The sequence below is a fragment of the Sulfurovum xiamenensis genome, from assembly GCF_030347995.1.
Taxonomy (GTDB): Bacteria; Campylobacterota; Campylobacteria; order Campylobacterales; family Sulfurovaceae; genus Sulfurovum; species Sulfurovum xiamenensis.
In genome coordinates, this window is the sequence record NZ_JAQIBC010000001.1 from 1 (window position 1) to 57,671 (window position 57,671).

At 38.0% G+C, this 57,671-nt stretch carries 52 protein-coding genes and 2 pseudogenes (1 of these 54 running past the window's edge); 6 read left to right on the forward strand and 48 right to left on the reverse strand.

The features are described 5' to 3' along the window. Window positions 1-1,003, forward strand: a 1,003-nt coding sequence (locus tag PF327_RS00005; RefSeq protein WP_289400752.1) for an SGNH/GDSL hydrolase family protein, incomplete at its 5' end; no start/stop codon positions are given. Window positions 1,004-1,158: 155 nt separating this feature from the next. On the opposite strand, the gene PF327_RS00010 is transcribed toward PF327_RS00005, so the two are convergent. The 8 genes from PF327_RS00010 to purL form a co-directional block, all read right to left on the reverse strand. Continuing rightward, on the reverse strand, window positions 1,159-2,190 hold the full coding sequence (locus PF327_RS00010) for an NAD-dependent epimerase/dehydratase family protein (protein WP_289400754.1): 1,032 nt from the start codon (window positions 2,188-2,190) through the stop codon (window positions 1,159-1,161). Next, a complete protein-coding gene (gene rfbC / locus PF327_RS00015; protein ID WP_289400755.1) occupies window positions 2,187-2,750 on the reverse strand; it encodes a dTDP-4-dehydrorhamnose 3,5-epimerase in 564 nt (187 codons plus the stop codon). Before rfbC ends, PF327_RS00010 begins: the two co-directional genes overlap by 4 nt. Then, window positions 2,747-3,964: an L-2-hydroxyglutarate oxidase gene (gene lhgO / locus PF327_RS00020; RefSeq protein ID WP_289400756.1), complete on the reverse strand. Its 1,218-nt coding sequence runs from the start codon at window positions 3,962-3,964 to the stop codon at window positions 2,747-2,749. The genes rfbC and lhgO overlap by 4 nt, the downstream gene beginning before the upstream one ends. 64 nt (window positions 3,965-4,028) lie before the next feature. After that, the gene (locus PF327_RS00025) at window positions 4,029-5,171 is read right to left on the reverse strand and encodes a hypothetical protein (RefSeq protein ID WP_289400757.1); all 1,143 of its coding nucleotides are present in this window, start codon (window positions 5,169-5,171) and stop codon (window positions 4,029-4,031) included. A 105-nt stretch (window positions 5,172-5,276) separates the two neighbouring features. Then, on the reverse strand, window positions 5,277-6,152 hold the full coding sequence (gene rfbA, locus PF327_RS00030) for a glucose-1-phosphate thymidylyltransferase RfbA (protein ID WP_289400758.1): 876 nt from the start codon (window positions 6,150-6,152) through the stop codon (window positions 5,277-5,279). Window positions 6,153-6,225: 73 nt separating this feature from the next. Continuing rightward, window positions 6,226-6,561: a DsrE family protein gene (locus PF327_RS00035; RefSeq protein WP_289400759.1), complete on the reverse strand. Its 336-nt coding sequence runs from the start codon at window positions 6,559-6,561 to the stop codon at window positions 6,226-6,228. A 108-nt stretch (window positions 6,562-6,669) separates the two neighbouring features. Continuing rightward, entirely contained in the window at window positions 6,670-8,202 is a 1,533-nt protein-coding gene (gene purH, locus PF327_RS00040; RefSeq protein WP_289400760.1) for a bifunctional phosphoribosylaminoimidazolecarboxamide formyltransferase/IMP cyclohydrolase, read from the reverse strand. A 222-nt stretch (window positions 8,203-8,424) separates the two neighbouring features. Beyond that, window positions 8,425-10,647, reverse strand: a complete 2,223-nt coding sequence (gene purL / locus PF327_RS00045; protein WP_289400761.1) for a phosphoribosylformylglycinamidine synthase subunit PurL — start codon at window positions 10,645-10,647, stop codon at window positions 8,425-8,427. A 194-nt stretch (window positions 10,648-10,841) separates the two neighbouring features. Between purL and PF327_RS00050 the strand changes: the two genes are divergently transcribed. Beyond that, complete coding sequence (locus PF327_RS00050) at window positions 10,842-11,522, forward strand: dUTP diphosphatase (protein WP_289400762.1); 681 nt, start codon at window positions 10,842-10,844, stop codon at window positions 11,520-11,522. A 12-nt stretch (window positions 11,523-11,534) separates the two neighbouring features. On the opposite strand, the gene PF327_RS00055 is transcribed toward PF327_RS00050, so the two are convergent. The 8 genes from PF327_RS00055 to PF327_RS00090 form a co-directional block, all read right to left on the reverse strand. Then, a complete protein-coding gene (locus PF327_RS00055; RefSeq protein WP_008243565.1) occupies window positions 11,535-12,158 on the reverse strand; it encodes a carboxypeptidase-like regulatory domain-containing protein in 624 nt (207 codons plus the stop codon). 53 nt (window positions 12,159-12,211) lie between these two features. Continuing rightward, entirely contained in the window at window positions 12,212-12,535 is a 324-nt protein-coding gene (locus PF327_RS00060; protein ID WP_289400764.1) for an SEL1-like repeat protein, read from the reverse strand. Between the two features lies 1 nt (window position 12,536). Next, window positions 12,537-13,877 (reverse strand): tRNA uridine-5-carboxymethylaminomethyl(34) synthesis GTPase MnmE, encoded by a 1,341-nt coding sequence (mnmE, locus tag PF327_RS00065; protein ID WP_289400766.1) that lies wholly within the window; start codon window positions 13,875-13,877, stop codon window positions 12,537-12,539. Further along, entirely contained in the window at window positions 13,870-14,721 is an 852-nt protein-coding gene (locus tag PF327_RS00070; protein WP_289400767.1) for a Jag N-terminal domain-containing protein, read from the reverse strand. The genes mnmE and PF327_RS00070 overlap by 8 nt, the downstream gene beginning before the upstream one ends. Window positions 14,722-14,724: 3 nt before the next feature. Then, window positions 14,725-16,326, reverse strand: coding sequence for a membrane protein insertase YidC (gene yidC, locus PF327_RS00075; RefSeq protein ID WP_289400768.1), 1,602 nt, complete (start codon window positions 16,324-16,326; stop codon window positions 14,725-14,727). A 52-nt stretch (window positions 16,327-16,378) separates the two neighbouring features. Next, window positions 16,379-16,714 (reverse strand): ribonuclease P protein component, encoded by a 336-nt coding sequence (gene rnpA, locus PF327_RS00080; RefSeq protein ID WP_308443046.1) that lies wholly within the window; start codon window positions 16,712-16,714, stop codon window positions 16,379-16,381. A gap of 18 nt (window positions 16,715-16,732) precedes the next feature. Then, on the reverse strand, window positions 16,733-16,867 hold the full coding sequence (gene rpmH, locus PF327_RS00085) for a 50S ribosomal protein L34 (RefSeq protein WP_008243576.1): 135 nt from the start codon (window positions 16,865-16,867) through the stop codon (window positions 16,733-16,735). A 91-nt stretch (window positions 16,868-16,958) separates the two neighbouring features. Further along, window positions 16,959-17,438 (reverse strand): hypothetical protein, encoded by a 480-nt coding sequence (locus PF327_RS00090; RefSeq protein ID WP_289400770.1) that lies wholly within the window; start codon window positions 17,436-17,438, stop codon window positions 16,959-16,961. 82 nt (window positions 17,439-17,520) lie between these two features. Between PF327_RS00090 and nspC the strand changes: the two genes are divergently transcribed. Continuing rightward, on the forward strand, window positions 17,521-18,657 hold the full coding sequence (gene nspC / locus PF327_RS00095) for a carboxynorspermidine decarboxylase (protein WP_289400771.1): 1,137 nt from the start codon (window positions 17,521-17,523) through the stop codon (window positions 18,655-18,657). A 10-nt stretch (window positions 18,658-18,667) separates the two neighbouring features. Here nspC and PF327_RS00100 read toward each other — a convergent pair whose 3' ends face one another. From PF327_RS00100 to PF327_RS00175, 16 genes and pseudogenes are all read right to left on the reverse strand, one after another. Beyond that, window positions 18,668-21,862, reverse strand: coding sequence for a translocation/assembly module TamB domain-containing protein (locus tag PF327_RS00100; protein ID WP_289400772.1), 3,195 nt, complete (start codon window positions 21,860-21,862; stop codon window positions 18,668-18,670). Further along, window positions 21,859-23,619 carry an autotransporter assembly complex protein TamA gene (locus PF327_RS00105; protein ID WP_289400774.1) on the reverse strand — a complete coding sequence of 587 codons (1,761 nt, stop codon included), beginning with the start codon at window positions 23,617-23,619 and terminating at the stop codon, window positions 21,859-21,861. Before PF327_RS00105 ends, PF327_RS00100 begins: the two co-directional genes overlap by 4 nt. Window positions 23,620-23,655: 36 nt before the next feature. Continuing rightward, window positions 23,656-24,543: an NAD(P)H-dependent glycerol-3-phosphate dehydrogenase gene (locus tag PF327_RS00110; RefSeq protein WP_289400775.1), complete on the reverse strand. Its 888-nt coding sequence runs from the start codon at window positions 24,541-24,543 to the stop codon at window positions 23,656-23,658. Continuing rightward, window positions 24,540-26,180 carry an NAD-binding protein gene (locus tag PF327_RS00115; protein ID WP_289400776.1) on the reverse strand — a complete coding sequence of 547 codons (1,641 nt, stop codon included), beginning with the start codon at window positions 26,178-26,180 and terminating at the stop codon, window positions 24,540-24,542. The genes PF327_RS00110 and PF327_RS00115 overlap by 4 nt, the downstream gene beginning before the upstream one ends. Before the next feature lie 58 nt (window positions 26,181-26,238). Further along, a complete protein-coding gene (gene gatB / locus PF327_RS00120) occupies window positions 26,239-27,669 on the reverse strand; it encodes an Asp-tRNA(Asn)/Glu-tRNA(Gln) amidotransferase subunit GatB (protein WP_289400778.1) in 1,431 nt (476 codons plus the stop codon). Between the two features lie 81 nt (window positions 27,670-27,750). Next, window positions 27,751-28,503, reverse strand: a complete 753-nt coding sequence (locus tag PF327_RS00125) for a DUF3108 domain-containing protein (RefSeq protein WP_289400779.1) — start codon at window positions 28,501-28,503, stop codon at window positions 27,751-27,753. 2 nt (window positions 28,504-28,505) lie between these two features. After that, window positions 28,506-29,042: a thiamine phosphate synthase gene (locus tag PF327_RS00130; RefSeq protein ID WP_289400780.1), complete on the reverse strand. Its 537-nt coding sequence runs from the start codon at window positions 29,040-29,042 to the stop codon at window positions 28,506-28,508. Continuing rightward, window positions 29,039-29,320, reverse strand: coding sequence for a hypothetical protein (locus PF327_RS00135; protein ID WP_008243597.1), 282 nt, complete (start codon window positions 29,318-29,320; stop codon window positions 29,039-29,041). Before PF327_RS00135 ends, PF327_RS00130 begins: the two co-directional genes overlap by 4 nt. A 23-nt stretch (window positions 29,321-29,343) precedes the next feature. Continuing rightward, on the reverse strand, window positions 29,344-30,021 hold the full coding sequence (locus tag PF327_RS00140) for a F0F1 ATP synthase subunit A (RefSeq protein WP_008243598.1): 678 nt from the start codon (window positions 30,019-30,021) through the stop codon (window positions 29,344-29,346). 68 nt (window positions 30,022-30,089) lie between these two features. Beyond that, complete coding sequence (locus PF327_RS00145; RefSeq protein WP_289400781.1) at window positions 30,090-30,842, reverse strand: TIGR02757 family protein; 753 nt, start codon at window positions 30,840-30,842, stop codon at window positions 30,090-30,092. A 52-nt stretch (window positions 30,843-30,894) separates the two neighbouring features. Next, window positions 30,895-31,617: an LPS export ABC transporter ATP-binding protein gene (lptB, locus tag PF327_RS00150; protein ID WP_008243603.1), complete on the reverse strand. Its 723-nt coding sequence runs from the start codon at window positions 31,615-31,617 to the stop codon at window positions 30,895-30,897. Then, the gene (gene tsaE / locus PF327_RS00155; protein ID WP_289400783.1) at window positions 31,617-32,039 is read right to left on the reverse strand and encodes a tRNA (adenosine(37)-N6)-threonylcarbamoyltransferase complex ATPase subunit type 1 TsaE; all 423 of its coding nucleotides are present in this window, start codon (window positions 32,037-32,039) and stop codon (window positions 31,617-31,619) included. Before tsaE ends, lptB begins: the two co-directional genes overlap by 1 nt. Next, a pseudogene (gene trpD, locus PF327_RS00160) lies at window positions 32,039-33,043 on the reverse strand (anthranilate phosphoribosyltransferase); the annotation flags it as partial. The pseudogene trpD and the gene tsaE, both read right to left, overlap by 1 nt. Window positions 33,044-33,263: 220 nt before the next feature. Next, a complete protein-coding gene (locus tag PF327_RS00165) occupies window positions 33,264-33,509 on the reverse strand; it encodes an RNA-binding S4 domain-containing protein (RefSeq protein WP_289400785.1) in 246 nt (81 codons plus the stop codon). 208 nt (window positions 33,510-33,717) lie between these two features. Next, the gene (locus tag PF327_RS00170) at window positions 33,718-34,911 is read right to left on the reverse strand and encodes a tetrahydrodipicolinate N-succinyltransferase N-terminal domain-containing protein (protein ID WP_289400786.1); all 1,194 of its coding nucleotides are present in this window, start codon (window positions 34,909-34,911) and stop codon (window positions 33,718-33,720) included. A 156-nt stretch (window positions 34,912-35,067) separates the two neighbouring features. Further along, a complete protein-coding gene (locus PF327_RS00175) occupies window positions 35,068-35,505 on the reverse strand; it encodes a hypothetical protein (RefSeq protein WP_289400788.1) in 438 nt (145 codons plus the stop codon). Between the two features lie 472 nt (window positions 35,506-35,977). Here PF327_RS00175 and PF327_RS00180 point away from each other — a divergent pair, with 472 nt between their 5' ends. Together PF327_RS00180 and PF327_RS00185 are read left to right on the forward strand one after the other, a co-directional pair. Then, window positions 35,978-37,882, forward strand: a complete 1,905-nt coding sequence (locus PF327_RS00180) for a TonB-dependent receptor plug domain-containing protein (protein WP_289400789.1) — start codon at window positions 35,978-35,980, stop codon at window positions 37,880-37,882. A gap of 1 nt (window position 37,883) precedes the next feature. Next, complete coding sequence (locus PF327_RS00185) at window positions 37,884-38,444, forward strand: hypothetical protein (protein WP_289400791.1); 561 nt, start codon at window positions 37,884-37,886, stop codon at window positions 38,442-38,444. A 21-nt stretch (window positions 38,445-38,465) separates the two neighbouring features. Here the strand turns inward: PF327_RS00185 and PF327_RS00190 are convergent, their stop codons facing one another. The 4 genes from PF327_RS00190 to PF327_RS00205 all read right to left on the reverse strand — a co-directional run bounded on the left by PF327_RS00190 (window position 38,466) and on the right by PF327_RS00205 (window position 43,229). Beyond that, complete coding sequence (locus tag PF327_RS00190; RefSeq protein ID WP_289400793.1) at window positions 38,466-39,476, reverse strand: glycosyltransferase family 4 protein; 1,011 nt, start codon at window positions 39,474-39,476, stop codon at window positions 38,466-38,468. Window positions 39,477-39,478: 2 nt separating this feature from the next. Next, on the reverse strand, window positions 39,479-40,219 hold the full coding sequence (locus tag PF327_RS00195; protein WP_289400794.1) for a tyrosine-protein phosphatase: 741 nt from the start codon (window positions 40,217-40,219) through the stop codon (window positions 39,479-39,481). Continuing rightward, window positions 40,216-42,519, reverse strand: a complete 2,304-nt coding sequence (locus PF327_RS00200; protein WP_289400795.1) for a GumC family protein — start codon at window positions 42,517-42,519, stop codon at window positions 40,216-40,218. Before PF327_RS00200 ends, PF327_RS00195 begins: the two co-directional genes overlap by 4 nt. A 104-nt stretch (window positions 42,520-42,623) precedes the next feature. After that, window positions 42,624-43,229, reverse strand: a complete 606-nt coding sequence (locus tag PF327_RS00205) for a porin family protein (RefSeq protein WP_289400796.1) — start codon at window positions 43,227-43,229, stop codon at window positions 42,624-42,626. Between the two features lie 229 nt (window positions 43,230-43,458). On the opposite strand from PF327_RS00205, the gene PF327_RS00210 reads away from it, so the two are divergent. Then, the gene (locus PF327_RS00210) at window positions 43,459-44,625 is read left to right on the forward strand and encodes a nucleotidyltransferase domain-containing protein (protein ID WP_289400798.1); all 1,167 of its coding nucleotides are present in this window, start codon (window positions 43,459-43,461) and stop codon (window positions 44,623-44,625) included. A gap of 54 nt (window positions 44,626-44,679) precedes the next feature. On the opposite strand, the gene PF327_RS00215 is transcribed toward PF327_RS00210, so the two are convergent. From PF327_RS00215 to PF327_RS00270, 12 genes and pseudogenes are all read right to left on the reverse strand, one after another. Beyond that, on the reverse strand, window positions 44,680-45,816 hold the full coding sequence (locus PF327_RS00215) for a glycosyltransferase family 4 protein (protein ID WP_289400800.1): 1,137 nt from the start codon (window positions 45,814-45,816) through the stop codon (window positions 44,680-44,682). A gap of 100 nt (window positions 45,817-45,916) precedes the next feature. Continuing rightward, window positions 45,917-47,824, reverse strand: coding sequence for an asparagine synthase (glutamine-hydrolyzing) (asnB, locus tag PF327_RS00220; protein ID WP_289400802.1), 1,908 nt, complete (start codon window positions 47,822-47,824; stop codon window positions 45,917-45,919). A 1-nt stretch (window position 47,825) separates the two neighbouring features. Further along, entirely contained in the window at window positions 47,826-48,641 is an 816-nt protein-coding gene (locus tag PF327_RS00225; protein WP_289400804.1) for a glycosyltransferase family 2 protein, read from the reverse strand. After that, window positions 48,641-49,738, reverse strand: coding sequence for an EpsG family protein (locus tag PF327_RS00230; RefSeq protein WP_289400806.1), 1,098 nt, complete (start codon window positions 49,736-49,738; stop codon window positions 48,641-48,643). Before PF327_RS00230 ends, PF327_RS00225 begins: the two co-directional genes overlap by 1 nt. A gap of 3 nt (window positions 49,739-49,741) precedes the next feature. After that, the gene (locus PF327_RS00235; RefSeq protein ID WP_289400807.1) at window positions 49,742-50,650 is read right to left on the reverse strand and encodes a glycosyltransferase family 2 protein; all 909 of its coding nucleotides are present in this window, start codon (window positions 50,648-50,650) and stop codon (window positions 49,742-49,744) included. Next, entirely contained in the window at window positions 50,647-51,780 is a 1,134-nt protein-coding gene (locus tag PF327_RS00240; protein WP_289400808.1) for a glycosyltransferase family 4 protein, read from the reverse strand. The genes PF327_RS00235 and PF327_RS00240 overlap by 4 nt, the downstream gene beginning before the upstream one ends. Beyond that, window positions 51,770-53,131 carry a glycosyltransferase family protein gene (locus tag PF327_RS00245; protein ID WP_289400809.1) on the reverse strand — a complete coding sequence of 454 codons (1,362 nt, stop codon included), beginning with the start codon at window positions 53,129-53,131 and terminating at the stop codon, window positions 51,770-51,772. Before PF327_RS00245 ends, PF327_RS00240 begins: the two co-directional genes overlap by 11 nt. Continuing rightward, the gene (locus tag PF327_RS00250; protein ID WP_289400811.1) at window positions 53,118-54,248 is read right to left on the reverse strand and encodes a glycosyltransferase family 4 protein; all 1,131 of its coding nucleotides are present in this window, start codon (window positions 54,246-54,248) and stop codon (window positions 53,118-53,120) included. The genes PF327_RS00245 and PF327_RS00250 overlap by 14 nt, the downstream gene beginning before the upstream one ends. Next, complete coding sequence (locus tag PF327_RS00255; protein WP_289400813.1) at window positions 54,245-55,309, reverse strand: acyltransferase family protein; 1,065 nt, start codon at window positions 55,307-55,309, stop codon at window positions 54,245-54,247. Before PF327_RS00255 ends, PF327_RS00250 begins: the two co-directional genes overlap by 4 nt. Then, window positions 55,306-56,736 (reverse strand): lipopolysaccharide biosynthesis protein, encoded by a 1,431-nt coding sequence (locus PF327_RS00260; protein WP_289400815.1) that lies wholly within the window; start codon window positions 56,734-56,736, stop codon window positions 55,306-55,308. The genes PF327_RS00255 and PF327_RS00260 overlap by 4 nt, the downstream gene beginning before the upstream one ends. Window positions 56,737-56,793: 57 nt before the next feature. After that, window positions 56,794-56,982, reverse strand: a pseudogene (locus PF327_RS00265) (sugar phosphate nucleotidyltransferase); the annotation flags it as partial. 7 nt (window positions 56,983-56,989) lie between these two features. After that, window positions 56,990-57,671: the 3' portion of an NAD-dependent epimerase/dehydratase family protein gene (locus tag PF327_RS00270; RefSeq protein ID WP_289400816.1), read on the reverse strand. 353 nt of this gene lie beyond the right edge of the window; only the last 682 of its 1,035 coding nucleotides appear in the window; its start codon lies off the right edge, out of view; it ends in the stop codon at window positions 56,990-56,992.

Consider the following 57,671-nt stretch of genomic DNA (forward strand, 5'->3'; position numbering starts at 1 on the left):
CAGTGCCGATGCTATGAAGTTTGTCCTGTTGGAGAATAGTATCGAATCTGTAAATATTACAACCCCATTAAGTGGCTACATACAAGGAGGAAATTCTATAATAACAAATGCAAATGCAACAATCACACAAAATGGTTGGGGTGTTAAATTTATTCTAGATGAAGGTAGCCTGGGAGAAATGTCTTTTTTTGATATGACCGAACCTTATGATGCTGTCTTTGAAAATCTTCCAACCGGTGAACATACTATCGATGTGTATATTGTTGATGAAAGTGGTGCCATTCAAACTGGTAATATGATGCATGATCATGTTCACCATATTGGAACAGGTGGTGAAATCATCGTAGCATTTGGTGACAGTATAACATACGCATATAATGATGATGTCAGTATAGATGATGTTTCAGATGATGGACGTAATCGTGGTGGAGGGTTTGAACCAATTCTGAACAACCTTTTAACCTTGGAAACAAATCAACCGCATAGCATCTTAAATGAAGGTATAAGCGGAAATACATCTGCAGATGGATTAGCACGCTTACCTCAGGTTATCGATGCACATCCGGAAGCCACGACATACTTAATCATGTTCGGAACCAATGATGCCAACCCATGTTGTAGTTTACCTATAGAGACATTTAGAACAAATATGCAACAGATTATAGATACGCTAAAAAATGCAGGAAAAATACCTATACTTGCCAAAGCACCACGTGTAATGAGTGACTATTTTACTGATCCCACCTATGTCGAACAAGGAATAGATCCTGAAGATGGGACAAGAAATATCATCATTAGATCATATAATGATGTTATAGATGAATTGGTAGCCATTAATAATATCACCGTAATGCCTCCAGATTTTTATACGTATTTCAGAGATACATTTGGGAATACTTATAGTGTGAGTGTACAAGATGGTTATGTAGATAATTTCCATCCTGATAACTTGGGATATAATGCAATGGCAGAATTGTGGAGAGATGCCTTAATAGTACAATAGTAAATTACTAACTGAAATAAACTTCTCAGTTTAAATTGCAATAAGCAAAAAGTTTTTGATCAGATTCCAGCTGTACTTTATTTATATAATTGCAAGTAGTAAACATAATACTACCGTTCTTTCATTCTCTTTCTCTCTCACTATTTTAGATGAGATCAAATATCTAATATACCACCATACATTTCTGCATTTTTAATGATTTTATGCCATTTAATGAGATCTTTATACCACTCCAAAGTAATCGTCTGTGTAGTCTTTTCTAATTCACCACTTTCAAGTTTTTCAACGATCTCTTTTGTACCTTTTTCAGCATTCCACGCAGCTTTCCATCCCAATGCATTTTCTACCTTATCAAAACTTACAGAATAACTTCTATGATCTGGGTCTCCATACCATTCTATATCAACTTTTTCACCCATAAGTTCGGAAACCGTATTGGCTATCTTTTCTGCAAGTGGTCCAAGTTGATAATTGTTCTCTGCACTACCAATATTGAAAAGTTGTTTATTTATTTTAGATGTGTCAGCTTCCAAAAGAAGGCACATAACATCTGTTGTATCTTGTACATGTACCATAGGTCTATATTGACTACCATCCCTCATGAGTGGTAGTTTCTTAGTTTTCCATGCACCGTAAACCATTCCATTGATTGCAAGATCCAATCTCATTCTAGGACTATATCCAAAAACTGTCGACTGTCTCATAACAGTCACACAGAAATCATCATCTGAGAGTGCGAATACACCTTTTTCAGCCTTTTCATTTGCTTTAGCATATACAGTCAAAGGATTCGTTGAAGCTGTTTCATCTACCTGCTGATCCTGAAAGCCATAAATACTGCAACTAGATGGAAGAATATAGCGTTTAACACCTGCATTTTTAGCAAGGGTAGCAGTTCTCACGCGACTGACATGATTTGTTTGCCAAGTTGCTTCTTCAAGTAATTCACCACTAGGGTCATTTGAAATAGCTACCAGATCGATCACAAAATCTACATTTGCAAAAACTTCTTCTCGAAGTCTACGGCTGTCCTCTTGAATCAATGTTAAATGACTATTTTCTTCCAATTTATCTTTTCCGAAGAAAAAACGATCGAGTGCTTTGACCTTATACCCTTTTGAAAGTAATTTAGGGACCAAAACCGAACCTATATATCCACCCGCTCCTGTTACTAATACTGTTTTCATATATTTTCTCCATAAATAAAATTGTTATCCACATCACTTAAAAAAGATGCTTCCTTATCTTTATCCGACAAAATGGGGTCACCCCAGCCCCAGTCAATATTCAGTTCTGGATCATCCCAACGAATTGCCCTATCATGTTCAGGTGAATAGAACTCATCAACCATATAAAGTTGATGTGTATTGGGAACCAATGCCAATGCACCATGGGCGAAACCCTTTGGAACCACAATTTTTCTATGATTATCAGCAGTAATTAATGCTTTGATATGATGGCCATAAGTAGGACTGCCTTTTCTGACATCAACTACAACATCTAAAATAGCACCTGTTATGATACTCACGATCTTCGTTTGTGCTTTAGGAGCAGTTTGAAAATGTAATCCTCTCAATGTTCCTGCATATACACTCAAAGAGTGATTATCCTGCACAAAATCAAAGAAAAGTCCGTTTTCTTCCATAGATTTTTTTGAATATCTTTCGGTAAAAAAACCACGATCATCGCCAAAAACTTTTGGTTCGAGAATGACAACACCTTCCAAAGCTGTTTCAATCACTTTCATACTTCATCCTTTTCGATATAATGATCCACTACCCATTTTGCAAATGGAAAGCTGCTTGTAAATGCAGGACTGACCGCATTGAGAACATGTACGGTTTTTGTATCACCTTCAACTACAAAATCCTGTAAAAGCTCCAGCGTTTTAATATTGAGAAGCTGTGCTCTGATCCCCGGCTTACTCCATTGATTAAAACCATCGACGTCAATTTGTTTGACCATTTTGGTAGCCAGACTTACAAAATATTTTTTGTTATATTTGTGAAGCTCTTCATATGCTAATGAGCGAAAATTGAATGAATTGTTCAGAAAGAGTTTTGTCTCATACCTCAAGATCGTTAAGAGTTCAGAAAAACTAAATCGGCTTAAGCCTTTATAATTTTCTCGCCAAAAAGCAGGAATCGCTGTAGGACCGATTTTGATGATATTATCAACCGTCACTGTGTAATGTACACCTAAAAATGGATTATTCAAATTAGGAACAGGATAAATATTTGTTTTGATCGGTTTATCCTCTTTGGTATATTTGAGATAGATACCTTTAAAAGGAATAATCACATAATCTTCAGAATAACCGTAATCCCGTGCAATTTTATCTGCATATAATCCTGCGCAATTTATGATCTTGTTAGCATGATATCTGTTACCTAAAGTACTTTCAACGGTATGATCATCAATCTTTTGATGATATCCCTCTTTAAAATAGAATTGAACACCTTTTGATTGCATATCATTAAAAACATGTGTTGTGATTTCTACCGGGTCTACAGTAGAAGTATCAGGAGAATAGAGCGCTTTTTTATAGGTTTTGGCATTAGGCTCTATCGTGGCAAGTTCCTCTTCATCTATGATTCTTACATTCACGCCATTTACTTTTCCTCTACGTTCAAGTTCATAAATGCCTTCAAGCTCTTTTTCATCGGATGCTACGACCACTTTATGACATTTATTGATCCTTAAATTATTATCGTCACAATATTTTGTCAGAATACGATTACCGTCTCTTGTAAATTTGGCCTTGAGTGAATTCGCCGTGTAATAAAAACCAGCATGAAGGACGCCACTATTTCTTCCACTGCTATGTTCAGCAACCTTACTCTCCTTTTCCAAAACAATGATTCTTCTTTCCGGATACCTAAGATGTAACTCTTTGGCAATAGCTAATCCAATAATCCCTGCTCCGATAATCAAATAATCGCTTTCAACTATATTGCTCATCATCACCCCTTCCTTTTTTGGAATGTTCATATCTTAATGATATACATTAGTGACCTATTATTCGTTAACCTTCAAATACCCTCTTTTCAATTGTTTTCCATGCTTCTAGCGCCAAACTATCAGGTATTTCAACATCATCAAATGTTAAAATCTGACCTTCTACTACCGGTTTACGTACCGTTACATCATACATAAGACCAATAGGTACATGTCCAGGGTGTTTTTTTATTTCTGCAGCTTCGCCTCTAACTTCAAAACTACCAATACCTTTCTTAATGGTCTCACCCGGCTTCAAATCTCTTTTTGCTATGGTGACAGTACTGATACTTGGATGTGTACCATTATTCAACAGGACACCACGACCTTCCAAGAGGCGATCTATCGTTTTTATGATTTCAAAGTAGCATAAGTGGTATGGACGGTCCAATGTATAAAACGGTCCATCACCCATTTTATAATTTCGAAGCCCCTCTGCTTGATTAACAGTATGTTCAGCTACTATGAATACACCCGGACGAAGTTTCGGGGACAAAAGATAATCGCTTATCGGATAACCTAACTCTTTTGCCTTTTGAGCTAACATAGTGCCGCCATGCCATGTGTCATCATCTTCTAATCCTATGAGTCCTTGCTGGGCGATACCTAAATTAAGACCATTGGCAACCAGAGTTTGCTCTATCTGTACTTTCGTACCATCAGTAAATGATGTCGTCATATCGATACTGTAATTCTGTTTATCTGCCCAGAACTCCATGTCTTCGAGTTTCGGATGAAGATTTAAATACCCTTTCATATTTCCATAAACAAGAGGTTTAAATCCCATAGAAATGGCTTCTTCATGCAACATAGCTAAAACACCTGGCTGGTCACCCTCCGCTTCACTTATGAGACCTTTATCTGCAAAAAATGAACCAACTGTAACCTGAAACTCGGCATTCATTGTCACGACAGGTATTCCCGCCTTCATTATTTTATCAATCGATTCACATGCATAAATAGGATCCCCAGTACACTCAACAATCAAGTCAGATTTCTCTATTAGTTCATCAAGACTATTTGTTAGTAAATCACTATAAGGTACATCAACCCTTTCATTGATTTTTGTACGCGTAAGAATTTTTATTAATTCATGCTTCGGGTTTTCATGTAATAAATTTATTAGTCCTCTGGCAATAAAACCTGTTCCTATAACACTTATTTTACTCATTTCTTCCCCTTTCTATAAAAATTTACTTGCCTACTAAGCTCCTAAGAAGTATATTTTCAATTATTGCATAATTACATTAATATAATACTATATAATAGAAATTAATCATATTCTCTTTTCTTTTGACATTTCAATCATATATTTGCCATATTCAGTTTTTTTGAGTGGTTGTGCCAACTCATAAAGCTCTTTACTACTTATCCATCCTTTATAATATGCGACCTCCTCAATACAAGCAACTTTATATCCTTGCCTTTGTTCAATATTTTGAATAAAAAGACTTGCTTGTGCCAAACTTTCATGTGTACCGGTATCAAGCCATGCATAACCTCTTCCCATCAATTCTACATTTAATTTTTTTCTTTTTAAATATTCTTGATTTATAGAAGTTACCTCTAATTCTCCTCGTTCTGAGGGTTCAATACTTTTCGCTATTTTAATGACATCATTGTCATAAAAATAGAGTCCTGTTACAGCATAATGACTTTTAGGAGTTTCAGGTTTTTCTTCAATGGACAATACATTTTGATCTTTATCAAACTCAACTACACCGAATCTTTCAGGATCTTTTACATAATAGCCAAAAATTAATGCACCATCAGTCAACTGTGCAGCTTTTTCTAACCTTGGTGTAAGACCAGGCCCATAATAAATATTATCTCCTAAAATCAAACAGACACTATCATCTCCAATAAATTCTTCTCCAATGATAAATGCATCAGCCACCCCTCTAGGAGACTCTTGAATCATATATTCAATTTTCATGCCCAAATGTGATCCATCACCCAAAAGTTCTTCAAAACGTATAATATCATGGGGTGTTGATATAATCAAAACTTCACGAATACCTGCTAGCATCAAAACGGAAAGTGGATAATAGATCATTGGTTTGTCATAAATAGGCAGTAATTGTTTTGATATAACTGAAGTTATTGGATAAAGTCTTGTTCCACTGCCACCTGCAAGAATAATACCTTTCATAAATACCCTTTCTTTATGATAGTTCATTAAGTTACACTATATCATATCATAATAGGTATTGCAAGTTTTTTTCTTAAAAGGTGATCACTTTCCACTCTTCTTTTAGTGCAGATGTCAGCAGTTCTCCGGTATGGGTCATATCTATCCCTAATGTAGCCAATTTCTCACTCACACCATATTCATCGCTGCATACTACACAGCATGAGAGTGCAACACCGGTTGCTTTAATCTGAGCTACCATCTCTTGCAGTTCTGCATTTTCTGCCAATAGCTTTGCCGAAGGACCCCATATCATAAGATGGGCTTTGTCCCAATATCCTCTTGGAAGAATGACACTTGAGTAAAGCAGTACCATCTTTTTAGCCACTTCTATCTCAGCAGTACTCCATACTATAAGTAGTTTGTCCATGGTTATTCCTAATAAATTAATGATGTATTATAGTATTTTTGGGAAGATTAAAAAAGGAAGAAAATGAATAAAAAAGGCAGTACATCAATCATATACTGCCAAAAGATCTTAGTGTAAAAAGTGTCTTACAGTAGTAAAGTAAAGAGAAATACCATGTTCATTGGCAGCTTCAATGACTTCATCATCTCTGATGCTTCCACCAGGCTCGATGATCGCTTTTACACCTGCAGCTGCTGCTGCATCGATACTATCACGGAACGGGAAGAAGGCTTCAGATGCCATCGCTGCACCAGATACATCCAAATCCATCTCTTTGGCTTTTTTAAGAGCACATTGAGCAGCATCTACCCGGCTTGTCATCCCCATACCTACAGCGACCATTGCTGAGTCTTTTACATACACTACACAGTTAGACTTCGTCAGACCAGCGACTTTCCATGCGATCTCCAAGTCTTTCATCTCTTGCGCTGTGGCAGTCAGTTCTGATTTTTGCTCTGCATTGTGCACTTCGCCATCACAGATACAGTCCGCATTCTGATAAACAAATCCGCCATCCACATGTTTGAAATCATGGCTGTCATTTGACATCACAAGTTTTGTTCCACCCTGGGCAAAAAGCTTAAGACGTTTTTTCTTTTCAAACACTTCTAAAGCTTCAGCGTCAAAATCTGCTGCCATCACCACTTCAAGGAAGATCTCATTCATTTTCTCTGCAAGCTCTTTAGTTACCACACCATTGACTGCAACAACTCCACCGAATGCAGAGACAGGATCACATTTGAGTGCTTCCGTGTAGGATTCTAAAAGTGTACCTTTAATGGCAAAACCACAAGGATTTCCATGTTTTACGATACATACAGCATTTTCATCACCAAAACTTGAAGCGATCTTTAGTGCACCGTTCACATCATTGATGTTGTTGAAACTTGCTTCACCTTTGATCTGTTTGAAGTTTTTTGTGAAGTGATTGTCAAACTCATAGAGTGCACCTTTTTGGTGTGGGTTCTCTCCATAACGTGTCTGGAACGATTTTTTACCTGTAATGAACTGATACTCACCAAAACCATCGTTAAAACGACCGTTCATATAGTTTGCGATCATCGAGTCATACGCTGCCGTATGTTCAAAAGCTTTGATCATCATATCTCTTCTGAACTCAACCGTGTTTGTATTGTTTTTCAGGTTATCCAGTACCGTGTCATAGTCTGCTACATCCGTCACAATGATCACACTGTCAAAGTTCTTCGCTGCACTTCTTACCATTGCTGGTCCACCGATGTCAATGTTCTCAATGATCTCCTCAAAATCATCGGTCTTTTCAATCGTTGCTTTAAACGGATAAAGATTCACACATACAAGATCAATCCCTTCAACACCGAGCTCTTTTGCCTGATCTAAGTGAGACTGTTTGTCCCTTCTATGTAAAATACCACCGTGGATATATGGGTTAAGCGTCTTCACTCTTCCCTCAAAACACTCAGGAAATTTTGTCACTTCATTGGCTTCAATCACCGCAATACCTGCATCTTGAAGTTTTTTATAAGTACCACCCGTTGAAATGATCTCATAACCTAATGCTACCAACTCTTTGGCAAAGTTCTCTACACCGCTTTTGTCACTTACTGATATTAGTGCTCTCATTCTTCTCTCTTTCTCAATAATTAATAATAAATGTTACGGCGAACGCCCTTAGAAGCGAAGCGTTTCGAGAGCCGTAACGCTTTTTTGCCTACTTTTTATAAAAAAAGTAGAAATAAAACTCTCATCCCCAAAATAAAACTGGAAATGCATACATCAATTCAAATAATAAACTCAAGTATACATTCCCACTCAGAAGAGTGGGAACAAGAGGAGATTATACTATTACAGGTCCTGCTCAATGGTACGAGCAAACGTATTAAAGTAAATATCTTTTACTTTCTCCAAAGAAAGTTCCACATCATTTACCTTCACGCTCTCTCCACCAACTGTACCAATGTTCGTCACTTTAATACCAAGGTCCATAGCCATACGCACTACAGCTTCTACATGCTCTTCAGAAACTTCTAAAAGTGCTCTACTTTGTGATTCATCAAAAATATTTTTACTGTCATCCAACGCGATCTCAGCGCTTACACCTTTGTTAGAGACTGCTGCCATTTTAGAAAGTGCGATGGCTAACCCACCCACATTCACATCTTTTGCAGCCTTTAAAAGTCCCTGTTTGTTCGCTTCGATGACAAGTTCCCAAAGTGCGAGTTCTGTTTTATAGTCAAATGTCGGTAAAGACCCAGCTGTTTCACCATGCAATGCTTTAATATAGAGTGATCCACCGAATTCACCTTTGGTTTCACCTACAAGAAGGATTTGACTTCCCTCTTCCTGGAATGCTGAAGGGAGTACTTTATTTTGATCATCGTTGAGTCCTACCATCGCGATCGCAGGTGTAGGAAATACAGATACACCGTTGGTTTCATTATAAAGAGATACGTTTCCACTAACCACTGGTGTATTGAGTTCCAAACATGCCTCTTTGATACCTTCACACCCCTGTGCGAACTGCCACATCACTTCCGGGTTTTCCGGGTTACCGTAGTTCAGACAATCCGTGATAGAAAGCGGTCTAGCTCCAGACATTGCCACATTACGACCAGATTCAACCACTGCAAGTGCCGCACCCTTTTTAGGATCGATATAACAGTAACGCGGGTTACAGTCAGAACTCATCGCCAATGCTTTTCCGTTCTCTTTGATACGGATCGATGAGGCATCTAAGCTTCCTGGTCCTTTCGTTGTGTTGGTCTGTACCATAGAATCATACTGGTTGTAGACCCAAGCTTTGTCTGATACTTCGATATTTGAAAGCAGTGTTTCATAGGCTTCTTGGTCATCCACTGCCGGATAACTCTCAACAGTTTTTGCATTCACTTCATCCAAATATGCAGGTCTTGCCACTGGTCTATCCAGTACCGGTGCTTCTTCACTCACCGGAGCGATAGGCATATCAGCACATTTTTCACCATGCCACATCAATTCCATACGTGCTGTATCGGTTACTTCACCGATCACTGCTACATCCAATTCCCATTTTTCAAAAATGTCGATAATAGCCTGTTCACTTCCCTTTTTCGCACAAATAAGCATACGCTCCTGAGACTCAGAAAGCATAAAGTCATACGGTGTCATACCCTCTTCTCTTGCCGGTACTTTATCCAAATGCATGATAAGACCTGCACCTGTTTTACCAGCCATTTCAAATGCTGAAGAGGTAAGTCCAGCTGCACCCATATCCTGGATACCTACTACATGATCCGTTTTGAAGAGTTCTAAACATGCTTCAAGAAGCAGTTTCTCTGTAAATGGATCACCTACCTGCACTGTAGGACGAAGTGATTTAGACTCCTCAGTAAAACTGTCAGAACTCATCACCGCACCACCAAGACCATCACGGCCTGTTTTTGAACCTACATACATTACAGAGTTACCTATACCTGAGGCAACACCCAAGAAAATCTCATCTGCTTTGACCAGTCCCAAGGAAAAGGCATTCACAAGAATGTTCCCGTTATAACTCTCATCAAAACTCACTTCCCCACCGATCGTAGGAACACCCATACAGTTACCATAAGATCCGATACCATCTACAACACCACGTACGAGGTGTCTTTGGTATTTTGCAGTGTCACTGTCACCATTCACTGTACCAAAACGCAGTGCGTTAAGGTTTGCCACTGGTCTTGCTCCCATGGTAAAGATATCTCTAAGTATCCCACCTACACCTGTCGCTGCACCCTGGAAAGGTTCAATGAATGACGGGTGATTATGACTCTCCATTTTAAAGACAGCTGCCATACCCTCACCTATATCGATAACACCTGCATTTTCACCTGGTCCCTGGATGACCCATGGTGCTTTTGTCGGGAAACCTCTAAGGTATTTTGTACTTGATTTGTATGAACAGTGCTCTGACCACATAGCAGAAAAAATACCGATCTCTACGATATTAGGGTGACGACCGTCTAAGATACGTAAAATATCCTGGTACTCTTCTTTGCTGAGTTTGTGATTCTTTAAAACTTCATCTAGATTCTCTATAGGTTGTGACATAGATAGTGTCCTTTTAGGGGGTGAAATAAGGGTTATATTTTACTCAAAAAGTACTAAATAAGTGATAAAAAGGTAGAATGTTTTACTATAAAAAGTGACCAGTCACTTGAGCTTTCTGATGAAGAAAACTTAGCACTAGCTCATAAAATGGACTTTGTTCATTTTATGATTCAAATTAAGAATAAAGGTTATAAATGGATAAGATTTTACAGATGCTGATGCTTCAACAACAACTCAATGATGCAACCAATGGTGAAGATTGGGAAAAAGGTATCACTAAAAATGGGAAACAGATTGACTGGAAACGTTGTACTTATTTGGAATGCGCGGAGCTTATAGAATCTTACCCGTGGAAACACTGGAAAAATATAGATGCCGAACCTGATTATGCGAACATTCAGATAGAAGCGGTTGATATTTGGCACTTCATTATGTCACAAGGGCTCGAAGACTATAAGATGAAAAACCTAGGAAGTATTGATACATTGTCAAGAGCAATTTCCAAGTTACCTAATTTTCAAACGTTTTCTGCAGAGATCACGCCTACTACAAAAGATCATTATGAACAGATAGAAGTCGTTGAGCACTTGATGAGAACTATTTTCTGTGATGAGCCTACAGAAAAATTCATGGAAGCATTTATCGATGTGGCCGTACAGTCTGGACTCAACCTAGATGCCTTGTATACACTTTATGTAGGAAAAAATATCTTAAACCAGTTCAGACAGGACCACGGCTATAAAGAAGGTACCTATATCAAAATATGGAATGGTGAGGAAGATAATGTTGTCATGCAACGTGTGCTTGAAGAAAACAAAGATGTAACGCCAGATGACCTTTACCAAGCATTAAAAGAAGCTTATCCGAAAGGATAAGCGAGAGAAGTATTACTCGACTGCCCTTGTCAAGTCTTGTTCCACGACTTGATTTCCACGTACACTTACTTTCGTAGCTATACGTATATTTTTCATACTCTCATACCCGCACTCTTCTCCACATTTCACAGTACCGATAAGATAATAACTTCCCGAAGGCACACCATAAAATGCAAATTTTCCATTTTGGTCTGATGCTGTGAACTTTAAATAGTTAAAGAGTCTAGGGTCTGCCTCTTGCATCTTGTACCCACCGAGGTAACTCTCTTCATACCACTGCTCAGAATAACTTGTGATCGGATTTAGGTAGAGGCGTGTACTTGCTCCCAACACACGTCTATCATAATAATCCTTGACATAAATGGTACCCTTGACTGTTCCTTTACCTGTTCTAGGCAAACGATAATATTCTGATTCAGGGAATTCAATACGTGCCATTTTATTCTCTTCACCATCTTCCGTGATCATCATTTCAGATTCTGTAAGATTCTCATCAGAGATATTGACATCATCTACACTACTTGAGTGAGCCCAAAAATTTCTATTTTTATTAAATTGGATATCTCTTTGTACACATCCTGTAAATAAAGACATTGCCATCAGTGACATTATGATCATAGTGCCTAGTTTAAACATTTTATACCTTCATTTATAATTTCGGTATTATACACAATTAACTTTACTATCATCTATGAACAATGTTTCTTCTCACGTATCTTTTCTAGAAGGTTTTTCGCATCATTGTCACCGGAGAAGGCGGCTTTTTGGTACCAAAATGCTGCTTTTTGACAACTTTTTTTGACAGCATACCCCTTACGGTATCGGTGTGCTAAAGAGTGTTGTGCATCCATTTCACCCGCTTTGGCAAATCGGTGCAGGTTCTTTACCTTTCTCTTCTCACCCCTATAATACTTGACCGTATTCAAGATGAACCAGATCGTAAAGATACATAAAACCAAGATCATATAAAGCTCTATATTCTCCAAGTTATTCAAATACTCAATACCCAGCATCTTATTTTCCTAAACAGAACTCACCGAACATTTTATCCAGTATCTCTTCACTGTCATAAGGTTTGGAGATCGAGGAGATAGACTTGACTGCTTCTTGCAAATGGTAAGAAAAAAATTCCAATTCGCCATTCATTAAAGGTACTTTCGCTTCTTCTATAGAGATTTTTGCTTTATTGACAGCTTCAATCTGTCTGGAAGAGATCAGCATAAGTTCTTCTCCCTCTCCAATACTATCAAAGAGGCATTCAAGTCTTTCTGTCAGTTTTACAAAAGCTTTTTTGGCACTGACCTCCAATACCTCATAGGCATCAAGTTTCGTGATATCAAAGACCCTATCAAGATCAGATTTGTTGAGGGCAACCACGATATGTTTATCTTCTACTGCTTCAAGAATAGAAAGTATTTTTGCATCTTCACCGTCAAAGGGTCTTGAACTGTCAAAAAGTGCAACAATGACATCCGCATCCTTCACGGATGAAAGTGAACGTTCTATCCCTATTTTTTCTATTGTATCATCCGATTCACGTATCCCTGCGGTATCTACCAATCGTATAATATGAGAACCGATACGTACCTGCTCCTCGATCGTGTCTCTGGTCGTTCCTGCGATATCACTGACAATGGCCCTGTCATACGAAAGCAAGGCATTCAACAGAGAACTTTTACCCACATTTGGTTTCCCTACGATCGCTACTTTGAAACCTTCTATCAATCCTCTTCGCCTGTGACTTGCTTCAACGATCTGTTCTATCTGCTCTGTGAGTGCATCCAGCTGTGTAGATATACTGTTCATGATGTCATCAGGAATATCCTCTTCCGCATAATCGATCATCACCTCTGAGTACGCCAAAGATCTTAAAAGTGCATCCCTGCTCTCATCCACAAAGGTTTTAAGTTCACCTTTCATCTGCTTCGCCAATATCTTCGCGGCATCGACACTTTTGGCTTCTATCAGTTTTGAAATAGCTTCTGCCTCGGTAAGGTCGATCTTGCCATTAAGAAATGCCCGTTTAGAGAATTCACCGGGTTCGGCAAGTCTTACACCATAAGAAGTGATGGTATCAAGTATCTCCTGCGCAACGATCATACCTCCATGACACTGAAACTCTACGATCTCTTCACCTGTAAAGCTATGAGGTGCAGCAAAATATATCATGATCGCATGGTCTATCAGTTCATTGTTAAAATTATAAAGAGAAGTAAGGTGTGCGTGTCGTGGAATGATGTTTTCTAAATGAGATATCTTATGTGCTATCTCCAATGCAGCATCTCCGCTCACTCTGATAATAGAGATGGAAGAGACACCGTGTGCAGTGGCAATAGCGGTTATCGTATTATACATGGCTCTTATTGCTGTTAAATTCGTTTATGACAACAAATTTTTTACCCTCTTTACCTGTCTTGACTGCCACATACTTATCGGGAAATCTTTCACGCAGCTGTTCCAGTGCAATCTGTACCAAAATACCATCGAGGAAACGTGTTTTACCTTTCCCCTGCTTTTCAACATGTTCAATGACCGGTTTAATATAATTACGAATCATCTCCTGTTGTGTCGTCAAGAACTCTGCGATCTCAAGTTTTATGAAGAGTTCATATTTTGTATGTAACCAGTTAAACAGCATATAAGAGAGAGCATTGTAACGATACCCCTCTTTACCTATAAGAAGTGCCGCATCCTCACCATCGATAAAGATCAATGCAGTATTGTCTCTGACATCCACTTCAACGACATCTATATCAAAACAAGAGTGAGAAAGCAGCTCTTTGATTTGATCTTCTATCATCAGAGCCAACTCATCATAGACAAGCGCTTCATCTTCAAATGTTTCAACGTCAGCTTCATAATGATCTACTTCAAAAAAGCTATCGACAATGGCATCTTTTTCAATTTCAGGTTCAGTAGGGGTAGTCTGTTCTTCTTTGAGGGTTGCTATAATCTCAGAGGCAACACTCTCTTCCGCAGTTTGCACTGTAGGTGCTTCTTTGTTTACTTCATTTTTTTCATACTTGGGAGCAGATGCTTTACATGTTGCTACGATGATCGCATTTTTTTTCAAAAGGCCGAAGATACCTTTGGAAGGATACTGTATCACTTCAGATTGAAGTTCAGAAACAGAGCAGCCCAACATTTGAGAAGCTTTTTCATAAGCTCCTTCCAGTGTTGATGCTTCTACCTTTTTCATCACCTAGTCCTTTGTTTTCTTGTGCGCAGCGACTGCCAACGCTTTTTGTTTTGCATACATATGGTTGATAAAGTATTGTTGCGCGATTGTAAACAAGTTGTTTACTAACCAGTACAATACAAGACCAGATGGGAAATAGATAAAGAATACTGTCATGATCACAGGGAACCACTTAAAGATCTTCTCCTGTAACGGATCGGTAAAGTTACTTGGCGTGATCTTTTGCTGGAACCACATAGATGCACCCATTAAAACAGGCAGAACAAAATAAGGGTCCATCACGGCAAGATTGTCTATCCAGAGTATCCATCCTGCACCTTGTAATTCATCTGCATTTAAAAGCACACGGTAAAGCGCAAAGAAAACAGGAATCTGTAAAAGAAGCGGTAGACATCCACCCATAGGGTTTGCACCATGTTTCTTATACATTTCCATCATCTGCACATTCATTTTTGCAGGGTCACCTTTATACTTCTCTTTGATCTCTTTCATTTTAGGTGCCAGGTCTTTTAGTTTATTCATAGACATCATACCTTTGTATGAAAGTGGGAATAACACAAACTTTACCAGTAATGTAAAGAGGATAATCGCCCAACCCCAGTTACCCACATAATCGTTGATCCAAAGTAATACTTTAAAGAACGGTTTAGCAAGGAATGAGAACCATCCAAATTCTATGGCATCTGTCAGTTCAGGATGGATCGCTCTTAGTATTTTGTCCTCTTTTGGTCCGATATATGCCTTTAAGGCTAATGACTCATCTCCCTGTACAAAGATAAGAGGATCACCATTTGCTTCTTTTAAGATAGAAACGTTCATCCCTTTTTCAAAATCGAAGAACATGGAAGCGACATATCTGTCAAAAGCAGAAGCTATTTTGGCATTTTGGAACTTTTCATACCCTTCAGCATCTCCATCTTCGATCGTATTGATGATATTATCCGCTCCTTTCACCAATGCTCCTCTTACAAGCATATACATAGATTCATCCGCAACTGGTCTGTGTCCCGGTGTGATGAAGTATAGTGTTGGTGCAGAAGTTTCCACTGTCACATGATACTCTCCTGTAGGTTTGAATGTGATCTTTTTTGTCACTGTCAGAGAAGAGAGTGTTTGTGTCAAAGTCACTGTTTGAGGGCCTTTGCTCACATCTACTGTTTTACTTCCACTGGTTACATAAGGTGTTTTAAATGCTTCTTCATTCAACTTTGTATCTGAAAACCTTACTTCCAATGGCTTCACTTCATTCGCACCTAAAATTTTCAGATTGTTACCATCTTCATCATGATACTTTGCTTCTAAAAGTTCAACTTGAGAGATACGTCCATATGCATCCAGGGTCATAATAAAGTGATCAGATTTTACAGTGATCAAGGCTGCTGATGCCGTTTGAACTGGTGCACTGGCTGCTGTTGCTGCTGCGGAAGTACTTGGTGTTGTTACATTTGTTTTATCTACCGTAGGCGTTTGATGCGCTGTACTGGTTACTTGTGATGTAGTTTGTGTAGGTTTTTCAGGTGGGAAAAAATAGCTGTATCCAATAAATACAAAGAAAGAAAGTGCCAGTGCCAGAAGAAGTCGTTTATTTAAATCTTGTTGTTCCAAAATTATGCCTTTAATAATATATCAGTGATAGTATAGTGTTAAATGTGTTAAATTATGTTGCAGTACACTTCTTTAGTGCATGTAGATACGCCTTACGTGTCACAGAATAGTTTTCTTCAATAAGCGCAGGTTTTGCAACTAATACGTAACTACCTTGAGATAAGAGGTCTATATTTTCGATGAAATGTGCTCTTAACAAACGTTTTGCTCTGTTTCGATGAACTGCATTTCCAATTTTCTTAGAGGCAACAAAACCTACTTTATACTCATCACTCTTTTTAAAGAAAAGTACAAAATAAGGTGTATGCCATGTTTTTGTCGCGTGTTTATACACGCTGTTAAACTCTTTACTGGTTTTGATCCTAGTAAAATGTTTGATTGAACTGATGGTTGTATACCAGAAGTATTATACTGCTAGTCTTTTTCTACCCTTAGCTCTTCTTGCAGAGATCACTTTTCTACCATTCTTCGTTTTCATTCTAGTTCTGAATCCGTGCGTTCTTTTTCTTGGTGTGCTATGAGGTTGGTATGTTCTTTTCATTCTGAATCATCCTTAATAAATTTTTACCCGCATTCCTGCAGTTGTTATAGTTGGACGGGATTCTACTGTAAAATCCCTTAAAACCTACTAATTATTGCAGACTTCTAAAAACAATTTCATTAGACTTGTTCGAGAGTTTACTTTTTGCAAATGTTTCGAGTAGTTTTAGTATCACTTGTTTCGGCGTGTAATGTGTCGCTCTTACTTCCAGTTCCGTACAGTAGATATCCGACCCCTGATCTAACTGGATATTTCTAATCAGTCTCTCTGCAAAGCGATATCCTCCATCCACCTTGGTATCTTGACAAAGCATTACGTAGAGCGGTTCTTCTTTATCAATTTCAAATAATATATCAGTTTCGCGTTTCTCTCTGTCCAATAATGTATTTAGATCTACATCTTTCGCTGTCAATAGCATCAGTACAAAAGCCTGTTGATTCTCATTCTCCATAAGATAATAAATAATATCGATCGTAGCTTCTAATTTATCTAACATCTTCACAGCTAGCTGGATATCCTTACCGTTAAATCTTAAGCCTTCACTACGATTGTCATTTTCCCTTGCACCCATACTAATAGATCTCCTTCTTCTCTAAACAAAATATTTGCTCCATTATAACAAAATATTTTGGATTCTATTGTTATAATTTCTCATGAACAATATATACGATAATTTACCTTCCCCCTGTTGGCTTTTAGAAGAAGAGAAACTGCTTAAAAATCTTAATGTCATCTCAGAGATCAAAAAAGAGAGTGGCGCCAAAGTATTGCTTGCACTCAAAGGGTATGCTTTGTGGAAAAGTTTTCCACTGATCAAACCCTATCTTGACGGATGCTGTGCCAGTGGTCTACATGAAGCAAAGCTTGCGGATGAAACATTTTCTAAAGAAGTCCATACCTACTCTCCTGCCTTTAAAGAAGAGGAGATCGATGAGATAGCCAGGATATCACATCATCTGGTATTTAACTCCCCTGCCCAGTTCCGCCGGTTCGCCTCACAAGCGAAGAAGATCAATCCGAAACTCTCATTGGGACTGCGTGTGAATCCGGAGTATTCAGAATCTCCCAAAGAGATATACAATCCTTGTGGACTCTACTCTAGACTCGGTACAACCGTACAAAATATGGATGATGCCATTTTAGACGATTGTGATGGCTTGCATTTTCATGCACTCTGTGAGCAAGGGAGTGATGCATTGGAAAATGTACTCAAAAATTTTGAAGAGAAGTTTGCTGATTATATACCGAAAATGAAATGGATCAACTTTGGCGGAGGGCATCATATTACGCGTGAAGGATATGATACACAGAAGCTCATCGGGCTTATTAGGGAGTTTACAAAGAGATATGATGTAGAAGTCTATCTTGAACCTGGTGAAGCGATAGGATGGCAGACCGGACCACTGATCACAACTGTACTTGACATCGTGCACAATGGTATGGATATAGCGATCCTGGACTCTTCTGCCGAAGCACACATGCCTGACACGATCATTATGCCTTACCGTGCTGATGTACGTCATTCTGGAGAGGCCGGGGAAAAGGCACACACCTATCGTCTGGCGGGCAATACCTGTCTCGCTGGAGATATTATGGGAGACTATAGTTTTGATGCCCCCCTTCAGATAGGGGATAAAATCATCTTTGAAGACCAAATGCACTATACCATGGTAAAAGCCACGACCTTTAATGGAGTGAAACTTCCTTCTATAGCCATTCAAAGAGTGGATGGTACTGTAGATGTGGTACGTAACTTCGGCTATGAAGATTTTAAACAGAGACTTTCATAGACCAAGAGGTTTAAAAATCTTTTTTATAGAGTATGTCATAGGATTGTGACTCTTCACTCACACCTATCACACTCTCCGTGCGTTTGCCATGTTCGTATTTGAGTTTTACACTCGAAACCTCATCATTGACATAGATGATCGTGATCTTGTCTGTCAACTTTTTACCTACCTCTACACTCTTCCCCTCTCCAAGTACAAGATGGTCCAACTGCACGCCAAGATTTGAAAGTGCTGACTTTGCCATAGCACCTCCCATCATCTTCATCATCTCTTCACCGCTGTTTGTACCCGCACCCGCTTCTGAATCAAATAGTATGATCGACAATATCTGTTCTTTGGTCAGTGAAGGTTTGGAGGTGAAATGGATATTCGGTGCATCCGCTGAACCCGTGATCCTGATAGTGATAAGATGATTCAGAGATTGATAGGTGACACTCGCTTCAAGAAGCGGTTTGTTCGGATTACCTGTAAAATAGATATAACTCTTATCCAAAATAAACTTCTTCCCCTCGAAAGTATAGCTTCCCCCTTTTAGTATCTCTACTGTACCTAAGAGCATGAGTTCTGACTCTTCTGCTTTATAGACACTCAGGTCTACTGCAGCTTTTATATCTACATTGCCTTTTTTATAGATAAGAGGTTTTTTTGTCTTTATCTGTACCGAGCTACTGAGTCCATCCATAAATGGATTGGGTTCTTTCTCTTTGATATCTTGCACGATGATAATATCACTGTCAGATGCGTAAGTCTTTTGACCCAGGTCATAGTGTATAGCACCACCCAAAAGCGTGATCTCACCATTGACAGATGTTTTATTCCCGTCCAGCACCGTTTTGATATCTATAGCACTCTCCAGGTCAACGATCTCATGTGCTATAGGAAAGGTATCAGCTTCTGCCGTTATCGTTCCTTTTCTAGCCTTAAGGTCATAGGTACCCAGAACCTTTAATCCGTCATTCAACCAAATAGGTTCCATGGTCACATTTTGATCGTTCAAAAATATCGTTGAGGATTTTGTAGAAAAAAGTTTTTGCCCTCCATAGGTAAACCTGTAATGGTTCAATACAATTTTTTCATCCTGCAAATGCACTGCCAGATCTATATCATTGACAATATGTTCTGTTTTCCGCTCTGCTTGATAGCTGATCTGCGGTGATCTCAGTGCAATGTCGATATTTTTTAACTCACTGAGTGCTACAGAAAGTTCTGCACTCCCTTTAACTACAGGAACCTCTCCAAGGGTATAGACATCTTTAATACTTTTTATCAAAGCATTCATAGAAGTGATCTGTGTATCTACTGTGAGTTTTTCTTCAGGCACGCCAGATAGATTGGCATATACACCACCTAATGTGACCTTCCCTTTTAATTGGCTACTGTTCATATCATATTGTGCATTTGCATTAAGCTTTCCGGCTGTAACTACAGCATCTACACTATTTCCTAGTACTGTTACGTCACTTTTGAGAGGATCCAGATGATCCCACTTTATAGAGGTATTGTAAGTGTACAAAAGTGACTCTTTAGGTATATGCATCACTGTTTGTACTTGTAATCTCTCTTTCAAACTCATGTTCACATCGATATTCACCACATTAGAGTCTATTTTCGCATAGGCCATCAGCGAAGCATTCTTCTCAAAGCTGATAGGTGCATCTATGACCATATTGGCTTTTGTTTGGTTCAGTTCTACAGGAAGTGCTATAAATTCATTAAGCAGCAATGGATGCTTGTTCTCTAAATGTAAATCAGCCTTTTTAAAATCAGGGGAGATAAATGTTCCTTGTAGATTATCTGACTCTATCTCTGTTTTCACACTGTGTCCGTCACCTTTGTATGTGACGCGTAAGTGATCAAGAGGTTTTACAAATTTTGGATCAACGCCAATGATCTTTGCAGCATATATCTCTCCACTGTAACTGATATGCTTATCCATCGTAAAAAGATTGGTCACCAAAACATCTTTTGCATACGGTGTTGTCAGCAGTAGATCACTCTTAGCCTTGAGAGTGCTTTTTTTGATATCATACTCCACATTGATATGTAGATCATCGATATCAAGATTAAAATCATTGACATCTGCCTTCAGGACCTGTTTCATCTTTATTTTCAGATCTGAATTTACCATTGATCGAGAGACATTAAGATCAACAACGATGTCTCCCACGGCTTCTCTTCTTATAGGCAGTTCATAGAGTTTAAAGAGTGCTTTTTTAGGTTTGAAATCCACCTTTCCAATGAGTTTATTATTTTTCACTCTTGTCTTATAATATATATCACTGAGGTTTGTACTGCTGTGCACATTCAGATCAGCTTTTTGAAGTAGAAGCTTTTCTACATCAAAAACGGCGTCCCTTCCACTTACATTAAACGCTTTCGCATCTACAGGACCATAGATAAAAGGAAGTGTATTAATCTTTAATCTGTCTAGATGTACCCATTTAGGCATCAAGGGATTCACCGTTTTATCTTTGCTTCTATTATCATTCCCTGTAACGACTGTATCACTTTCATTACTCTCATTACTGTCTGGAACAATAAGTGTTTGCAGTGCAAGTGCATCAAGCTCTTTGATGGTCAATTCTCTTACATTCAGATACCTATCTTTCAAACCTGCCTTCAAAGTGATCTTAGTCACATTAGAATCCACTTTCAGATCCAAGGCACGTACATCCACACTATCACTTGAATACTGCAAATCCCTTACATCCAACATCAGCTTTGAGATACCTATCCCCTGTTCATCAAAGGGTTCAAGACTCAGTGAAGCATGCTGTACATTTACATCTATCTCCAAAGGCGCATCCGTACTGCTGCTCTCATTGCTTGTATTATTTTCGCGGGAAGAGAAAGACGCCATCAGTGTTTTGACCGTACCCACATTGGCTTTTTCGACCTGCAGGGTATTGATGATAAGTGTTTTTTTGAAAAGTCCGGCAGGGTTCCATTTCAGCGTAATATGTTTAACAAGCGGATCTTCATTATATGCCAAATCTTCTATCATCACTCCCGTCAGTACATTTCCATGGATACGGCTGTAAGAGATGTTATAATCAGGTGCAAAGTGATCAGCCACTTTCCTGACAACATAGGCTGAATTGACGATAAAATAAAGAGCCAGTCCCAAGACAATAGCCAGTATGAGTAGGTATACAATGATTTTTCTTATCCATAACAAGGGCCTGTAAAGTAATATCTTTTTCAAAACGATTGTCCTATCTGAAATGAAATGCCATACTGTGAGAAATCATTGACATTGAAACCTATATCCAGTTTAAAAGGGCCTATAGGTGTCATATAACGAGCTCCTAAACCCACAGCAGAGATGATCTCTCCTTTAAAATTGTAACTTTCCTCTGTAAGCATGGTATTGTCCGTAAAGAGTGCCCCATAGATATCACCCCATACAGGGTAATTTGCTTCCAAAGAGAGATTGGCCATGGTTGAAGCACCATAGATACTATCTTCTGTAGGAGAAATGATCACCCCCAGTTCTCTAAATCCGTATGCACGGTTAGAGTAGGCACCTCCCCCAAAAAAATACTTTGATTCGGGCAGTCCATTCTCGGTTGAGACATCCACTATACCTACCTTTCCTACAGCTGCAAGCGTAAGATCCGCAAATGTATGGATGAACCTGCCTTCGAACAGTGTTTTCATATAGACACTGGCTTCCTCATCATAGGAGAGGCCAAATTCACCGTAAGCAGAAAGGTAATACCCATATTTTGGATTGAGTTTGGAATCTCTTGCATCATAGACAAGGTCAACATAGGGATATAGGAGTGGAAAGGTACCCTCTGTCACTGCCTGCGACAATTCAACACCCCTATCAAGATTTTCTAATGCAGAGATAACAATATTTTCCAAAGCAACACCTGCTCTTAATCTTAATCTTTTATGCTCATGTTCTAGATAGGCTCTTAAAAATGCTTTTTCCTCTTTAAATCCATCAAACTCCAAATTTGAATATCCTGTATTCCCACCTAGATCCGTGTAATACCCAAAAATATCTAAAAATGCCGGTTTAAAATAGCCCAACTTGATCAACTGTTCTCTTTGAGACCAAGATGTTTGAAGCTTTAATTCCTGCGCATTGCCCATAAAGTTATGTTTGGTGATTTCTCCAAGCACCCGCATTCCTACATACGTATCATAGCCTGCACCCGCTTCCAAATGGTAGGGTTTTTCCATCTCTGTAAAGGTGATATCTACCGGTACCACATTGTAAAACTTCCTATCTACATCGATAATCACACTGTCAAAAGCATTAAGTCCATAGAGCCTGTTAGATGTATCCTGTATCAGATCCGTACTATACTTTTGACCCTCTTTGGCTTTGACACGTGACCTGATGACATCCTCGTCGATTGTTTCCAACCCTGAAGTAGTCAACTTTCCAAAGGTACATATACCGCCTTTCCGTAAGACATAACGCAGATCAACAGTATGCAGATCAAGATCGACATAGGCTTTCGTGTCTAGATCATAACTGCAATACCCCTCTTTGAGTAATCCTGCAATCATTTTACTTTTTATTGCTATAAAGGTTTCAGCTCTAAAAATATCATCTTTTTTCATAGTGACCATGGTAGAGATGTTATAGTCACTGGAGATATTGATATCTCTCACCCTGACAGGTTCATTCTCACTAATGGTTACAAAGACGGTTGTGTTAGTCTCTTGAATGGTAAAATTGGCATCATAAAACCCTTCAGAGTCGTAAAAGCTTTTTAATGAGGGTTTTAAAGAAGGTATGAGTTTATCTTTGATACGAGGGGTGTTATCTTTCCAAAATTGGAAAAAACCTGGTGTGGTCACACCCAAGGCATCTTGCAGATCAGATTCTTCGAAATATTTTTGACCACTAAAGTGAATCTCATGGGTAGGTAATTCTATTTCATCAGCAAAAAGAAGTGTAGATATGCATATGATAAGACAAAATGTAAACGTGTGCCGCATATTTTACTCTCCTAAAATACTATAGTTAACTTCTCTTTAATCCAGTAAGTCTTTCACACTCTCCAAAGGATCTTTACCCTCTTCTATCATGGCATAGACTTCTGCAGCAATAGGAAGATAGATCTCTTTCTCTTTGGCTATTTTATGCAAGGCTTTGGCTGTAGGTACTCCCTCGGCCACTTCTCCAAGCTCACTGAGTATCTCATCCATATCCTTACCCTTTGCCAGTCCTAATCCTACTCTGTAATTCCTTGAGAGTGTCGAACTTGCTGTAAGAAAAAGGTCGCCTGCGCCGCCCAAGGAAAGAAACGTTTCAGTCTTTGCACCAAACGCTTCTCCAAAACGTGTCATTTCCACCAAGCCTCTGGAGATGAGTGCTGCCCGCGCATTATTTCCAAGCCCCAAACCATCACACACGCCACCGGCAATGGCAATAACATTTTTATAGGCTCCGGAGACTTCTGCACCAACAACATCGCTGCTTACATACCCTTTGATAAATTTTGGTAGTGCATCTGCATAGGTTTGTGCCAATTCATGATTTGTAGAACTAATGATCAATGCGGTTGGAAGCGATTTTTGCACTTCTGCTGCGAAGGACGGACCGGAGATGAAAGCCAGTCTATCCGCAGAGACAAAGTCACCGTACACATCATTCAAAAAAGCTCCAGTACTTGTCTCTATCCCTTTGGCTGCAACCAGGATCTTCTGTCCATGGTCCACAAAATTCTCTTCCATCCATCCGCGAACAAACTGTGCAGGGATAGCTATCACCAGATACTCACACTTTAACGCTTCACTCATAGGCACAAAATTCTCTATCGCTTTCGAATGCCGAGAAGAGATCACCACATCATTCTTTTGACTATAGGCATGATACAGAGCCTGTCCCCATTTCCCTGCGCCTATAATTGCCATTTTCATCTTTCTACCCTTTTTACATTATTTTCGATCATTTCAACAAACTGTGAAGCACTCTCATCATACATATCAAATATTTTACTCACACCCGCCAAAAGCAATTTTCTATTGTCTTCTTTCGTATCAGAAAGTGCCACGATTTCATCTTTAAATCCATTGGCACGCAGCGTAATGCTGTAGTAGACATTCAACGCTTCATCATTCATTGCACACACTGCGATCCCATCCTTGATATCAGGAGTTTCACTGTTTTTTTTATCGATGAGGATCACATTGGTAAAACCGTCATCTTTAGCTGCTTCATAACTCTCATTTCCAATCTCATAGATCGTCACTTCTATCCCCTCTTCTTTAAGCATTTTACAGATATGGTCACTCTTATGCGTATAACCGAAAAAGGAAATACTTTTCTTCTCCTCTTCACTGTGTTTCTTCAAATAATGAAAAGCTCTTGTATCTATCACATCATAAGGTTCGACCAAGCCATCTACTTTTGTCGCTTCATACTGTGGACGTAACTCAACTTGATTCATACGGGCATACACCACAGAATCTGATTGGATACTTTTTGCATTGAGGATAAAATAGATATTATTGATATCAGAACTGCTTAAAGTCAGCATCGCTGCGATATTCCCTCTTTTATACAATGTTTTGACCATCTTTGCACTGGAACCATCTGCATGTATCACTTGATAGCCATCCTGTTGTGCTTTATTGGCTTTCGTTTCATCGTCTTCTATAATCACAGGTTCATATATTTTCTGTATTTTTAATTTCTTTGCGATCGTTGTTCCCAAATGCCCATATCCATTAATGATAACCACGTTATGCATTTTATGCACATGATTGATACTGTCCTGGTTACGCAGTTCACTAAATCTTTCAGAAAAAGCAGAAACCATCACAGAAGTCACAAAAGAGATCATCGCGATACCAAATATAATACCGAACATCGATACGATCTTACCCAGTTCGGTCACAGGAGCAATATCACCATACCCCACTGTAGAGATGGTCACTAAGGCCCAATAGATAGCATCCAGATAAGAACCCAACGCTTGATTGATACCGAATTCAAGCAGATAAAATATAGAACCAAAGGTAAAAGTGACGCCCAAAAGCATATAGCCTAAAAAGACAAATTCAAAACGTTTTTTAAGTAATGCGTTAAACAGGCTCGATGCCCCATGCATATAATGATAGAGTTTTAAGAGCCGCAAGATTCTAAATTTGGGGAAAATAGCTATAAGATCGATCAATGCAGGCAGGGAGATCATATAGCGTAATTTCGATCTTAAAACCGCCCAGTATCTCTCAGAACTACTAGTGTCAGAAGCTGAAGCAACGAGATATTTATGGATATCATGGCTGATCCATAATCTTAGCAGATACTCCACAGCAAAGATGGCTGTCACAAAATAGAGATCGAATTCCACAAGCCATTCAGGGACCTTGCCTGTTTTGCTCAAGATGAGTATCGCAATAGAGAGCACAATAAGCATGATCATAAATGCATCAAAGTACTTTTTATAGGGGTAGTTTATATCTTCAAGCAGTGAACGAAAAAAAGATTTTATCTTTTGATAGCGTACAGAACTGTCTATCTTGTGCGAGAGTTTAACGATGAAATCATGCATATATTGCTACCTCCCAAAATGCACATCCCATGGTACGATGCCATGGATGAATTATATTTTATCCCAATCTTTGTTTCAGTAACTCATTGACCTTACCAGGATTTGCAGTCCCTTTGCTGGCTTTCATCGTTTGTCCGACAAAGAAACCAAAAAGCTTCTCTTTACCGCCTTTATACTCTTCTACCTTTTCCGGGTTCGCAGCCAGTATCTCATCGATAATGGCCAAGATAGCGCTATCATCACTGACCTGTGCAAGTCCTAGCTTATCGATCAATCCATCGATATCACGATCTTCATTTTCCATCATATGATCAAGGATCTCTTTAGCACCTTTACCGGAGATAGTATTGTCAGTAATTTTAGATACCAAGGTACCCAGTGTTTTGGCATCTACCGGCGAATCTTCTATAGAGACTCCTGCTTTATTCAGACGGCCAAGAAGTTCAGAGGTCAACCAGGTTACTGCTGTTTTAGCCACAGCACCGTGCTCTAACATCTCTTCAAAGTAGTATGCCATCTCTTTATCTGCTGTGATCACATGGGCATCATAAGGCTTGATCCCAAGTTCTTCCATATACCGTTTTGCTTTTGCATCCGGAAGTTCCGGCATGATCTTTGCTTCTGCTACCATCTCATCCGTCACGATAAGCGGACGCAGGTCTGGATCCGGGAAGTAGCGGTAATCCGCAGCTTCTTCTTTTCCTCTCATTGATTTTGTTACACCCTCTTCCACATTCCAAAGACGTGTCTCCTGATAGACTTCCTCTTCATACACACCATCTTCATAGGCTTCAGTCTGTCTTTGCACCTCATAAGCGATCGCAGCAGACACGAATTTAAACGAGTTGATGTTTTTGATCTCTACTCTGGTACCAAACGCTTCTTGGCCTTTAGGACGGATGGAAACATTCACATCACATCTGAACGATCCCTCTTGCATGTTTGCGTCTGAGATATCAAGATAACGTACCGTAGAGTGAAGTTTTTTCAAGTATGCTACCGCTTCATCAGCACTTCTCATATCCGGTTGAGATACGATCTCAAGCAGTGGTGTACCCGCACGGTTGAGATCCACCTTCGAGTGGTTTCCCTCATGCATGTTCTTCCCTGCATCCGCTTCAAGATGCGCCTGTGTCATACCTATGCGTTTTTGTGTACCATCTTCCAAGTCTATGAACAACTCACCATTTTGTACGATCGCCTTTGTCAACTGTGTGATCTGATACGCCGACGGACTGTCCGGATAAAAATAAGATTTTCTATCGAATACAGAATCATGGTTAACATCTGCATTGATCGCATATCCAAATCTCATCGCCTTGATCGCAGCTTCTTTATTGACCACTGGTAAAGCACCCGGAAGTGCTAAACAGGTAGGACAGGTATTGATATTTTGATGCTCTGCAAAAGAAGTAGGACAAGAGCAAAAGAGTTTAGTTTTAGTGTTAAGCTGCACATGCACTTCAAGACCGATAACGGTTTCAAACATAGTAAGTATCCTTATAAATATAACGCGTATTTAATAAGGTAGATTATAGCGTTTTGCTTATTTAAGAGAGTTTATTCTCCACTATTGCTTGATGATACGTACATCCCCGAAGAAGATCAAGTCTTTCAGGACAGCTTTTTCTACCAGCCCCTCTTTACCGATCCTTACATCCAATTCACCCTGTTTGCTATGGTAAAGTTTACGATACATTACCACCCTACTGTACCAATCACCCTCTTGACCCTCACCTACAAAATCTATGATCTCTTTTAAGACTTTTCCAGAAGGTATCGTTATGTCAACACGCCCATTTTTACGGTCTTCCCCTACGGCTTTAAATTGATACTTTTCAGGTCTGTATTTCTCTTTGATATGTACTGGAAGATTCAAAAAAAAGGTCATGAGATCATCTTTGGCATAATACTCCAGTTTTTCTGTAGCATTGATGATCTGTTGATCATATTTCCACTTTTTATACTGACGTGTGAGTCTCTTTTTTTTATGATCCACCCTGTAGATCGTTGTACTGGTATAGGGACCAAAAGATTTGATCATCTGATACATATCCGTCACCAGAAGACCTTTTGAAATGTGTCCTTTCGAGATATGTCTCTCTTGAAGATCATCAGTGACAGTTTTTGCTATACCCAGTGTAGATACATTTGCATCTATCATATAATATGTGTCATCAGTTCTCAGAATCGCATGTGCCTTACCCACTTGACCAAATATGCCATACTCCACACGGTAATCCGCTGCAATCTCTTCGGCCTGCAGAAGTACTGAAAAAAAGACACCAATGAGAGAAATAAGCAGTAAACTATTTCGTAACATTCCTATGCTCCAAAATAGCGGATAGAGGCAAAACCGCTAGCACCGTATCTTTCACATGCACGTATCTGCTCCTCTGTCAAAATACCTCCCAAGGCCAATACAGGTATATGTACCTGAGACGTCACAGATCTCAACACTTCCAAGCCTACCGGTGCACCTTTATTCGGCGTTTCAAAGATAGGACTGAAGGTTGCCATATCTGCCCCTAAGACTTCTGCTTTTTTGAGCTCTTCTATCGTATGGGTACTGACCACCACAAAGAGACCCATTGCTTTTGCCTCGGCTATTTCATCGAGTTGCAGACTGCTTAAATGTACGCCGTCAGCCCCTGCCGCTTTTGCCAATGAAGGGTTACCGTGAATAATGACTTTTTCAAAATCATACATTTTAGCCGCTTGAACGAACGCAGCTTCATGCTGAGAGACGTTGGATTTGTCCCGATAGACGATCATAGAAGCTTTTTGAGAAAATCTCTTAAGGTCACGTTCTAAATGGTTGAAATCTAAGGTAGAGGGGTCAGTGATAGCATAGCTGATCATTGGTGGTTTTGTTTCTCTTTTTGTTCGAGAAGTTTTTCAAGAAGCGCTGTCTGTTTTTTCAATTCTAAATATCTCTCTTTGCCTGTGATGATATGCTCAAGTATAAGCACGGATATCATCCCCGGTAGTGCACCGATAAAAGCAGATATGAATGCTAAGAGTAGACTCTCTGGATAAAAAGTGAGAAATGAAGTGATGGCACCTAGCAGGACAGATGCCCATGCTACGCCCAAGAGAAAGTTAACTACAAAACTCAAAGGTCCGTTTTGCAGTCTCATGTTTAGAAGTCCCCGAAATGATCTTAGTGATCATCTTCCATAGCTACGGCACCTGCAAGGTACACATAGATAAGGATCATAAATACAAACGTCTGAAGCAATGCTGAGAACGTAAGTAGTAGGTATGCTGGAAGTGGTGCAATGAAAGGTACCAACATAAGAAGTACCCATAAGAAAAGGTCATCCCCTTTGATGTTACCGAAAAGTCTGAATGAAAGTGAAATGATTCTTGAAATGTGAGAAACGATCTCGATCGGGAACATCAACGGTGCCAATAGTTTCACAGGCCCTGCAAAGTGCGCAAAATATTTGATTACACCATTCTCTCTGATTCCTTCGTAGTTGTAGTAGAAAAATACCAGAAGCGCTAAAGGCAATGTAATGTTGATGTTTGAAGTTGGTGCTTCAAATCCAGGGATAATACCGATCACGTTTGAAACAAAGATAAATAGACCCACTGCAGCAACAAGTGGAAGGTATTTTCTCGCAAGCTCTTCACCGATCACATCTTTACCCATAGCGATCACACCGCCAAGGTACGCTTCCATAACATTTTGTGTACCTGTCGGTACTGCTCTAAGACTCTTTGTTGCCATTTTTGCAATTGCCAGTACGATAATTGCCACCAATACCAAATGTGAGACAAACAGCATTTGTCCATGACCGAAAATAGCGCCCAGGTAAGTAAATACACCTTCCATAAAACATCCTCTTGTAAGTTTAATATTGCGGGATTATATCCTTTTTCACCTTAGGAAACCTCTAAATTCTATGCCAATTTTTCCTGTCCCAGACGATAAAGTGCAAAATCGTATTTAATAGGATCTTTTGCATCAAATGTACGCAAGGTATCTGTCAATTCAATACTGGCCTTCATATCATACGTTTTACGCTTGAGTAAGCCTAAACGTCTTGAGACCTGGAACGTATGTGTATCCAGAGGCATGAGCAGATCTTTTTTATCTATCTTAGACCATAAACCCATATCTAAAGCATCTTTTCGTACCATCCAGCGTAAGTACATCATATAACGTTTGTAGGTCCCTGCCGAAAGTACTTTTTTGGGTATGGAACCTACCAAAAAATTGTACCCGCGTGTTTGTCTGGGATAGACCGACTGTAATCTCTCTATGAAATACCAGAGACCATCTAAAATATTTCCTTCTTTTTTATACCCGGTATAAAAAATATCTTCAATACTCTCTAACGATCTAAGACGCTTTAACGCGATGAAAAGGGCAGCGATATCTTCACTTTTTTGAAAACGGTAATAATGGGAAGAGAGTGCTTTTTGTACTTTTTCGTCACTGGCGTCCAATAAAGAAAAATCCAGACTTCGTAAAAACTGGACGATAAGCCCAGCATTGCCGTAACCGAACAGTGCACAGATCAGCGCTATGGATTCATCCTGATACTGTGATGCAACAAAAAGAGGATCAGGCTTATCCAAAGAGATTTCAGAACTGTTGTTCCTGGCCTCAACTTCATTGTCTAAAAGAGTTTTAATCTCAGATAATCTCAATAAGAATTCCAATCATTCGTAACACTTAGTACGTAGCACTTAACACTTCATCCTAAAATGTAAAGTGTTCACCAAGATAATGTTTACGTACATTCTCGTCATTAGCTACTTCATCACTGGTACCTGTCGCTAACATTTCTCCGCTTCGCATCACATAGGCTCTGTCACAGATACCCAGTGTTTCACGTACATTATGGTCTGTAATGAGAATACCCATATCAAGATCTACCAGTTGTTTGATAATATTTTGTATGTCCAACACAGCTATAGGATCCACACCAGCAAAAGGTTCATCCAGAAGTAGGAACTTTGGTTCTCCTACCAGTGCTCGTGCTATTTCCACTCTTCTTCTCTCTCCCCCACTGAGGCGTATACCAAGGCGGGCACGGATAGGTTCAATGTTGAAGATCTCCAGCAGTTTTTCAATGCGTGGCTGGATCGTCTTTTTATCAAGGTTCAGTGCTTCTGCTGCAATAAGCAGGTTTTCTTCTACTGTAAGGTCTTTAAAAATGCTGGACTCCTGAGGCAGATACCCTATACCCATCTGTGCACGGGCACTTAAAGGCAATTTGGTGACATCTTCACCATCCAAAAAAACCTGCCCTTCTGTCGCATCCGTTAATCCGCATACCATGTAGAATGAAGTGGTCTTTCCCGCACCGTTGGGACCAAGAAGCCCTACGATCTCTTTACTCTTCACCTCTAAAGATATATCATGGACCAACTTTGTTTTTTTAATGGTTTTGGCCAGATTTTTGGCTTCTAGTGTATGCATTATACGTCTATCCTGTAAATTCTACTGTTTTTTTGAGACTCAATGTCTATGGTTGTAACATTATAACCTACGCCTTCTAAAAAGGCTTTAAGCTCATCCGAACCCCACTCTACCATATGCCATCCCGGCTTTTCGAACTCTTCAAAAAGTCCCATCTGCATAAACTCTTCATGGTCTAAACGGTAGAGGTCGTAATGGTACAGACTGCTGCCATCTTTTGCACCATAACACTGCTGTAAAGAAAAGGTCGGAGAGGTCACTTCACCTTCGATCCCTTTGGCTTTGGCTATGGCCTGTGTGAGTGTCGTCTTTCCTGCAGCCAGATCACCTCTTAAAAATACGATCGAATCAGAAGGAAGTGTCTCTTCTAAGTAACTGACCACTTTATCCAGTTCATCTAGGGATGCAATGATCTCTTTCACTAGGCATTACTTCCTGAGAGCTGTTGACTAATCTTGGCCATACGTTCTAGATGTTCACTGGCCTTACCGCTGTCAAGTCCGCTTTTAGCCATCTCGATCGCCTCTTCTATGTCACGCACATGACCGTCTACAAAAAGTGCAAAGGCTGCATTGAGCAGCACAATGTCTCTTTTTGCACCTTTCTCTTTACCAGAGAATATATCGCGTGTGATCTGCGCATTAAAGTTTGCATCCCCGCCCAGAATGGCCTCTCTAGGGGCTAGTTTAAATCCAAATCTCTCCGGATTGATCTCACCTTCCAATATACGGTTTGACTCTACATAGGCAAAAGAGGAATTGCAGGCAAGCGAAATCTCATCCATACCATCATGACTACTGACCACACAGGCACGTTTGGCACCCAATTCAACCAATGCATCGGCTATACGCTTGATGAAAGAAGGGTCGAATACCCCCAAAAGGTATTTCTCTGCACCGGCAGGATTTGTCAATGGTCCAAGAATATTAAAGATAGTTCTGTGTTCGATAGACTTACGTATAGGCATAATATGCTTCATCGCAGGATGATGGTCTGTTGCAGGGAAAAAACAAAAGCCTGTCTCTTCAAGCATTTTGATCTTATTCTCTATAGTGAGGTCTAGGTTAATGCCCAGTGCTTCAAGGACATCTGTAGATCCTGAGTTGGAAGTCACGCTTCTGTTCCCATGTTTGGCCACAACACGACCCATAGAAGCAAGAAGAAGCGACACAGTGGTAGAGATATTAAAGCTTCCACTTTTATCTCCACCAGTTCCCACTACATCGATGGCTTTTTCTTTCAGAGTATCAGATAAAGAGAGTTTGATAGAGTGTTCACGCATGACTGAAGCAGCCGCAGCAATATCACTGCCGCTTTCACCTTTTTCATACAGTGCTACAAGGAAATCTCTTGCTTCCTCTGTACCCATCTCGTTATTAAATAGTCTTTCAAATTGTTCTTTTATATTCATAGGGGAGATTTTACCATGTTTATATTTGTATTGAAATTATGTATTGTACAAAGTACACCTTATGACATCATGAACACCCTTGTCAGCGAAGCGATTTGAGAGTGATGTCGATTTTTGTTTCGTTTTTCTAAAAAATGAAAGGAGAAACATCACCACAGTTTAAAATAGAAGGAATATAGATAAAAAATAAATAGCGCTTAACATCAAAAGGCTTTATAACCTGAATCATATTCAGTTAAAGCTCTTTTACATACTCTTCTTTTTGACTCTTAGGTATGGTCTTGGTTGTAGGAATCTGCAGGACTTCATAGGACTTAGGACCCTTAAGATACTCTATGGTCACCTTATCCCCTACGGCTACATTCTTCGACGCTTTAGCCTTCATTCCATTGACATAAACCACACCAGATTTAAGCATATCCGTAGCAATAGTACGACGCTTCACCACATTCACAGCCGACAACCATTTATCTACACGCACCCTAAAACTCCTATTAATCACACGAAGTGTGCCCAGTCACAGCAAACGCCGTCAATTTATCTTAAACAGTGTCGACCTGAACGCCCTTGAAAGCGAAGCGATTCGAGAAGGTCGACGATTTTTGCTTACTTTTTCTAAAAAAGTAAGAGGAAAGCATACTCACAATCCAAGTGAAAGGAAATTAATCCAAAATACCTAATACTAAAAATTAGTGCAATTCCACGTTCAACTTCACTTCTCTCGTACTTCTACGAGCAATGATCTCACCTGTAGTAGAATCTTGTCTAAAGTGGATCCCGTTAAGCCCTTGAAGCTCTGCACCTTTAAACGTTGTTTTATACTCAAGTTTTGCTTCAGGATTCGCTTCAGCGATCTTAGCCAACTCTTCCGGAGCGATCTTGATCTTCGTACCGGCCAAAATCGTGATACCTGCATCCACAATACATGCATCACCCAAAGGAAGACCGGTTACAGAGTTTGCACCAAGAAGTGTGTTCTCCCCGATGCTGATAGGATTTCCGTCCGTACCAGAAAGGACACCGAGGATACTTGCACCACCACCGACATCTGAACCTGCACCCACGATAGCAGATGAAGAGATACGACCTTCAACCATCACAGGACCGAGTGTTCCTGCATTGAAGTTGATATATGATGCACCTGGCATCACTGTTGTACCTGCAGCAAGTTGCGCACCCATACGTACTTTAGATGCTTCCAGGATACGTGTATTATCCGCTGGGATCACATGCTGTAAGAATCTTGGGAATTTGTCGACAGCATCCACAGCCGGATAGGTACCGTTAAGTTTCATTTCGATCTCATTTTCTCTGAGGTAATCCAGTTCATACGGTGTATTACCTACCCATGCCACATTTGACAAGATACCAAATGCACCATTCAGGTTGATCTTTCTAAGTTCTGCTTTACTCTGAGAAAGCGCATAGAGTTTAAGATAGACTGCTTCTACAGATCCAGGGTTTGCATCTTCGAACAAAAATACGATTCTAAAGTTTTTACCAATATCCGCCATGTTTGATAATGCTTTGATCACTTGTACGTTTTTATGCGCATCCCCTGTTGCTTCTGCTACATACGGAGCAAAGGCTGCCATGGCATTGTGTACAAAGTTATCATTGATCGTTGCTACAAATTCAGTTCCTGAAAAGTCTACATCACAATTTGCTTCCTGCAATGCTTTGATAAATACTGCAGCACTTCCAAAGTTCTCTTTCCAGTTGATGAGTCCAAAATTAGCCTGAAGTATTTTCTCAGCATTTTTTTGACCTCTATCCACTCTTGCGATACCAAATGCCATAGGCTCTTTGTATCCTGCTTGCGAAGTAACATCTGTTACCAATTGTTTAAATGCGTCTGTACTTGTCACTGTTTCAATAGCCATTGAACTTCCTTTTATTGTTTCTCCATACTATATGGCAAAGCCACATAGTAATTCCTCTCACTTTTGGCTAAAGCCTTATGCAGAAAACCACTAAATGGTTTTTCGTAAAAGCTTCGCCTTTGGCGAGAAGAAACATAGAGTTATTTTTAAAAGCGATTATACTTGATTTTCTTTAACGTTTTGCACGGAGCGCATGATTTCAAACCAGTCTCTGGAAAAATGCTTCTTGATATAATCTTCATGATGTGGCACTGTACAACCACTGCAATCTTGATGGATAGCATCATCAGAGACAAACTGCGCACCATCTTTGGACTCGATACTACATCTGCTGTAGAGCACTTGATTCTCTTCTTTGAAAAGCCCATTATCATCAAAACGAAAGTTGGGGCAGGCACAGAGGTAGCAGTTCAGTTCCTCCATCTCATGACACTTTTTCTTGTCTTTATAGAGAAAACAGAAATCCGGTTCCTTTTCCACCATATTTTCAAATTTAAAGTATGCAATAACATCATCATCGCTCAAGGCTTCGAGTTTCTTCATGATATTCTTGTGTTTTTCTCCATGTGCTTCAAACCACTCACTGTAATTCATAGCCAACCTTTTTCTCAACATTCAATAGATAATTATACTTTTTTAGCCTAGATTATGCAATCGAATTACTAAAATTAGTGCAAGTGCTTGTGTTATGTGTGCTTGCAAGGAATTTGAGATTAACCCTTAGGTTAATCGATAAATCTTTATAAATGTCCATGACACAATGATTTGTGCTAGTTTAGTGATTTCTATCATATGATCTGGTCTTCACCAAAACTCTACAGTAGCACCTAAACTATATTGCTGTACAATCCGCCCATGAAACATCTTAGAGGCCACAATAAAAACTACTTTTCATTAGCCGTCATCGCCATGTACTCCACACTTTCAAAACTATGTTGGATCGACAGCAATTTTCAGTACCATAAAAAAGCCTTTATCTACCACGAGTACAAAACCTCTCCTCCTTGTTTATCCATTTTTTACTGATCAACGCACTATTACATACTAAATAAACAAGGACCAACCCATGACATTTAAGTCACTCAGCCTTATCACGGCTACACTATTATTAACGACACCAAACTATGCTGAAGAGTTAGAAAACATTACTATCACATCTACATCATTTGAGATCTCTGAACTTGATGCACCTTCAAGTGTAGACGTATATACACATGATGATATTGAAGCATCAAACTCTGATGATATCTTCCAGTTTCTCAATGAGCAAACCTCTGTGACGTCCATGCCATCTTATAGTAATCCATTTATCCAAAACCTTGATCTAAGAGGCTACGGTCTGGCAAACGGATATCAAAATATCGTGATCACCGTTGATGGAAGAAGAATGAACAACATTGATAACGTACCACAACTTTTATCGGCCATTCCATTAGAAGATATTGAACAGATAGAGATATTAAAGGGGGGCAGCAGTGTCAGGTACGGAGATGGTGCAAATGCCGGATCTATCAATATCATCACAAAAACAAATAGTAAAAATTATGTGAAATCCTATATGGGGTCTCAGGGAAGAAAATTTGGCGCCATCAATCTATCACATCAATTTGATAATTTGATCGTTAAGGGGTATATGGATTATTTTAAGTCAGATGGATTGAAACAAGATGAGAGATACAGCAAAAACAAATTTGTGAGTATGAAATACTTTCCAACGGATACTTTAGAACTTAGCTTAAAACGAAGCTTTGCAAAGATGCAGACAAAATATCCAAACCCTATCACATTGGATGATTTTAACAATAATATAGAAAAAGACAATGGTTTTAATGAACAATACTTATCTTCTTATGTGACCTCTATGGGGTTAACGTACGATATTACACCCAATTTATCATTAGATCTCAACTACAATGACGAAAATAAGAAAAGTGAATATATCAGTCCATACCCTGCAGTATTTCATTATAAGTATAAAAGTTTAGTATCACAATTAAAATATACAAATGAACAGACAAAGATCCTATTGGGGTTTGAACTCTTTAATGGAGATAGACAATCTACAACTGACACGACTTCCAAAGATAATCAGGCATTTTTCATTTCTGCAGCACACACTTATGACAAAAGTAGTATCAACATTGGCGCACGATATGAAAAAGTGACTTATAATCATACCCCAACCAGTGGTGCAGATTTTGACCAAAAAGAGTCACTACAAGGTTATAACCTTGGATACAATTACAAATTAAATAACACTCAATCACTTTTTGTCAATTTTGATAGAGCCTACCAAGCACCAAATATCGATAACTTCTTTGCATTTAACTGGAGTACTTTTGCGCTTGACTTTAATCCAGACATCAAACCAATGAAAACAGATACCCTAAGTGTTGGATTGAATGCCATTGATCCTAAAAACAAACTAAAGATCACCCTCTTTGGAACAAAACTAAAAGATGAGATCTACTATTACAACAGTGGTAGTTGGCTTACAAGCATCAATACCAATATCGATAAATCATACAAATATGGTTTAGAATTGTTTGACAAATACAATATCAATGAGAATTTCTACACTTCAGTAAACTATCGGTATGTTATTGCTAAAATTGATAGTGAAGATGAAGCAGATCATGCCTATGATGGAAAATATCTTCCAGGCGTTTCAAAACATAATGTCACACTGAATCTTGGAACAACATTTGGGAAGTTCTCTGGTGTATTATCCCATACCTATAAAAGCAAAGCGTATGCAAGTGATGACTTTGAGAACAATTTTTCTCAAAAACAAAAAGCATACAATAGTACAAACCTTTCACTCAAATATACATTGAGTCAATATGCAGAACTCTTTGCAAAAGCTGAAAATATCTTTGATCAGAAAAATGGTATTTGGATCAGTGATGATGTGATATACCCGATCAATTTTGAAACAATATACTACGCAGGTATAAAGGTAAAATTCTAAAATGAAAATTATCCCCTTATGGTTCATCCGGTACAAGTTCTTCAATTCCCTCTTTTTGGGATTGAGTGTGGGTGCTATATTTACACTTTATGCACCGCTTGAACCCTCTATCTATTCCATGGGGGGAGTATTGCTCGCAATGGGTATGCTGATCGTTGCAAGATTTTACCATACTATACTCAATGCAGAGTGGTTTTTCAGGATCTCACTCTTTGTAGAAGGTGTTTTACTCTTAGCCATGCTCTACTTTCTCTATGCTTCTTACAACTATCAAACCGCCCTGCTGCTTTACATCGGGTATCAGATCACGTTTGTTTTTGGCAATTATCTTATAAGAGCTGAAACACTTCTACTCAACACAGATATCCTCTTAACCAAACTCGATACAGTCAAACAGATAGGCTATCTTTTGGGTATGGGGCTCGCATATCTTTTTTACAAAACCCTTACACATTACGGTATAGACGATAACCAAACACAGGTCTATGACCTGCATTTTTTACTGATAGCTGTTGAGTTGGTTGTGATTGTTCTGATTATAAAAAGTTTTAAAAGAGTATAGAAAACTTCGTAGACAAAGTGGTTAACAGTTTCGCTTTTGTCTTTTGATCATCGCGGCAAGAAACATATACATCAGTATCCCATTGAGTAAAAAAAGTATCAGTAAGAATCCTTCATCCATATGTTTCTCCAGTTGCAGCCCCGTTAAAGAGTAAATGGCTTGAAATACCCCTAAAAAAAGTACTGTATTACGTGTATCTTCTGCAAAAAAGTGTCGCAGTATATGGTGAATATGGCATCTATCTGCAGAAAACATAGATCTCGCTTTGATCTTTCGACGCATCATCACTACCAATGTATCTAAGATGGGAATTGCTGCTATGAACAGTATGCTGACAGTAGGTAGATAAGCCAGTGACTTGATCGCCAATAGTGAGATCACAAACCCCAATGTCAAAGAACCGCTGTCTCCCATAAAAATGGAAGCCGGGTGCCAATTAAAGACAAGAAAGCCTAATAGTGCTGAGATAAATGCTCCAGACATCATCATCATAAACAGATCATCATAGGTGTACCCTACTACAAAAAAACTTCCAAGTATCACCATACTCACTGTAGCTGCAAGTCCATCAAGTCCATCTATCAGATTCATTGCATTGGTGAACCCGACCACGGCAAAGATGGTAAAAGGAAGTGCAAACCATCCCAATGAAAGTTCAAATCCAAAAAATACACCCAGATGATCGATCACAATATTGTCAAAATAAAGCAGCACAGTACTGACTATAATAATCAAGAATTTAGTGTTGGGTGAAGTATCACGATGATCATCCAGTAACCCCACGATAAAAACAAGTAAAACAGCTATACAGGTCGATGCATAAGAGAGTATCACATCAAAATAAAAAATAGGAAGTACCAAAGCGATCGCAAGATAAAACCCTATCCCCGCACCTCTTGGTGTATGATTCCTGTGTGTACTGCGCTCATTAGGCACATCTATCAAGCCCATCTCTGCGGCATAATGTTTCACCAAGCCGACCAAGAGCAAAGAGAGGATGAAGATGCCTACAAATACCATATACATCTGCATAACTATGCTCCGAGCGTATGGTTCAAGATCGTATTGTTTTCCCATACCTTTGCATATGCTTCACTCATGAATACATCATCCAGAAATTTCGTCTGTTTGAGATGATGTATATCCGAACCTAAGAAATCGATCATCCCATGTTTAGAGAGTATCTCTGCTTTTTTCTTAGCATCTTTGCCGTAGTGACCTCCCAGGGAATTCAGATCGAGCTGGAAAAGTACACCAAGCTCTTTAAACCTACCATACTCTTTGAGCGGATCGCTCACATAACGGTAACGTTCAGGATGTGCCATAAGTGGTATATACCCAGCAGCAGAAATTTCAAAGATCATCTCTTCGACCTGCAAAGGTTTAGTCACATACGAAGTTTCAAAAAGAAGGTATTTTCCATCAATACTCATCACTTCATCACTATGAAGTTGATCATAGAACCCTTCATCCAGATAATACTCTGCAGCAGCTTCTATCTCTATCTTAATACCCTCACCCTTGGCCGCCTCTCTTAAAGAGACCAATCCCTCCTTGATGATCTGAGGTGTATTGCGGTAGACATCTATCATGATATGCGGTGTGGTGATCACTTTCTCGTAACCCAGTGCCTCCATCCCTTTCAAAAGAGAGAGGCTCTCCTCCATACTTTGGGAACCATCATCGATTCCCGGAATGAAGTGTGAATGAAGATCTACTTTCAGCACAGGTCCTCTTTTTTTCTCTTTTGTTTTTTTAAAGAAAGGAAAGATCATTTCTCATCTTCTTCATAATATCCGTACCCATACCCATAACCGTAGCCATATCCGTGCCTCGACGTTTTCACATCATTGAGCACGATACTTAAACCACTGATCTCTTCTTTGGAAAGTTTTTCTATACTGTGCAAGAAACCTTTTTTAGAGTAATCTGCTCTAAGCAGATAGATACTGGTATCTGCAAAAGACATCAAAGTACGTGCATCCGTGACCAAACCTATCGGAGGGGTATCAAGGATGATCACATCATACACTTCTCTTAATTTTTCTAGTACCTTTTCCATCAAAGGACTCTGTATCAATTCACTTGGATTTGGCGGTACCGGTCCAGAAGTGATAATATCCAAGTTCTCATACTCAGTCTGCTGAATTACTTCTCCTAAAGCCGTATGACCTGAGAGTAAGGTACTCATACCTTTACTGTTTTGAAGCCCAAACTTCTCATGTAGTGTCGGTTTTCGCATATCAAGATTGAGTATGACGGTTTTCTTATCTGCCATACTCATGATCCCTCCCAGGTTGATACAGGTGGTGGTTTTCCCTTCTCCACCGATCGTTGAAGTGATGGCGATGACATGGGTACTCGTATTTCTCACCATAAACTGCAGGTTAGTACGTATATTTCTAAAAGATTCAGCTAAAGCTGATTTAGGGGAGGCAAATACCTGGACCGCACCATTAATTTCTTTCATATGCGGTATCTGTCCAAGTACAGGTACATCCGTCACTTTAGTGACATCTTCTTCCTCTTTGATGCGGTCATCCAGGAACTCTCTTAAAAAGGCAACAGCAATTCCAAGTATTAATCCTAATATCAACCCTACCAATACAATCATCTTGCGTTTAGGCTTAATAGGAGATTCCGGGTAAAGTGCCTTATCAATGATCCTGTTCTTACTGACCGTAGAGGCTTTGATGATCGCTGTCTCTGAGCGCTTCTCCAAAAGATAAGAGTAGATCTTCTCATTCACCACGAACTTACGCTGCAACTGCCCGTACATTCTCTCATCTGCAGGAAGTTGATTTAAAAGTTTCTGCTGCTCAGAGATAGATCGTTCAAGCAATGCCTTTTTCTCTTTAATACTTTGACTCATACTCTCGATCGTCATAAGTACATTCTTTTTAAGTTCTGCGATCACTCTTTTAAGTCTACGTACCTCAGGATACATTTCAGTTTTCGTTTCACGTAGGATTTTATGCTGAGCGATAACCTCATGAAGTTCTTTGAGCATAGCAGAAATTTGTGCCTGAACCATCACAAGCCCTGTAGCAGTAATACTCTCAGAATCCTGTCCCGACTTCATCTGTTTATAGAGTGTATTTAACATCTCATCTTCCATAGAGATCTCTGCCAGTTTCGTTTCAGATTCACTCATCTGTTTAAGGATATTTTCTGCTTTTGCACTTAAACTTACCGTATTTGAAGATTTTTTGAACTCTTCTAGTTTAATCGCCGAACCTTTAAGGTTTTCAGTGATGGCTTTCAACTGTTTATCGACAAAATCAAGTGTGCGTGTTGCCTCTTGTGTCTTTTTCTCTATATTTTGCTCAATATAGGCTTTAGCCAAAGCATTCGCAAACTCCTGAGCACGCAAGGCGACATTATCGCTATATGAGATCTCAAGGATAGTAGAATACCTGGAGAGTTGATCGACTCTGACACCTCTGGCAACATTTTTTGCCATATTTACAGGGTCCAATATTACAAAACGGTACTTTGTATCTTGCGGTTCTTTGGTTTTTACAATGTTCAGATGAAAATGTTCTGTCACGATCTCTTCGCCGTAAGGAAGCGTTTTATCATAACTCCATAAATTTCCATGCCTGTCTTTTGCCTCTTCCACGATCAAACGATAGTGCTTTTCATCAACCGGATAAAAGTCAAAAGAGATACCATACCCTTTGAGCATTCCCACTTGAAAGGGGCTCTCTTTATACAATTCGATCTCTTTGAATTTTCTGGTTGTGTAGTATTTATGGGTAAAATCTACCTCTTTGAGTGCTTTTTCAGTAAGAAATCTTGACTGTATGAGCTCCATCTCTGTAGCTGCATTCATGCTGCCTGATTCCATGGCCATTGCAAGTACATCCTGACCACTACTACTGTGTTTATCCAAACCTACTTCAACTGTGGCTGAAGCCTTATAGAGATTGGGTTGAAAATAGGCATAATAACTACTAGTACATCCAAATAGAATAACAAAAAGAAGAATCATTATTTTATAGCGATAAAGAGTTCTAAATATCTCTTTAATGTCTATCGTATCTTCTTCTATTTGCAAGCTGTCTCTGTTCATTCTTTTCCTTAGGTTCGTAAAGTATTCTAATCATTGGTGTTCTATATCTGGAAGATATAAGTGAAGTTCTCTTCGAGTCCTATTTCTGACCCAAAGAGAAAGGATTAAAAGTTATAAGTTATACCTGCAGTAATGGCATCTGTATCCACATCTTCCACTGTTCCATACCAAGTGCCACCCATACCGTTTGCGATACTGACAAAATCAACAAAGAATCCAATATCTTCTGAATAAGCATAATTTACACCTAGACCCCACTGGAATCCACTATCATCCACATCGATATCTTTGCCATCTATACCATCAACTGTCATACCACCAAACCCTAGCAATGCATATAGATTCCATTCTTCATTTACCGGGTATTGAGGTTTTGCATAGATACCCCATGTATCACTGTTAATGCTGTCTTCATCAAACATATAGGTTGAATAACGACCTTCTACCGCCATATACTCATTAAACTCATATCCAGCTAATACTAAAAGGTTTCCTGTTCTATCACGGTCTGAATGATTATTGAAAAAGTCTATAGAATCGGTCCCTGTACTTAGCCAGGCGAAACCAACACCCACATAGAAGTTCTTCTCTGCTTCTACAACTTCAACTACTGGTTCAATTGCTGGTTCAACCTCTTTCATGTCTCCGCCTGCAAATCCCAAACTACTTAACGCCGCAACTGCCCATACCGAAAGTACTATCTTTTTCATTCTTTTCCCTTGTGTTTTTAATACATAGATTATACTATTTTATGCTTTACTTAATAATTACATTGAACAGTAAGTTTACCTCATCTGAACCCACTACACAATATTAAGCCAGCATCATAGCTTAAAGATGTCATATTTATGTCATATATCCAAACTTTTCTCTTTATACTTAAAGCTTAACGCTTAGTACTTAACGCTATAATCCCCTATGCTAAGTAAAAATACAATCGTGCAACTCAATGATGATCTCAAGTTCCTGGTCGCCTGTTGCCAGACAGAACCATCTGTAGATGACAACAAATTTATCCTCTCTTATCTTAACGCTGAACGCTTTGACCTGAACGCTTTGATTAGTCTGGCTAATCAACATGGCGTGCTCCCTCTCGTATACAAAACCATGAAAAAAATCGTTGTAGATGACCCTAATTTCATTCAACATTTTCTCTCTGAGCTAAAACCATACTACATGTCTATTGTTCAAAGAAACATGTTAATGACAACTGAACTCATCAACATCATCAAACTGCTCAGAGAGAACCAGATGGAAGCTATTGCCTTTAAAGGTCCCACCCTTTCTCAAAAAGCATATGGCGATATCACGTTACGACAATTTGGTGATCTGGATATACTCATAAAGAGGTCAGATGTTTCTACAATGATCGGTCTATTGATAGCAGAAGGCTATGTACCTCAGCTTGAGCTGGATACAAAATTAAAAGAGACTTTTCTTAATGCATTGAATGTTATTGGTTTTTACAAAAACACTTCAAATATACTTATAGAAGTACACTGGGAGTTACTCTCAAAAAACTATGCTATAGCGTGGGATGAAGATGCACTTTGGGGTCAAAAGAGAGAGAGTATAACTATTAATAAATTCAGCCTTCAAGTGCTCCCCTGTGAGGAGCAACTTCTTTATCTCTGCACCCATGGTTCCAAACATCTCTTTGAACGTCTTGAATGGATTTGCGACATTGACAGATACATCAAAGTTAATCCCGATATCAACTGGACATACCTGCTCAATGAAGCTAAAAAACGTGGTATCAAACGTATGCTCTATCTCGGATTGACACTCTGTCAACATTTCTTTAGACTAGAACTCCCAGAATTAATCGAAGAAAATATAAAACAGGATAAAAAACTGTCTGAACTCATATCCAAAGTTATTAAATCTAATTTTTCAGAAACTTCAAAAGAGGGGAAAAACTATAGTTATTTAATGCTAATCTGGAACTTGAGAGAAAATCTCCCTGACAAATTTCGCTTTACATGGTATGCATTTTTCGCACCACAATTTGATGATTTTAAATTTATTCAGCTACCTAATTATCTAGCATTTCTCTACCCTCTAGTAAGACAATTTCGACTAATAAAAAAATATATCCAACGTTAACTCTTATCAATTATTAAACATGTGTAAAAAGCATTTTTACACATGTTTGATATTTCATGAAAATATTGTTCTGATTGCTTTTTGATACTTTTCGATGATGATCCTCTCATCAAACTCAGCGATCACTTTTTCTCTTCCTCTTTGACCCATTTCACTGCGCTCATCCTCAGAGAGCAATAACACCTTTTCCATCTGCTGCGCTAAAGAGTCAGCATCTTTGACGTTACACAAGTAACCAGTGATATCATCATCCACTACATTTTTACAACCAGGAACATTCGTCGTCACTATAGGTTTGGCCATACTTGCTCCTTCAAGAAGTACTCGTGAAAGCCCCTCTCTGTATGAAGGCAACACCACGCAGTCATGTTCTGCTATAACTGCACTTACCTCATCTGTAGCCCCCAAATGATGTATGATCCCTTCGGCTTCCCACATCTCTATCTCATCATGCGTAACAGCCGTAGGATTCCCTGGATAATACGTTCCCAATATATTAAATACAGCTTCAGGGTATTTGCTCTTAAGCATCCTTGCAGCTTCTACATACTCTCCCAATCCCTTATCTCGTATAAGTCGTGCTATAAACAAAAAATGTAAACTCTTTGCTCTTCTTACTTCTCTTTCAAGAGGTTTGAATTTTTCAATATCGATCCCTGAACCGGGAAGAATATCTGTTTTCTTTTTTTTCACCAGTTTGGATTTTATAAAAAGTGCTCTGTCGTTTTGATTTTGAAAAAAGACTTTTTTGGGTGCTTTTCTGTGTAAAGCCAGTTTGTAAAGAAGCCGTGCAATGATCGAAGAAGGTTTTTTATTTAAAAAAACCGTCCCAAGCCCCGATATATTACTGATGACAGGGATATCCAGTAAACTTGCTGCCAACGAGCCATAGACATTTGGTTTGATCGTATACTGCAAAAGCAGATCAGGATTGACCTCTTTATAGACACTATAAAACTCTCTAAAGAGTCTAAACTCTTCTATAGGGTTCGTACCTTTGTTATTCATGTTGATATCATGATATTCAAACCCATACTCTATGAGTTTTTCAGTATGAAAATCATAGGGAGCGATGGCAACGATATTATACCCCTCTTCTTTCAAGGCTTTAAGCAAACCCATCCGAAAGTTAAAAATATTCCAAGAAGTGTTGATAACAATGGCAATCGTTTTCTTATTTGGATCATGCATATCATTCCTTATACTGTTTTAATTTTTTATTTCATACATTTATTGCTACGGCAAGGGCAAGCTTCTTTTAGTATTTGTTCCTAAGGCTATTGTTATCTTATTACGTAAACCACTTTTCCTTCCACATCTCATACATGAGTATGAACCAGATGGCATTGACATTGCTTAGATTTCCATTGAAGAGATCCTTTTTGAGTATCTCTACTTCTTCTACATTAAAAATCTCTTTATCCAATTTAAATGGATCTAAATATTTCTCAACCAAAGGTTTAAGATCTGTCTGTAACCATTCAGCCAAAGGTATCTGGAAACCAGCTTTAGGTTTATCTATCAGAGCTTGTGGTATATGTTTATAAAGTATCTTTCTCGCAAGGTATTTTCCCTGATTGTTTTTATATTTTAATTCAACGGGAACTTTTGCCATAAATTCTATAATCCGATGATCCAGGAGAGGTTCACGGCCTTCCAGACTTACGCTCATAGTAGCTCTATCTACTTTGGTCAAAACATCATCCACCATAAAGGTTTTATAGTCTGTCAGCATCATGTTATCTAGAAATGACAAGTCTTTTTTCATAGAAAAGTTCTCATACAAAGAGCTATTTGCTTCTAATTTTAGAAAACTCTTAACTACTTGGCTATCTACATATGATGAAGCATTACGGAACATCATCTCTAATGAATCAGCATTCATGGCTCGCTTAAATTTATTGTATTTATCACGTATATTTGTTTGTTGTATCTTTTTGGGCAAGAAGCTGTTGATCTGTTCTATCTGCTTTCCGTCAAAAACATTCAACATACTTTTAAGCATTGTCTTTTGAAAACTATTTGAAAAGACCGGTGCAAATTTGTTCAGAAAAAAGTATTTGCTGTACCCACAAAATGCCTCATCTCCCCCATCTGCAGAGAGAGCTACCGTGACATCTTTTTTTGCAAGCTCAGAGACCATCATGGTTGGAATGGCAGAACTATCCCCAAAAGGTTCATCATAATAAAACGGCAGACTCTGTACTTTATCCAACATATCTTTTTTAGAAACATAATACTCTGTATGTTCAGTACCAAAATGTTTAGCAATGGCTTTGGCATGCTCTGCTTCATTATACTTTTTATCATCAAATCCTATAGTAAAGGTATGTAGTTTTCTACTTTTATCTTTTGAAAGCAAAGCAGTCACTAATGATGAATCATACCCTCCACTCAAAAACACACCCACAGGTACATCCGATACCATCCTAAGATCTACTGCATCAGTAAGTAATTCTTCAAGATCAGCAAGTATTTCTTTTTCACTTTTATCAAATTTCTCTTTAGCATAACATGCATCAGCACTCCAATACGCTATAACATTATAGGTATTACTTATTAGGTCATACTCCAAATAATGCCCCGGACGTAATTTATACGTATTTTTGAAGATGCTATAAGGTGCAGGAATGTATCCGAACTGAAAATAGTAAGGTAACACTTCGTTGTTTTGCTCTTTTTGAAATGACGGGTGTTCATGAAATGACTTGAGTTCAGAAGCAAAAAGAAATTCACCCCCATTGTCATAATAATAAAGTGGTTTAACACCTGCTCTATCACGTACCAAAAACATTGTCTGTTTATTTTTATCCAAGATAGAAAATGCAAACATTCCTAAAAACTTTTCTACCGCTTTCATACCCCATGCTTTATATGCATAGAGTATCACTTCTGTATCGGACTCAGAGACGAACTTATAACCCAATTTTTCAAGTTCTATACGAATGCTTTTAAAGTTATAGACTTCACCATTAAAAACGATGATATAATTTTCACAGTCAGAGACAAATGGCTGATGACCATGTGAGGAGAGATCTTGAATGGAAAGACGGTTATGCCCTAAATGCACAATATCATTTTCTATCTTTTGTACATATACCCCATGGTCATCTGGACCACGATAGTTCTGAATATGAAGCATCCTATGAATACTTTCTTCGTCTCTATTTTTTGATACAAAACCTACAATACCACACATATTACGATTTCCTTCCAAAATTTCTGAAAACAATGAATATTTGTCTTTTTAAAAACTTGAAAAAACTTAACAGTAATACGAAAATATACTCAAGTAGATTTATATCATTATTAGTATATAAAAATTTATAATTGTCTAATTCACCATACCACATATTCATCATACTTGAAGATAACCCAGATACACCATATGTGTTTTTATACAAAAAACATAAATTAGAATATAGAAAACTTGCTTTATACTCTGCAAACAGAATTTCAAGCCATAATCGATAGTCTTCTGAATATTTCTTATTCTCTCGAAATCGAAATGGTATAATTCTCTTTAACATTACAGTAGGAGTACTAAACCTATTCCGCACCAATAGCTTTCTTTTGGAAATTCTTTCAACTTTTTCAACTCTTTTTTTGCATAGTGTAGGTCGATTATGTACAATCTTATATAAATGGCCACTCATTGCTATATCAGGATGGTCTTCCATATAACTATACTGCAATGCAATTTTTTGGGGATGCCATGAGTCATCTGCATCCAAAAATGCGATATAGTCTTCTTTTGCATTATCCCATCCTACATTCCTAGCTTTCGCGGGGCCTGCATTTTTGTCAAGCTCGATCAGCTTGATTGAAACTCTTTTTTCTTGTTCTTTTATATAGTTTTTTATGATATCACAGGAATTATCTATACTTTTATCATCAACTATTATAACCTCTTTGGGAAGCAAGGTTTGATCTACTATAGAGTCCAGCGCTCTTAAAATTGTTTTTTCTGCATTGTAACAAGGTATTACGACACTTACATTTGCTGTTTTAGCCACTAAAAAATCTCCAAAGATTGAAATATTCTTCCTGTATAAGTTTGTAAGAAAAATACATTGAGCCCTAATAGTACAAAGATAAATAATGCTGCATACCTTTTATTAACAGCACTTACAATGATATAACTTACGATAGGTAAAATAAACCAAGAAAAAATAGCAAATCTGTCATTAAAAGGCACAAAAGAAAAAATATGATAAATACTATTGAGCAACATATAAATAGCTAGCCATCTCCGTACTATTGTCTTATGTTCATTACGAATTCTTTTTCTTAAAAGAGCATATAAAAAAATTGGAAAAAACGAAAAAAGTGCAAAATCTAGTCGAAATCCTGTCTGATAACTGATCGCTTCAAATCTCTCGTCCAGGTATGCGCTATACCTTGTTTCAGAAGCCAATAGGTCTCCGAGTGGACCGGATATCGTGTCATTGATGCCAGAGATAGACAAAAGAACACTCCCCGCCAAAATAACAAATGAGATCTTCAAAAGTCCTTTCTCTTTAAACAGTACAAATAAGGCTGCCATGGGCAGTACCAAAAACATACCGCTGTGTATCAAACCCGACACCAAAAGGGAGAGCAATGCTTTTCTATTTTTATCCTCCATCAGATAGCTTATAGCAAGTACCATAAAAACCAATCCTAAGCCTTGCCGTTTCCCATTGACAATGTAAAAAAGAAAGTAAGGGTAAAGCACATAAAAAGAAAACACTACATATCTTTCAAATGTGGGAAAAATATTTTTCAATGCTTTATAAAAAGTCAGAATAGCTATTAAATAAATCACTAAAAATAAGATATGCGGACTATCGGTAAACTGCCCTACGATCCAGTTCAAGAATCGGAAAAGATATTCTCCTGTCTGATACTTAAACACCTCATCCAGTGAAAACTCCCTAAATTTCAAAAAACCCATAGCATAACGATAAGAGTCACCCGCAAAAGGCTGAACTGTTATCACAACTCCGAGCAGTATAAGCGAAAGAAGCAGGACAAATACTGTCCCCGAACGACCTACATTGTTCCTTCTATCAGATAAAAAGGTAAGAGTAAGCAGCATAAATAACGCATAGGGAATCAGAAGATAATGCACCTGCTACTCCTGCACTCTATAGTTGCAGCATACTACAGGGTTTAACCCAGCTTTTCGTCCTGCTTTTATCCCATTAAAAGTTGCGAATAAAGGATTTAATGATCTATCAACTCTGGAGTAGGAGACTCCAAGCAACATCAACCTAAAAAATGCAGTGATTTTATGATACCATTTTAAATGTCTTGAAATCACCAAACTTCTGTTATGTGCAAGTCCTCGCATATATCTGGGGATATCACTTATCACTCTACATCCACCTGTATCTGCTGCTAAATGCAACAATCTTGCATCTGCTTTAAAAAGTATTTTATAGCCTAACTTTTTTATCCTCAACGACAGGTCTGTCTCTTCATATAAAGCTGCACCAACATTGAGTACCTCATCGACTCCATTCACTTTTTCCATAATTTCTTTTCTCACACTAAAGTTTCCGCCGGGAACATGAGAGACTATTTGATTATTTTTACTTGCAAACCCTCTATGTGGTGTACAAGTCCATGGATTAAAGATCCCTGATGGTTCTTTCGCATCCAAAACTCTATGTTGTTCATCGATCCCACCACCTACAAGACCAACCTCAAGATCTACATAACAACTTGCATGCTGTTTGATGAGAAGTTCATTACTTCTTATATCATCATCAATATATAGAATGATTTCATATTTGGCATTCTGCCAGCCAAAGTTTCTAGCCTGAGGCAGGCCTTTAAATCCTAGGTTTCTAAAGTATCTTATTTTATCGGGATTGCTTTTTACCAGCTCTTCGACTTTTTCATTGATATTATCAGATTGATCAACCACAAGGATCTCATACTTATCAAAATCTTGCTTTAACATATCATTGATCGAATCATACAAAAACTCATCCCTGTTCAATGTCGGTATTACAACACTTACTCCAAGTTCATTCATACATTTTCCTCTATAGCTTTAAATACTTTTTCACTAAAGTGTCCCCAAGTTGCTTCATTGAGAACCCTTTGTCTGGCTTTCATACCTTCTTCTTTGAAAGCCTGAGGTTCAACTGCAAGTTGTTTGAAGTAGTGAGCCAATTGGTGATGATCGTCTCTTTCTACCAACCAACCACCATTTTGATGCTTTATCGCATCAGGTATACCACCCTGGTTTGAACCAATCGCAGGTACTCCCGAAGACTGTGCTTCCAAAAATACCAGTCCAAATCCTTCAACTCTTTTTTGATCTTTTTCCTCTCTGGTACACAAAACAAACAGATCACTCGCCTGATATACTTTAGGCAGATCATCCTCTTCGATAAATCCATACCAATGGATGTACTGATCAACATTTAGTTGACTAGCCAACTTTTTTAACTCTTCAAGATAATTACCGCGACCTACGATACAATAGCAAAGTGCATCCAAAGTTTTCTCATCTAAAAGGGCCAATGCCTTTAGTACTGTATCATGCGCTTTATATTTATCGATTCTCGAAGTTGTTAGGATGATCTTTTTATCTATCGGTAAGTTCAACGCTTCTCGCACACTCTTTTTATCTTCTGCCGGGGAAAATCTTTCTTCATCAACACCAAGTGTACAGACTGTTGAATTAACACATGGAAATTGTTCTAGAATAGTATTTTGTGTATAGTGGCTGTTGCATATAACCAGCTTTGCTTTTGAGAGTACATATTTTCTCAACAAAGATAAAATAAAGTTTTTAAATGTTTTTTTACCCTGCATGATATCATTGCCATGAGCCAATACTACCACATTTTTATGTCCTGCAAGGATAGAAATGAGTGCTTCAGGGTGCCAAACCCCTGTGATGATCAACGTATCTTTAGGATACCTCTTTAAAATCTTATAAGATTCAAACTCTTTAAAAAATCTTTTGGAAGGGACTCTCTGTATAGGATAAAGATCATCTCTATAGCCTTTTTCTATCTCTCTTTCTTCACTTATAGCCTCTACATCCCAACCTTTATGTATAAACTGTTTGACGATCTCATCACAAAGCCTTGATATACCACCTTCAACTGGCGGAAAATCGTAACTGAAAAATAAAAGTTTATTATTTATCATTCTTCATTCCTAATAGATTGTCAAAAACTTCAACGAAGGATTTTACTTGAAATGAAGCAAGATATCTTTTGTAGTATTCATTTTCAAATTGAAAGTCATCAATAGTTTTTTTCATATGGTTAGTCACTATTTTTATATCGTTTTCCAAATTTTTAGTTAAAAAAATACCTTTCTCTGTTTTCTCAAGTTCTTTTTTTGCTTCACTAGGATTATGAACATCAGCAATTACATATTTCTGTAGTGCTATATAATCAACCATCTTAGCAAAATTGCACCACCAAAAATTTTCACCACCTGTTAACAATATACAGCTATGTGCATTTTTTATTTCTTTATAAAGTTCAAGCTGAGGGATGTGATCTATATATTCAATGACATGATTTACATATTTATATTGATCCATATATTTCGATATATTTTTAAAATTAATTTCTTTTCTTCCTATGATTTTAATCTTGAATTGAATGTTTTCTTTTGCTAAGACATTATCCAAAACTTTAAATATATAATCATCATACTTTTCTTGAAATTCACCTACAAATATTAAATACTTTTCTACATTATCCATTAAACTTATATTATCAATATACTCATCATCTATTCCTGTAGGTATAAATTGAAATTTATTTGACTCTATATGATATAAATCCTTAAATATCTGTTCATAAGAAGAAGATAACCCGGTGATTTTATCAGCTGTATTCATAGCCGACAAATGAAGTTTTTTTATTTGTCTATCTATAAATTTATGATGGGTATTATATCTTTCTCCGTATCCAACAGGGTCCCGGAAGTCAGAAACCCATTTGATATCATTTTTTGATTTTAAATTTAAACCTATCTTCAGTACCGAGTCAGGGTTTGTAGTAGTATAAACTAATTTGATATTATATTGTTTTATCAGTTCATTAGATATCTTAGTTACAGGATTTACCCATGTCCAATATGCATCAGGAATATTTAAAATAAAATTTTGAATTTTTGACTTTACTCTTTGTAAAAAGTTTTTTTTCTTTATCCTGTTACTACTCCTTTCTTTTGAAGTATTTGGCTTCATATGTTTCTTCATAGCTTTAAAGGTTCTATCTTTACCACCCAACGCCATCCTAAGACCTCTTATCGTTGGTTCCACATATCTTACTCTATGGATTTCCACATCCTCTGAAAACTCATCCAGTAAACTTAGATCTTCATTGTAGTTGTAGTTTATATCTGTAGTAACCACTATAGGTTTATAACCATATTGAGGGAGATACTTCACGAGCTTATGCACTCTGAACATAGCGGCATGTGACTGTGGCGCAAAAAATGGTGCTATGATTAAAATAGGAGTTTTATTATTTGAATTCATTGATACAACTTTCATAAAACTTAATGTTTTCAGACAATAGTTTTTCTACATTGAAATTATCATTAACCTCTTGACGACAAAGTGCACCTATTGATTCAAGAGAATCACTGTTAAGTAACTTAAGAATATTAGTTGCAATACCAGTTTCATTTAATGGATCAACCAAAATTAAATTTGGCAGTTTTGCTTTCAATTCTAGTCCAGCACTTTTTTCTGAAAATATTACAGGCAGCTTAAGAGCCATCGCCTCCAAAGGTGCTAAACCAAATGATTCTGATATAGAAGGATAAACTGCTAAATCTGACTCAACAAGCAATGCTTCTAGCGACTCTTTTGAAACATGCCCCGTAAACTCAAGTGAATCATGATATTGTTTATCTACCAAACTGTAAATTTTTTCTTTTATAAAGATACCATCTTCTAAGGTATCTTTTCCTATGAATTTCAGCCTTGCTTCTGGAATTTTTTCTTTCACTAAGTTCCAAGCTTTGGCAAGAGACAGTACTCCTTTTTTGCGCATGAGTGAACCGCTAAAACTTACAAGGTAGTTTTTTGTAAAGTCTCTTTTGCATCTATTTTCATCCGGTATTTTGAGACCATTGTAAATGGTTGTGATCTCTTTATCTAACTTAAATATCTGTTTGGTCTTCTGGGCAGTATAGTCACTGACAGAACAGATATAGTCTGATTTTTGCAGTGCTCTTTTTTCGATCAGGTATGTTATCTTCGAAACTCTAGTCTTCATCTCTTTTGCAAAATATATTACAGAACCATGCAGTCTTATTATGATAGGTATAGTTAACACTGGCCAAAATGCTGAGATACCTTCAAAATCGATAGACTCAACAATATCGAGATCCTCTTCTTGTATCAAGTTTTTTATTTTATACCCTAATCTAAGACTATTAGTAAAAAATGCTATTTTACCTTGCCATGATTTTAGTCTTATAACCCGAACACCTTCTATCTCAATATCTTCATCGACATCACGATAGATTCCTACTACTACTACATGATGTCCATTTTTTGTTAATGCTGTAGCTAATTCATAAGTAAAGGTACCTATACCTCCACATTTATAGGGAGGATATTCATTACATATTAAACAAATATTCATACGGTATACTCTTTTTTGGAAAATTTCAATGAGCAGTATTTTTTGCCCCAGTCTATACATGGTTTTTCTATCAAGTGATAACAGAGCACTGGCAATACAACTAAACTACCTAAAAATACTGTCCATCCTAATGATGTTGCTCCAAACAATTCAAAACCAAGATAAATAGCAAGCATATGCGTAAGGTAAATTCCATATGAATACTGTGAAATGATTTCAGTAACTTTTTTTAGCCACAGACTATAATTATCACTCATTAGTACTAAAGTAAATCCAACAAGTACTGCACTCAAGACCTGTACAAAAAAGTGATAATTAAACATTCTAGCAAATAAAATAATTGCGATAATTATCCAAAAATATTGAAAAGGGATGATCTTTCCGTCGTATTCTTTTTGCACATAGTATGCAACAACTCCAGGTATAAAACACAGTCCCCATTTAGCATAGTCTGGTATTTGTATGTATGGTAACAACTTATTCACAGAATCAATCTTTGTTTTAAGTACAAAAAAGAGTAAAAGAAGAATAAAAAATAAAAAAATCATTTTCCATTTTGTATCTGAATCCTTAATATAATAGAATAGGATAGGGAGAAAGAAATACATTTGAAACTCATAAGGTAAACTCCAAAGTGGGCCTAAAATATTTTCTGTAACAGTAAAGTTTTGAATGAGTAACAGGTTCTGAATAAACCCACTAAAAGATATATCTGGATAAAGAAAATACAATCCCTTTTCAAAATATGAAGGAATTTGTGTCAAGTAATAAAATAGAACGACCATAAGAGATAAGGGGTAAATACGGAAAAATCTTCTCAATATAAAGTCTATGTACAAGTGTTCACTTTTTTTTCTTAGTCTTTCCAATGACATCATAAGTACATAACTTGTTAATACAAAAAAGATGGCTACACCTGTACTTCCCAATAAACTAGGTTCAATAACTCCAAAGATAATTGGATTTCCCCACCAAAGTAATGTATGTGCCACCACAACTAAGAGCACCGCAATGGAACGCCATAAATCAACTAATGAATACATATAGGGTTGATGGGTCATCTAAAGTCCTTAGTGAATATAATTAAATTTTTTAACTTGTTCTTGTAAATAATATATAAAAAAGCGATATACAGACAAAGTACGGTTATCACTTTTAAAAAGATAGTTAAATAGCTATTTTCTACACTTAAATACATATCCATATTTTTGACAAACATAAAAGTAAGTATCCCAGAACCAAGTACCGGCAAAAGTGGTACAAAACTTTCTTTCAAACAAATATCAGCTGCTTTATGCGCTTTCCTTAGGCCTACATATACAAAAATCAATCCCATCACGATCGAGTATGACATCGCAATACCCACTGCCCCCCATTGAACTCCCACTAAAAAAGCAACACTTAAAATAATAGAGGAAACCACTCCCCAGTGAAACATCTCTTTACTTTTCCCAATTGCTGTATAAACCCAACCCATAGTGTTATATAATGGTTGTGTTATCGCTGCTATAGATAATATTTGCAATAAAGGAATACTTCCTTCCCAATTGAGCCCATAAAAAAGTAAAATAGGATCTGAGGGGAATAATAAAAAATAACCCGTGATAGGGAGAGTAATTACAAAGATCATTCTCAAAACATTTGCATAAACTTCTTGAAATTTTGCAGGATCATCTTGTACTTTGGCCAATACAGATACCATCAATCCCGTAAGTGCTCCTGTGATCAACATACTTGGTAAAAACATGAGAAAGTAGGCTTTGGCATAAAGTGCTAATTCTTCTGCTCCTCCAATTTTTCCTATCAAAATATTATCAAGATTTCTTGCAAAATAGTTCACCATACCAAAACCAATAAGTCCAACACCAAAATGTATCATTTTTTTTACAGGTGTATTAAACTTATATAAGCCTATAGGCATTCTTGAACTCATCAATAATAAAATAAATTGTACAAATGCTTTTACAAGCGCAAGAATAACCAAGGACCAATATCCATAGTTAAAATATGCTGCTACTATCGCAGATACTCCACCAATAGTTGTAGAGATAAGATTGATAATAGTAATTTTTTTGAACTCCAACTCTCTTTTCATCCACATAAGAAATGGTGTAGCTAGTCCGGTAAGTACAAAGACAAATCCCAGTGCCTTTAATACATCTTCTACTTCCGGTGTCTGATAAAAACCACTAACATAAGGTGCACTAATCCAGGTCAAGATCCACAACATCAATCCCAGCGATATATTTATCCATGATAGATTGATAACTTCTTCATTCCTAATAGACTTTTCTCGAACAATAGACCAAACAATTCCACCATCTGCAAAAATGATAAAAAAAGCGGTAATTGTTTGTGCTTGATCAACAATTCCATACTCATAAGGTAATACCATACGTGCAAGAAAAATGGTAAAAATCAAAGATAATCCATAATTAGAAAACTGGGAAAGTAAGGACCAAAAAATATTTGAATTAAAATTTTTCATATGCTTCTAATATCTTTTAAAATCATCGTCTAATCTCACAATATCATCTTCGCCAACTACTGCCAGAAAATACTGTTCTGCATTGGAGACAATAAATTGTGTATCACACGCTTTTTGGTTACGAGAAACTGTTTTTTGAAAGAGAGATTCACCTTCAAAAATTTTTACAAACTGTTTTGGCATGAGAGTACGGCTAAGTGGCCACAAACGTGTCCCACTGTCACCACATAAGATAATATTTGTCACTTATTTACTACTTTTTACCAATATTCTCAATATACCACTCAATAGCCTCTTCCATACCCTGATAGATATCATGCGTTGGAGCATAGCCTACAAAGTTCTGTGCCTTTGAAATGTTGGCATTTGAATGACGAATGTCCCCTGCTCGGAAATCTCTATAGATAGCCTCTTTTTTAGTAAAAGAGTCTATATGAGCATTTAATTCTTTATTAATCAGTGCATAGAGTTCATTGAGTGTGTTTCTACCACCTACAGCTACGTTGAATGCTTCGCCAAATGCTTCTATGTTGTCTGTAGTTCCAGCTAAAAGGTTCATTTGTATGACATTATCTATGTAGGTAAAGTCACGGCTTGTTTCACCGTCACCGTTGATGTAGACATCTTCACCCTCAAGAAGCGAACCTACCCATTTAGGTATTACAGCTGCATAGGCTCCATTTGGATCTTGACGACGACCAAATACGTTGAAATAGCGTAAACCTAAAGTTTCCATCTCATAAGTACGTTTAAATACGCCTGCGTAGAGTTCATTTGTCATTTTCATAGCTGCATAAGGAGAAAGAAGATTACCTGTACGCTCTTCTACCTTCGGAAGCTCAGGTGAGTCACCATAAACGGAGCTTGAACTTGCATAAACAAAACGTTTGATCCCTGCATCTTTTGCTGCAGTAAGCATATTTAAAAAACCAGTG

What these genes read in the sequence shown, in the direction of transcription:
- PF327_RS00070 (WP_289400767.1), bottom strand. Translation starts at nt 14,721, where the DNA reads ATGAAAAAGGTAGAAGCATCAACACTGGAAGGAGCTTATGAAAAAGCT.
- PF327_RS00245 (WP_289400809.1), bottom strand. Translation starts at nt 53,131, where the DNA reads ATGAATTCAAATAATAAAACTCCTATTTTAATCATAGCACCATTTTTT.
- PF327_RS00135 (WP_008243597.1), bottom strand. Translation starts at nt 29,320, where the DNA reads ATGAGACTGCAAAACGGACCTTTGAGTTTTGTAGTTAACTTTCTCTTG.
- PF327_RS00090 (WP_289400770.1), bottom strand. Translation starts at nt 17,438, where the DNA reads ATGGGTGCAAGGGAAAATGACAATCGTAGTGAAGGCTTAAGATTTAAC.
- PF327_RS00195 (WP_289400794.1), bottom strand. Translation starts at nt 40,219, where the DNA reads ATGATCTTTCCTTTCTTTAAAAAAACAAAAGAGAAAAAAAGAGGACCT.
- rpmH (WP_008243576.1), bottom strand. Translation starts at nt 16,867, where the DNA reads ATGAAAAGAACATACCAACCTCATAGCACACCAAGAAAAAGAACGCAC.
- PF327_RS00055 (WP_008243565.1), bottom strand. Translation starts at nt 12,158, where the DNA reads ATGTTTAAACTAGGCACTATGATCATAATGTCACTGATGGCAATGTCT.
- PF327_RS00115 (WP_289400776.1), bottom strand. Translation starts at nt 26,180, where the DNA reads ATGCATGATTTCATCGTTAAACTCTCGCACAAGATAGACAGTTCTGTA.
- PF327_RS00060 (WP_289400764.1), bottom strand. Translation starts at nt 12,535, where the DNA reads ATGCTGGGTATTGAGTATTTGAATAACTTGGAGAATATAGAGCTTTAT.
- PF327_RS00140 (WP_008243598.1), bottom strand. Translation starts at nt 30,021, where the DNA reads ATGGAAGGTGTATTTACTTACCTGGGCGCTATTTTCGGTCATGGACAA.
- PF327_RS00240 (WP_289400808.1), bottom strand. Translation starts at nt 51,780, where the DNA reads ATGATAAATAATAAACTTTTATTTTTCAGTTACGATTTTCCGCCAGTT.
- purH (WP_289400760.1), bottom strand. Translation starts at nt 8,202, where the DNA reads ATGAGAGCACTAATATCAGTAAGTGACAAAAGCGGTGTAGAGAACTTT.
- lptB (WP_008243603.1), bottom strand. Translation starts at nt 31,617, where the DNA reads ATGCATACACTAGAAGCCAAAAATCTGGCCAAAACCATTAAAAAAACA.
- PF327_RS00255 (WP_289400813.1), bottom strand. Translation starts at nt 55,309, where the DNA reads ATGACCCATCAACCCTATATGTATTCATTAGTTGATTTATGGCGTTCC.
- PF327_RS00170 (WP_289400786.1), bottom strand. Translation starts at nt 34,911, where the DNA reads ATGGCTATTGAAACAGTGACAAGTACAGACGCATTTAAACAATTGGTA.
- PF327_RS00110 (WP_289400775.1), bottom strand. Translation starts at nt 24,543, where the DNA reads ATGAAAATGGCAATTATAGGCGCAGGGAAATGGGGACAGGCTCTGTAT.
- PF327_RS00205 (WP_289400796.1), bottom strand. Translation starts at nt 43,229, where the DNA reads ATGAAAAAGATAGTACTTTCGGTATGGGCAGTTGCGGCGTTAAGTAGT.
- PF327_RS00050 (WP_289400762.1), top strand. Translation starts at nt 10,842, where the DNA reads ATGGATAAGATTTTACAGATGCTGATGCTTCAACAACAACTCAATGAT.
- PF327_RS00260 (WP_289400815.1), bottom strand. Translation starts at nt 56,736, where the DNA reads ATGAAAAATTTTAATTCAAATATTTTTTGGTCCTTACTTTCCCAGTTT.
- PF327_RS00180 (WP_289400789.1), top strand. Translation starts at nt 35,978, where the DNA reads ATGACATTTAAGTCACTCAGCCTTATCACGGCTACACTATTATTAACG.
- PF327_RS00185 (WP_289400791.1), top strand. Translation starts at nt 37,884, where the DNA reads ATGAAAATTATCCCCTTATGGTTCATCCGGTACAAGTTCTTCAATTCC.
- mnmE (WP_289400766.1), bottom strand. Translation starts at nt 13,877, where the DNA reads ATGTATAATACGATAACCGCTATTGCCACTGCACACGGTGTCTCTTCC.
- lhgO (WP_289400756.1), bottom strand. Translation starts at nt 3,964, where the DNA reads ATGAGCAATATAGTTGAAAGCGATTATTTGATTATCGGAGCAGGGATT.
- PF327_RS00125 (WP_289400779.1), bottom strand. Translation starts at nt 28,503, where the DNA reads ATGTTACGAAATAGTTTACTGCTTATTTCTCTCATTGGTGTCTTTTTT.
- PF327_RS00105 (WP_289400774.1), bottom strand. Translation starts at nt 23,619, where the DNA reads ATGCGGCACACGTTTACATTTTGTCTTATCATATGCATATCTACACTT.
- PF327_RS00250 (WP_289400811.1), bottom strand. Translation starts at nt 54,248, where the DNA reads ATGAATATTTGTTTAATATGTAATGAATATCCTCCCTATAAATGTGGA.
- gatB (WP_289400778.1), bottom strand. Translation starts at nt 27,669, where the DNA reads ATGTTTGAAACCGTTATCGGTCTTGAAGTGCATGTGCAGCTTAACACT.
- PF327_RS00035 (WP_289400759.1), bottom strand. Translation starts at nt 6,561, where the DNA reads ATGGACAAACTACTTATAGTATGGAGTACTGCTGAGATAGAAGTGGCT.
- PF327_RS00025 (WP_289400757.1), bottom strand. Translation starts at nt 5,171, where the DNA reads ATGAGTAAAATAAGTGTTATAGGAACAGGTTTTATTGCCAGAGGACTA.
- PF327_RS00235 (WP_289400807.1), bottom strand. Translation starts at nt 50,650, where the DNA reads ATGAATGAACTTGGAGTAAGTGTTGTAATACCGACATTGAACAGGGAT.
- PF327_RS00175 (WP_289400788.1), bottom strand. Translation starts at nt 35,505, where the DNA reads ATGAATTACAGTGAGTGGTTTGAAGCACATGGAGAAAAACACAAGAAT.
- purL (WP_289400761.1), bottom strand. Translation starts at nt 10,647, where the DNA reads ATGTCACAACCTATAGAGAATCTAGATGAAGTTTTAAAGAATCACAAA.
- rfbA (WP_289400758.1), bottom strand. Translation starts at nt 6,152, where the DNA reads ATGAAAGGTATTATTCTTGCAGGTGGCAGTGGAACAAGACTTTATCCA.
- PF327_RS00190 (WP_289400793.1), bottom strand. Translation starts at nt 39,476, where the DNA reads ATGCAGATGTATATGGTATTTGTAGGCATCTTCATCCTCTCTTTGCTC.
- PF327_RS00215 (WP_289400800.1), bottom strand. Translation starts at nt 45,816, where the DNA reads ATGCATGATCCAAATAAGAAAACGATTGCCATTGTTATCAACACTTCT.
- PF327_RS00010 (WP_289400754.1), bottom strand. Translation starts at nt 2,190, where the DNA reads ATGAAAACAGTATTAGTAACAGGAGCGGGTGGATATATAGGTTCGGTT.
- PF327_RS00130 (WP_289400780.1), bottom strand. Translation starts at nt 29,042, where the DNA reads ATGATCAGCTATGCTATCACTGACCCCTCTACCTTAGATTTCAACCAT.
- nspC (WP_289400771.1), top strand. Translation starts at nt 17,521, where the DNA reads ATGAACAATATATACGATAATTTACCTTCCCCCTGTTGGCTTTTAGAA.
- asnB (WP_289400802.1), bottom strand. Translation starts at nt 47,824, where the DNA reads ATGTGTGGTATTGTAGGTTTTGTATCAAAAAATAGAGACGAAGAAAGT.
- rfbC (WP_289400755.1), bottom strand. Translation starts at nt 2,750, where the DNA reads ATGAAAGTGATTGAAACAGCTTTGGAAGGTGTTGTCATTCTCGAACCA.
- PF327_RS00200 (WP_289400795.1), bottom strand. Translation starts at nt 42,519, where the DNA reads ATGAACAGAGACAGCTTGCAAATAGAAGAAGATACGATAGACATTAAA.